The 57,671-nt window shown below is 71.3% G+C and carries 47 protein-coding genes (2 of these 47 only partly in view); 20 read left to right on the top strand and 27 right to left on the bottom strand.

Features of this window, described 5'->3' with window-relative positions:
* The 3 genes in view from mdoH to U8525_RS01730 are tightly spaced (at most 46 nt apart) and all read right to left on the bottom strand, a layout consistent with a single transcriptional unit that may run on beyond the window.
* On the bottom strand, positions 1-465 hold the start of the coding sequence (gene mdoH / locus U8525_RS01740; protein ID WP_374260212.1) for a glucans biosynthesis glucosyltransferase MdoH. Its footprint begins 1,560 nt before the window's first position; the window shows 465 of its 2,025 coding nt (coding positions 1-465); the start codon lies at positions 463-465; the stop codon falls past the left edge of the window.
* Between the two features lie 46 nt (positions 466-511).
* The gene (locus U8525_RS01735) at positions 512-1,027 is read right to left on the bottom strand and encodes a hypothetical protein (RefSeq protein ID WP_374260210.1); all 516 of its coding nucleotides are present in this window, start codon (positions 1,025-1,027) and stop codon (positions 512-514) included.
* A complete protein-coding gene (locus tag U8525_RS01730) occupies positions 1,015-2,517 on the bottom strand; it encodes a glucan biosynthesis protein (protein ID WP_374260539.1) in 1,503 nt (500 codons plus the stop codon). The genes U8525_RS01735 and U8525_RS01730 overlap by 13 nt, the downstream gene beginning before the upstream one ends.
* Positions 2,518-3,067: 550 nt before the next feature.
* Between U8525_RS01730 and U8525_RS01725 the strand changes: the two genes are divergently transcribed.
* The 4 genes from U8525_RS01725 to U8525_RS01710 all read left to right on the top strand — a co-directional run bounded on the left by U8525_RS01725 (position 3,068) and on the right by U8525_RS01710 (position 7,704).
* Complete coding sequence (locus U8525_RS01725; protein WP_374260207.1) at positions 3,068-4,519, top strand: DEAD/DEAH box helicase; 1,452 nt, start codon at positions 3,068-3,070, stop codon at positions 4,517-4,519.
* Positions 4,520-4,763: 244 nt separating this feature from the next.
* Positions 4,764-5,993, top strand: a complete 1,230-nt coding sequence (locus tag U8525_RS01720; RefSeq protein ID WP_374260204.1) for a serine/threonine-protein kinase — start codon at positions 4,764-4,766, stop codon at positions 5,991-5,993.
* A gap of 53 nt (positions 5,994-6,046) precedes the next feature.
* Positions 6,047-6,871 (top strand): hypothetical protein, encoded by an 825-nt coding sequence (locus U8525_RS01715; RefSeq protein WP_374260201.1) that lies wholly within the window; start codon positions 6,047-6,049, stop codon positions 6,869-6,871.
* Between the two features lie 11 nt (positions 6,872-6,882).
* Positions 6,883-7,704: a hypothetical protein gene (locus U8525_RS01710; RefSeq protein WP_374260198.1), complete on the top strand. Its 822-nt coding sequence runs from the start codon at positions 6,883-6,885 to the stop codon at positions 7,702-7,704.
* Positions 7,705-7,714: 10 nt separating this feature from the next.
* Here U8525_RS01710 and U8525_RS01705 read toward each other — a convergent pair whose 3' ends face one another.
* The gene (locus tag U8525_RS01705) at positions 7,715-8,680 is read right to left on the bottom strand and encodes a 3-oxoacyl-[acyl-carrier-protein] synthase III C-terminal domain-containing protein (RefSeq protein ID WP_374260195.1); all 966 of its coding nucleotides are present in this window, start codon (positions 8,678-8,680) and stop codon (positions 7,715-7,717) included.
* Between the two features lie 4 nt (positions 8,681-8,684).
* Positions 8,685-10,601: a thiamine pyrophosphate-binding protein gene (locus tag U8525_RS01700; RefSeq protein WP_374260193.1), complete on the bottom strand. Its 1,917-nt coding sequence runs from the start codon at positions 10,599-10,601 to the stop codon at positions 8,685-8,687.
* Between the two features lie 396 nt (positions 10,602-10,997).
* Between U8525_RS01700 and U8525_RS01695 the strand changes: the two genes are divergently transcribed.
* Together U8525_RS01695 and U8525_RS01690 are read left to right on the top strand one after the other, a co-directional pair.
* Entirely contained in the window at positions 10,998-11,411 is a 414-nt protein-coding gene (locus U8525_RS01695) for a hypothetical protein (RefSeq protein ID WP_374260191.1), read from the top strand.
* A 276-nt stretch (positions 11,412-11,687) separates the two neighbouring features.
* Positions 11,688-13,292, top strand: coding sequence for a tetratricopeptide repeat protein (locus U8525_RS01690; RefSeq protein WP_374260190.1), 1,605 nt, complete (start codon positions 11,688-11,690; stop codon positions 13,290-13,292).
* Positions 13,293-13,305: 13 nt separating this feature from the next.
* On the opposite strand, the gene U8525_RS01685 is transcribed toward U8525_RS01690, so the two are convergent.
* The 8 genes from U8525_RS01685 to U8525_RS01650 all read right to left on the bottom strand — a co-directional run bounded on the left by U8525_RS01685 (position 13,306) and on the right by U8525_RS01650 (position 22,094).
* Positions 13,306-13,884 carry a GNAT family N-acetyltransferase gene (locus U8525_RS01685; RefSeq protein ID WP_374260188.1) on the bottom strand — a complete coding sequence of 193 codons (579 nt, stop codon included), beginning with the start codon at positions 13,882-13,884 and terminating at the stop codon, positions 13,306-13,308.
* A gap of 76 nt (positions 13,885-13,960) precedes the next feature.
* A complete protein-coding gene (locus U8525_RS01680) occupies positions 13,961-15,622 on the bottom strand; it encodes a HEAT repeat domain-containing protein (RefSeq protein WP_374260185.1) in 1,662 nt (553 codons plus the stop codon).
* A 9-nt stretch (positions 15,623-15,631) separates the two neighbouring features.
* The gene (locus U8525_RS01675; RefSeq protein WP_374260181.1) at positions 15,632-16,861 is read right to left on the bottom strand and encodes an ABC transporter permease; all 1,230 of its coding nucleotides are present in this window, start codon (positions 16,859-16,861) and stop codon (positions 15,632-15,634) included.
* A 5-nt stretch (positions 16,862-16,866) separates the two neighbouring features.
* Positions 16,867-18,027, bottom strand: a complete 1,161-nt coding sequence (locus U8525_RS01670) for an ABC transporter permease (RefSeq protein WP_374260537.1) — start codon at positions 18,025-18,027, stop codon at positions 16,867-16,869.
* A gap of 74 nt (positions 18,028-18,101) precedes the next feature.
* Positions 18,102-18,860, bottom strand: coding sequence for an ABC transporter ATP-binding protein (locus tag U8525_RS01665; protein WP_374260179.1), 759 nt, complete (start codon positions 18,858-18,860; stop codon positions 18,102-18,104).
* Positions 18,857-20,110, bottom strand: coding sequence for an efflux RND transporter periplasmic adaptor subunit (locus U8525_RS01660; RefSeq protein WP_374260176.1), 1,254 nt, complete (start codon positions 20,108-20,110; stop codon positions 18,857-18,859). Before U8525_RS01660 ends, U8525_RS01665 begins: the two co-directional genes overlap by 4 nt.
* Entirely contained in the window at positions 20,107-21,432 is a 1,326-nt protein-coding gene (locus tag U8525_RS01655; RefSeq protein ID WP_374260172.1) for a TolC family protein, read from the bottom strand. Before U8525_RS01655 ends, U8525_RS01660 begins: the two co-directional genes overlap by 4 nt.
* The gene (locus tag U8525_RS01650; protein WP_374260169.1) at positions 21,429-22,094 is read right to left on the bottom strand and encodes a YIP1 family protein; all 666 of its coding nucleotides are present in this window, start codon (positions 22,092-22,094) and stop codon (positions 21,429-21,431) included. Before U8525_RS01650 ends, U8525_RS01655 begins: the two co-directional genes overlap by 4 nt.
* A 249-nt stretch (positions 22,095-22,343) precedes the next feature.
* On the opposite strand from U8525_RS01650, the gene U8525_RS01645 reads away from it, so the two are divergent.
* Both U8525_RS01645 and U8525_RS01640 read left to right on the top strand, forming a co-directional pair.
* A complete protein-coding gene (locus tag U8525_RS01645) occupies positions 22,344-24,911 on the top strand; it encodes an AAA family ATPase (protein WP_374260166.1) in 2,568 nt (855 codons plus the stop codon).
* A gap of 191 nt (positions 24,912-25,102) precedes the next feature.
* Positions 25,103-25,912, top strand: coding sequence for a Rossmann-like and DUF2520 domain-containing protein (locus U8525_RS01640; RefSeq protein WP_374260535.1), 810 nt, complete (start codon positions 25,103-25,105; stop codon positions 25,910-25,912).
* A gap of 85 nt (positions 25,913-25,997) precedes the next feature.
* Here U8525_RS01640 and U8525_RS01635 read toward each other — a convergent pair whose 3' ends face one another.
* Positions 25,998-27,323 (bottom strand): hypothetical protein, encoded by a 1,326-nt coding sequence (locus U8525_RS01635; RefSeq protein ID WP_374260162.1) that lies wholly within the window; start codon positions 27,321-27,323, stop codon positions 25,998-26,000.
* 89 nt (positions 27,324-27,412) lie between these two features.
* On the opposite strand from U8525_RS01635, the gene U8525_RS01630 reads away from it, so the two are divergent.
* Positions 27,413-30,667 carry a hypothetical protein gene (locus U8525_RS01630; RefSeq protein WP_374260160.1) on the top strand — a complete coding sequence of 1,085 codons (3,255 nt, stop codon included), beginning with the start codon at positions 27,413-27,415 and terminating at the stop codon, positions 30,665-30,667.
* Positions 30,668-30,676: 9 nt separating this feature from the next.
* Here U8525_RS01630 and nadD read toward each other — a convergent pair whose 3' ends face one another.
* The 5 genes from nadD to U8525_RS01605 form a co-directional block, all read right to left on the bottom strand.
* On the bottom strand, positions 30,677-31,243 hold the full coding sequence (gene nadD, locus U8525_RS01625) for a nicotinate (nicotinamide) nucleotide adenylyltransferase (RefSeq protein ID WP_374260158.1): 567 nt from the start codon (positions 31,241-31,243) through the stop codon (positions 30,677-30,679).
* Positions 31,244-31,253: 10 nt separating this feature from the next.
* Positions 31,254-31,931, bottom strand: coding sequence for a hypothetical protein (locus U8525_RS01620; protein WP_374260155.1), 678 nt, complete (start codon positions 31,929-31,931; stop codon positions 31,254-31,256).
* Between the two features lie 7 nt (positions 31,932-31,938).
* A complete protein-coding gene (locus U8525_RS01615; protein ID WP_374260153.1) occupies positions 31,939-33,129 on the bottom strand; it encodes an exo-beta-N-acetylmuramidase NamZ domain-containing protein in 1,191 nt (396 codons plus the stop codon).
* A gap of 50 nt (positions 33,130-33,179) precedes the next feature.
* Positions 33,180-34,532, bottom strand: coding sequence for an adenylate/guanylate cyclase domain-containing protein (locus U8525_RS01610; protein WP_374260150.1), 1,353 nt, complete (start codon positions 34,530-34,532; stop codon positions 33,180-33,182).
* 67 nt (positions 34,533-34,599) lie between these two features.
* Positions 34,600-35,334: a tetratricopeptide repeat protein gene (locus tag U8525_RS01605; protein ID WP_374260147.1), complete on the bottom strand. Its 735-nt coding sequence runs from the start codon at positions 35,332-35,334 to the stop codon at positions 34,600-34,602.
* Positions 35,335-35,410: 76 nt separating this feature from the next.
* Between U8525_RS01605 and U8525_RS01600 the strand changes: the two genes are divergently transcribed.
* The 5 genes from U8525_RS01600 to U8525_RS01580 all read left to right on the top strand — a co-directional run bounded on the left by U8525_RS01600 (position 35,411) and on the right by U8525_RS01580 (position 42,091).
* Complete coding sequence (locus tag U8525_RS01600; RefSeq protein WP_374260145.1) at positions 35,411-37,816, top strand: endonuclease MutS2; 2,406 nt, start codon at positions 35,411-35,413, stop codon at positions 37,814-37,816.
* A gap of 77 nt (positions 37,817-37,893) precedes the next feature.
* On the top strand, positions 37,894-40,080 hold the full coding sequence (locus U8525_RS01595; RefSeq protein ID WP_374260142.1) for a putative metal-binding motif-containing protein: 2,187 nt from the start codon (positions 37,894-37,896) through the stop codon (positions 40,078-40,080).
* Positions 40,081-40,236: 156 nt separating this feature from the next.
* The gene (locus U8525_RS01590) at positions 40,237-41,019 is read left to right on the top strand and encodes a class I SAM-dependent methyltransferase (RefSeq protein ID WP_374260140.1); all 783 of its coding nucleotides are present in this window, start codon (positions 40,237-40,239) and stop codon (positions 41,017-41,019) included.
* A 15-nt stretch (positions 41,020-41,034) separates the two neighbouring features.
* Entirely contained in the window at positions 41,035-41,493 is a 459-nt protein-coding gene (locus tag U8525_RS01585; protein WP_374260137.1) for a YdeI/OmpD-associated family protein, read from the top strand.
* Positions 41,494-41,656: 163 nt separating this feature from the next.
* Positions 41,657-42,091 carry a hypothetical protein gene (locus U8525_RS01580; protein WP_374260134.1) on the top strand — a complete coding sequence of 145 codons (435 nt, stop codon included), beginning with the start codon at positions 41,657-41,659 and terminating at the stop codon, positions 42,089-42,091.
* On the opposite strand, the gene U8525_RS01575 is transcribed toward U8525_RS01580, so the two are convergent.
* Together U8525_RS01575 and U8525_RS01570 are read right to left on the bottom strand one after the other, a co-directional pair.
* Entirely contained in the window at positions 42,058-43,020 is a 963-nt protein-coding gene (locus tag U8525_RS01575) for a class I SAM-dependent methyltransferase (RefSeq protein WP_374260131.1), read from the bottom strand. The genes U8525_RS01580 and U8525_RS01575 overlap by 34 nt on opposite strands.
* Before the next feature lie 10 nt (positions 43,021-43,030).
* On the bottom strand, positions 43,031-44,254 hold the full coding sequence (locus U8525_RS01570) for an MFS transporter (protein WP_374260128.1): 1,224 nt from the start codon (positions 44,252-44,254) through the stop codon (positions 43,031-43,033).
* Between the two features lie 77 nt (positions 44,255-44,331).
* On the opposite strand from U8525_RS01570, the gene U8525_RS01565 reads away from it, so the two are divergent.
* Positions 44,332-45,225, top strand: a complete 894-nt coding sequence (locus tag U8525_RS01565) for a LysR family transcriptional regulator (protein WP_374260125.1) — start codon at positions 44,332-44,334, stop codon at positions 45,223-45,225.
* Positions 45,226-45,229: 4 nt separating this feature from the next.
* Here the strand turns inward: U8525_RS01565 and U8525_RS01560 are convergent, their stop codons facing one another.
* Both U8525_RS01560 and U8525_RS01555 read right to left on the bottom strand, forming a co-directional pair.
* Positions 45,230-46,105, bottom strand: coding sequence for a sigma-70 family RNA polymerase sigma factor (locus U8525_RS01560; RefSeq protein WP_374260123.1), 876 nt, complete (start codon positions 46,103-46,105; stop codon positions 45,230-45,232).
* On the bottom strand, positions 46,092-46,553 hold the full coding sequence (locus tag U8525_RS01555) for a carboxymuconolactone decarboxylase family protein (RefSeq protein ID WP_374260120.1): 462 nt from the start codon (positions 46,551-46,553) through the stop codon (positions 46,092-46,094). Before U8525_RS01555 ends, U8525_RS01560 begins: the two co-directional genes overlap by 14 nt.
* Before the next feature lie 116 nt (positions 46,554-46,669).
* Here U8525_RS01555 and U8525_RS01550 point away from each other — a divergent pair, with 116 nt between their 5' ends.
* Positions 46,670-47,281, top strand: coding sequence for a pyridoxamine 5'-phosphate oxidase family protein (locus tag U8525_RS01550; RefSeq protein WP_374260118.1), 612 nt, complete (start codon positions 46,670-46,672; stop codon positions 47,279-47,281).
* Between the two features lie 3 nt (positions 47,282-47,284).
* Here U8525_RS01550 and U8525_RS01545 read toward each other — a convergent pair whose 3' ends face one another.
* The 3 genes from U8525_RS01545 to U8525_RS01535 all read right to left on the bottom strand — a co-directional run bounded on the left by U8525_RS01545 (position 47,285) and on the right by U8525_RS01535 (position 52,117).
* Positions 47,285-48,319 carry an ABC transporter ATP-binding protein gene (locus U8525_RS01545; protein ID WP_374260115.1) on the bottom strand — a complete coding sequence of 345 codons (1,035 nt, stop codon included), beginning with the start codon at positions 48,317-48,319 and terminating at the stop codon, positions 47,285-47,287.
* Positions 48,319-49,977, bottom strand: coding sequence for an ABC transporter permease (locus U8525_RS01540; protein WP_374260111.1), 1,659 nt, complete (start codon positions 49,975-49,977; stop codon positions 48,319-48,321). Before U8525_RS01540 ends, U8525_RS01545 begins: the two co-directional genes overlap by 1 nt.
* A 1,093-nt stretch (positions 49,978-51,070) precedes the next feature.
* Positions 51,071-52,117 (bottom strand): ABC transporter substrate-binding protein, encoded by a 1,047-nt coding sequence (locus tag U8525_RS01535; protein ID WP_374260108.1) that lies wholly within the window; start codon positions 52,115-52,117, stop codon positions 51,071-51,073.
* A gap of 156 nt (positions 52,118-52,273) precedes the next feature.
* Here U8525_RS01535 and U8525_RS01530 point away from each other — a divergent pair, with 156 nt between their 5' ends.
* Positions 52,274-53,266: an aldo/keto reductase gene (locus U8525_RS01530; RefSeq protein WP_374260106.1), complete on the top strand. Its 993-nt coding sequence runs from the start codon at positions 52,274-52,276 to the stop codon at positions 53,264-53,266.
* A 71-nt stretch (positions 53,267-53,337) separates the two neighbouring features.
* On the top strand, positions 53,338-54,696 hold the full coding sequence (locus U8525_RS01525; protein WP_374260104.1) for a family 16 glycosylhydrolase: 1,359 nt from the start codon (positions 53,338-53,340) through the stop codon (positions 54,694-54,696).
* A 61-nt stretch (positions 54,697-54,757) separates the two neighbouring features.
* Here U8525_RS01525 and U8525_RS01520 read toward each other — a convergent pair whose 3' ends face one another.
* Positions 54,758-55,966 (bottom strand): polysaccharide deacetylase family protein, encoded by a 1,209-nt coding sequence (locus tag U8525_RS01520; RefSeq protein ID WP_374260102.1) that lies wholly within the window; start codon positions 55,964-55,966, stop codon positions 54,758-54,760.
* A gap of 113 nt (positions 55,967-56,079) precedes the next feature.
* Between U8525_RS01520 and U8525_RS01515 the strand changes: the two genes are divergently transcribed.
* Both U8525_RS01515 and U8525_RS01510 read left to right on the top strand, forming a co-directional pair.
* Positions 56,080-56,949: an ABC transporter substrate-binding protein gene (locus U8525_RS01515; protein WP_374260100.1), complete on the top strand. Its 870-nt coding sequence runs from the start codon at positions 56,080-56,082 to the stop codon at positions 56,947-56,949.
* Positions 56,946-57,671: the 5' portion of an ABC transporter ATP-binding protein gene (locus U8525_RS01510; protein ID WP_374260097.1), read on the top strand. It continues 69 nt past the right edge of the window; the window shows 726 of its 795 coding nt (coding positions 1-726); it begins with the start codon at positions 56,946-56,948; its stop codon lies beyond the right edge, outside the window. The genes U8525_RS01515 and U8525_RS01510 overlap by 4 nt, the downstream gene beginning before the upstream one ends.

Here is a 57,671-nt window from a genome sequence, read left to right as displayed (position 1 = left end):
CGACCACGCCAGCTCCTCCGCCACCCACGACTCCGCCCGCGTGGAGTCGCTCAGCACGTAGAAGTCGAACGCGTCCAGCTGCCCCGTCGCCGCGATGGACTCATAGGTGGCCTGCACGTGCGCGAACACGGCGGCCGGGTCCTCGTTGTAGACGGGCATCACCACGGCGGTGCGGCGCGAGAGGGGCTTCGCCGCCTCTTCTTCCGTGGGCCAGCGCAGCCCCGGCACCCGCTGGTTCAGGGCCAGCTGGATGAAGCCCGCGACGCCGCTCCAGAACGACAGGGCGATCCACGCGAAGCACACCGTGAACAGGCCCAGCACGAACAGCTCCGGCACCGTGGTGCCGTGCGCCGCGAGCAGGCGGTGCATCTCCACCGAGGCGAACCCGGTGGACAGGGCCGCCAGTCCCAGCACCATGACGCGGCGGGGACGCGCCAGGGCCGGAGTGTAGGGTTGGGCGTTCATGCGGACTCCGGGCTCCCGTGCGGCTTGGATGTGGGCGGTGCCGCGCCTAGCGCGACGGCGACACGCCCGCCGGGCTGGTGGCGGGACGCAGCCAGCGGCGCAGCATGTCCATGAAGGGATTGAGCACGAGCTGCTGCTCGCGCATCTGGCAGGGCACCTCCGCCGGGGCGGACATGGGCACTGCTTCACACACCGCCCGGCGCCAGGCCTCCGGCAGCGAGGACGGGGCGCGCATCAGCACGTCCGCGCCCCAGCGCGCGCCGCCCACCAGCACGAACGCGGCCCGGCCCCGCACCAGCAGCGACGGCCCCACGTGCGCCGGCCCGAGCACCTCCGCCAGCCACCCCTCCACCCGCCACCGCGCGAGCGCCAGCGCGGCCTCCGGCGACAGGGACAGCTCGCGCGTGCCCAGGACCCAGCCCGCCAGCTTCTCCAGGTCGCCGCGGCCGGTGAAGCCGAAGTCCTGGAAGAAGCCCACCAGCGCGGCGCGGGTGTCCGCGCGGGGCGCCTGGGGCATCGCCGGAGCGAAGGAGATGAACGGGTGCGTGGTCACGGAATCCACAGGTAGCTCCAGGTCTCGGTGAGGGTCTCGGAACCGCGTTTCAGGAAGCAGCGCAGCTCGACGGGGCCTTCTCCGTCGGGCAGGAGCTCGAAGGCCGCGCGGAAGCCGCCGGAGACGGCGTGGACCTCCGCGCGCGGGTGCAGCACCTGGCCGCGCGAGGCGGTGACGACCGCCTCCACCGGGCCCGTGCCCTCGCTGCTGGCCTTCGTGAAGTCGAGGACGAAGCGGCGCGCCCCCGGCTTGCTGCCCGCCGCGACACGCGTCGCCGCGACGGTGGAACCTCCGGCCTTCGCGCCCTCGGGGGAGAAGCCCCAGGACAGCCGGTAGGAGAAGCGAAGCTGTGAACCCGCCTGCACCGGCGCGTCCGGCACCCAGAAGGCCACGATGTTGTCGTGGATCTCCTCGCGGGTAGGGATCTCCACCAGCCGCACGGATCCCGCGCCCCAGTCCCCCACCGGCTCCACCCAGGCGCCCGGACGGCGCTCGTAGCGCGCCTCCAGGTCCTCGTAGCTGGTGAACGCCTGGTCGCGCTGCAACAGGCCGAAGCCCGACAGCCCGTCCGTGTGGAAGCTGCTCATCTGGAGCTGCTTCGGGTTCTTCAGCGGGCGCCACAGCCGCTCGCCGCCCTTCATCCACACGGAGATGCCGTCGGAGTCGTGCACCTCCGGGCGGAAGTCGTCGAAGTCGCCCGGGTCGTTCTCCCCGAAGAGGAACATGCTGGTGAGCGGCGCGATGCCCAGCTGGCGCACCGCCTTGCGCGCGAACACCGTCGCGTCCACGTCCATCACCGTGCGCTCACCGGGGTGGATGGCGAAGCGATACGCGCCCGTGACGCTGGGGCTGTCCATCAGCGCGTGCACCACCACCGCGTCCGCGCCCTTCGCCGGCGTCTCCAGCCAGAACTCGCGGAACGTGGGGAACTCCTCGCCCCCCGGCTGCGCCGTGTCGATGGCGAGCCCCCGCGCGGACAGCCCGTACAGGTTGTCCTTGCCGAGCGCGCGGAAGTAGCTGGCGCCCAGGAACACCGCCAGCTCGTCGTAGTAGTCCGGCGTGTTGAGCGGCGCGTTGACGCGGAAGCCCGCGAAGCCGTTCACCTTGCCCTTGGGCGGCGTGCCCACCAGGGGGCCATAGGTGAACTGGTCCGTGGAGAAGGGCACCGGGCGCGCCTTGCCGCCCTCCACCACGTTCACGGCCACCGGCCGCGTGTAATAGAAGCCCGGGTGGAAGAACTGCGCCCGGAACGGCAGCCCCTGCTCACGCCACAGCGACGCGGTGTCGCGGAAGCGGATGTCCCGGTACTGGTCGTAGGTGATCTTCTCGAAGGACGGAGGCACCCCGATGGGCGGCTCCTGGTACGGCTTCGCCGCGAGCGCGCGGGCCTTCTCCTCCACCGTCGCCGCGGAGAACCCCGAGGCCTTCACCGCCGCCCCCGCCTTGGGCTGCTGGGCGCACGCCAGCGCCGCCACGCACAGCCCCAACCCCCAGGCCATCCCCACCGTCTGTCGCTGCCACCGCTTCAAGTCCCGCTCCTCCCAGGGGCCCACCGACCGCGCCAGGACGGCGCGACGCGGCAAAGGCTAGCAACGGTTGTGCCAGGCGACAGGAGGCGGGAGTTTTCCCAATCATTCCAAGGGTCTGCCCAAGGCCGGCCCCAGCGAGTTATTTGTCACTCAAATGATTTCGGTGGCTTGAGAGGGCGCTGAGAGAGGGGGCCGGCGGCGCCTGGACTGGGGGGTTGTGGACGATGCGGACAGGGGGCCAACAGCCCTGTCCGAAATCTCCACAGCGGCATGGGGCAGGCAGGCGGGGAGGATTTCCCGGGACATTGGCCCCCATTGCAGGCAGTGTGGCCGGGCCCTGGGAGGGCGCCGGGAATCCGCCCGGCGACCCAGGGGTTCCAATTCGTTCGCAGGTGCCTCGGGCCGCTGCTTGGCCTGACCGCGTACCGCCAGGCGCCCCCGTCATTCGGCGGGAGGGCGCGCTGCGCGGTCGGTCCCCCGCCGGAGGGGGAGTGCGCCGACCCTTCTCATTCGGGATTTCATGACTTTCGACGAACTGCAGTTGACCGATTCGCTCCTCAAGGCCGTCAAGGCGGAGGGTTACTCCACGCCGACGCCCATCCAGGCGAAGGCAATTCCACACGCCCTCGCGGGCAAGGATGTGTTGGGCGTGGCCCAGACGGGCACGGGCAAGACGGCGGCGTTCGCGCTGCCCATCCTCCAGCGGCTGTCGGCCAAGGCGCCCGCGGGCGGCGCGCGGCCGGTGCGCTGCCTGGTGCTGACGCCCACGCGCGAGCTGGCCAGCCAGGTGAGTGACAGCTTCGCCACCTACGGCAAGCACCTGCCCCTGCGCCACGCGGTGGTGTTTGGCGGCGTGGGGCAGACCCCGCAGGTCCAGGCGCTGCGCCAGGGCGTGGACATCCTGGTGGCGACGCCGGGGCGCCTGTTGGATCTCATCGACCAGGGCCACGTGACGCTGCGGGCGCTGGAGGTGTTCGTGCTGGACGAGGCGGACCGCATGCTGGACATGGGGTTCATCCACGACGTGCGGCGGGTCATCAAGGTGCTGCCGCCGGTGCGCCAGACGCTGTTCTTCAGCGCGACACTGCCGCCGGACATCATGGACCTGGCGCGCAACATCCTGAAGGACCCGGTGCGCGTGGAGGTGACGCCGGCGTCCAGCACCGCGGAGACGGTGAGCCAGCAGGTGTACTTCGTGGAGCGCGAGGAGAAGCGCGCGCTGCTCACGCACCTGTTGAAGGACGCGACGGCGATCCCGCGGGCGCTGGTGTTCACGCGCACGAAGCACGGCGCCAACCGCGTAGCCAAGCAGCTCACGGCGGCGGGCGTGCGCGCGGACGCCATCCACGGCAACAAGAGCCAGAACGCCCGCGAGCGCGCGCTGGACGAGTTCCGCGCCGGCACCCTGCGCGTGCTGGTGGCCACGGACATCGCGGCGCGCGGCATCGACATCGACGGGCTGTCGCACGTGTTCAACTACGACCTGCCCAACGTGCCGGAGCAGTACGTGCACCGCATCGGCCGCACGGGCCGCGCGGGCGCCAGCGGGAAGGCCGTGTCCTTCTGCGACTCCGAGGAGCGCGCGTACCTGCGCGACATCGAGCGCACCATCCGCCGCAGCGTGCCGGTGGTGGCGGACGCCGCCTTCCGCTCGCAGCTCCCCCCGCCCCTGCCCGGTGACGTGGAGGACAGCCGTCCCCCGATGAACCGGGGCGGCCGGGGCCCGTCGCGCGGCAACGGCGGCGGGGGTGGCGGTCAGCGCCGCGGTGGGCGCGGAGGCCGCGGCGGTGGCGGCGGTCAGGGCCGTCCCAGCGGTGGCTCGCCGCGTCAGGCCAGCGGGGGTGGCGGCAATGCCCAGGCGCCGCGCGGCGGTGGCCAGGGGCGTCCGCAGCAGCCCCGGCCCGCGGTGGCAGCGCCCGCGGCGGGGCCGAGCTCGCCTCCGCCCCGGCGTCAGCTGTCCAAGTGGGGCTGAGGCCGTCCCTCCGGGCGGGGCGCGGCGGTGAGCGCCGGGCCTTTTCCGGATGAGCAGGGATGGATGGAGTTCATGACGCCCGGGTCCTCGTTCGAGGGGCCGGGCGTCCGGCTGTCCGGGGTATGGCCGGGGTATGGAACGAAGGGGCTTGGCTCGCGCCCTGGCGGATGGGGCGTGGTAGCGTGGCGCCCTGTTTCACGGCGGTGCCTCGCACCCGTTTTGTCATCAGGACACGCCCTCTTCCATGACGCGCACGGCTGACGGTGAGCTGCACATCGATTCGGTCCTCCGGAATACCTACAAGGTCGTCTCCGTGCTGGGGCGGGGCGGCATGGGTTCGGTGTTCCTGGCCCAGCACCTGCGGCTTCCGGGCAAGCAGGTCGCGGTGAAGGTGCTGCGCGTCGGGGATCACGTGGGGCCGGAGCTCCACGTGCGCTTCCGGCGCGAGGCGGAGATCGCCTCCCGGCTGGGGCACCCGAACATCGTGGAGGTGCTGGACTTCGACACGCTGGAGGACGGCAGTCCGTTCCTGGTGTTGGAGTACCTGCGCGGAGAGAGCCTCGCGGACCGGCTGCGGCGCGGGCGGCTGACGCTGGAGGAGGTGTTCTCCTTCACGCGGCAGATGGGGTCGGCGCTCCAGGCGGCGCACCGCGCGGGCATCGTCCACCGCGACCTGAAGCCCGCGAACATCTTCCTGGTGCCCACGGACTCCGGCGGCGTGGTGGGCGAGCGGGTGAAGCTGCTCGACTTCGGCATCTCCAAGGTCATGTCGTCGGAGACGCTCCAGACGCAGGAGGCGGTGCTCATCGGCACGCCGCAGTACATGTCGCCGGAGCAGGCGCAGGGGCAGAACAGCCGCATCGACGCGCGGACGGACCTGTTCGCGCTGGGCGGCATCGTGTTCGAGATGATCTCCGGCATGACGCCCTTCGGGGGCGGGTCGCTCGCGCAGATCATCTACCGGGTGGTGCATGAGCCGCCGGTGTCGCTCGCCACGCTGATGCCGGACCTGCCGCCGAACGTCCCGAGGGCGGTGGCGCGGGCGCTGGAGAAGAACGCGGATCACCGCCACCCGGACGTCGCGTCGTTCATCGAGGAGCTCACGGGGACGGCCGGCCACGACACGCCCACGAGGGTCGAACCCCAGGTGCAGCCAAGGCCCGCCAGCAACAAGCCCCCGGTCTCCGCGGGGGGCCGGAAGCGCCTGGCGGAGCCCACCCTGGCGCAGGCCATCGCCGACCTCAAGGAGGCGCGCGCGGCGTTCTCCGCCACCAAGTGGGGCGACGCGGTCCGTTACGCGCAGCGCAGCTACGCGGCCCAGGACAACCTGGCCGCGCACCATCTGGCCATCCGCGCCCGCTGCCAGACCGGCGACATGTCCAACGCCCAGGCGGAGGCCCGTGCGTTGACCGCCCAGGAGCTGAAGCCGGTCGCCGTCGAATGTCAGACCCACGAGATTGACTTGACGCCATGAGCAGACACCGCCCGGCCGAATGACCTCGGCCGGGTGAGGGGGATACATCCAACATGAAATGCATCGTCGCCGTGGCCGTGCTGGCCACCTTCCTGGGCATCACCCTGCCCGCCCATGCCGCAGCGTCCGCTCCCGTGGAAGCCGGCAAGGTCTTCGTCGGCCCGCAGGGAGAGCAGGTCGCGGTCGTGCCGCTCACGCCCCGCGAGCAGAAGAAGTTCCTCCTGCGCATCCAGGGCACGGGCTCCGTCCTGGACAACCTGGTCCTCCCCTACACGGTGAAGGACTGGAGCAGCATCGGCACGCTGCGCCAGAACTACACCACCCAGTTGCACGGCAAGGACTACTCGCCGCTCGTCGTCGTGGGCACGCGCACGGAGCTGTACTTCCCCGGCCGCTCCGGCAACGGCATCGTGGTCCAGTACGACGAGGCGCGCTCCCAGAAGCTCAAGCCCGAGGAGTTCTACGCCCAGCATCAGCAGCAGACCCAGAGCGGCCAGCTCGCGAAGCTGATGGCCTTCGACCGCAAGGCGGAGGAGGCCGTCCATGACACCGCCTACGCCGAGGCGCTCCAGGCGCTGAACACCACCTGCGGCACCTCCGTGGCGGGCGCCATCGACTGGAGCACCGTCACCGAGCCCTTCCTCAAGGCCCAGAACATCGCCAGGTATTGCGCCCACCCCCTCTCCGCCCTGAAGGCCCTGTGCGGCGGCTCCGAGGAGGCCCGCCGCACCGTGAAGGCCCGCATCCAGCGCATGGACTGCCGCTTCGGCGACGCGCTGGAGCCCGCCCTGCAAGGTGACCGCTTCGTGTGGACCACCACGCCGGAGGCGTCCAGCCAGGAGAAGGCCGCCACCCGCTACTTCAAGAAGCACCTCTAGGCCCGCGCACCATGCTCATCCAACACATCCTTCCCGTGGCCATGCTCCTCGCCGCCAGTCCCGCCGCCGTCGAACCGCCGTGGGGCAAGGCGGAGAACCTGGGCCAGCGCATGCTCCTGGAGGCCACCGCCGTCTGCACCGACGGCCGGGGCCACTACGTCGTCTCCGTGCCCCGGGAGGACACGGACGACCTGGACGACCGGCTCTACTACGGCGACGGCAAGTCCCTGGTGGAGGTGCCCCGCCCCAAGGGCCGCGGCCTTCCCGCCACCACCTTCCTGGATCCGCGCTTCTTCAACCCCACCGCCATCGCGGACTACGACGGCGTGGACCTTCGCGTGCACTCCCAGCTGAACGTGGACACGAAGGAGCGTACCTGCTCGCTCCGCTGCGGCGAGCGCAAGGCGACGCTGGAGCTGCTCCCCGGCGCGGAGGCGCGCGAGCTGCTGCGCAAGGCCACCTACGTGCCCAACCCGCAGAAGTTCGCCCCGCACGCGCTCCTGCGCGACTCGGAGGGCACGTACTACTACGTGGACAAGGGCTCCACGCCCGCGGAGTCCCGCAACTTCCGCGTCTTCATCGGGCCCCGGGGCGACCTGAAGCCCCAGAAGATGACCAACGTCGTGGCGGACTCCGAGGGGGAGATCTTCACCACCAAGAAGGGCCAGCTGCGGCTCGTCATCGACCGCGCGCAGAAGCCCATGTGGATCGAGAAGGCGCGCAAGGAGGTGGAGCTGCGCAACGTCCCCGTGGAGCAGAACCTGCCCCTCATCTACAACGAGCTGGGCGTCTACACGGGCGCCCGGCTGGGCACGCCCTGCGACGACCAGTAGCCCGCGTCCGTCAGACGCGCACCAGCAGCGCCATCTGGTGCGCGCCGATGCCCAGGCCGACCATCACCAGGTACTTCGTGCGCAGCTCGCGGTGGAACCGGGCCAGCGTCACCGGCATGGACGCGTGCACCATGTTCCCGTACTCCTCGAAGGTGTCCAGGTACTCGCGCGGGCGGAGCTCCTGGGCCCAGTGGTCCATCAGCTTGCGCGTGGCCTGGTGGGAGATGAGCGTCACGTCCTCGCGCGCGATGCCGTGCTTCGCGAGCAGCCGCTCCACCAGCCGAGGCGGGCCGTTCATCCCCGAGTTCAGGAACGCCTTCACGCCCGCCGCCGGCGCGATGCCGTAGGTCGGGTACGCGAGCCCGGACTCCGGGCGCGCACCCATGATCATCGCGCCGTATTCGTCGCTGAAGGTGTCCGCGCCCCAGTCCACCAGCGCGAGCCGGTCGCCCGCGCCCACCACCACCGCGCCCGCGCCGTCGCCGATGCCAATGGCGTGGCCCTGCGTGTAGTCCACGTTGCGGGTCCACGCGGAGCCCACCGCCACCAGCGCGTGCTGGATGCTGCCCGCGCGCAGGGCCTCCCAGGCCAGCACCACGCCCATCAGGAAGTTGGCGAAGTCCGCCTGCACCGGCACCACCAGCGTGCCCTGCGACAGGCCCAGCTCGCGGTGCACCGCGTACAGCTCGTTGGGCGTGATGAACTCCGACACCGACACGTAGCCGTACAGCCGCTCCACGTCCGACGCCGCCAGCCCCGCGTCCTTCAGCGCCGCGGCGCCCGCCTTCGCGGTGAGCGCGGCCAGGGACTCGCCCCGCCCCAGCACCCGGCGCTCGCGGTTGCCGTAGAAGAGCGCGTGCTCGCCGCCGCTTCCGGCGGCGCGGCGCAGGTGCTCGAACAGCGGGTCGTCATTGCCGCGCACCTGCTCGGGGACAGCGGCGCCGACTCCCAGGAGTGCGTAGGTCGCGGCGGTCATGGCGCTACTTCGCGTCCGACGCCACCGCGGCGAAGCGGTCGCCGTACGGCGGGACCTCGCGGTAGTCGATGTGCGCGATGATGACCTGCGGCTGACCGGACTCGTTCGCGCGGCGCAGCACCTCCGGCAGCAGCGCATCCAACTGGCCGGGGGCGTTCACCGTGTAGGCGCGCGCACCCAGGGACTCGGAGAAGGCCTTCAGGTCCGGGTTGCCCAGGCCATAGAAGTCGTCCTCCAGCGGCTTCGAGCGGTCCTGCACGTGCTCGCCGTGGTTCACCATGCCCAGGAAGTTGTCGTTGAGGACGATGGTGACCGTGCCCACGCGGTAGCGCGAGGCGGTGAGCATCTCCGTGCCGTTCATCAGGAACGCGCCGTCGCCGACGACGGCCACCGCCGTGCGCTCCGGCCGGCCCACCTTGCCGCCGATGACGGCGCCGCAGGACCAGCCCATGGACGACAGGCCGCACGGGTAGAAGATGCGCGCGGGCGGCGTGATGTGCAGCAGGTGCGCCGTCCAGCCCGTGCAGTTGCCCATGTCGATGTACAGGTCCATGTCCGGGCTCAGGTGCTTGTCGAGCTCCGCCATCAGGTCCTGCGGCTTCACCGAGTCCCGGTCCTGCGGGGCGCGGATGACGGGCGCGGGCTCCGTCAGCGCCATCACCTGCGCCCAGCGCTCCTGCACGCGCGCGCCGCTGGACGGGCCAATCATCTGCCCCAGCTCCGCCAGGCCCGTCATCACCGAGCCCACGTCCGCCACGATGGGCAGCCGCACCGGCAGGAACTGGCCGATGTTGGAGGCGTTCACGTCCACCTGGATGACGTGGTGGATGGCCTGGAAGTAGCGGTGGAAGCTGCGCGAGGCCCACTCGCCCAGGCGGCTGCCGAGGATGAGCATCACGTCCACGCCGTCGCGCAGGTACGCCTCGGCGCGCTTGCTGCCGGCCAGGCCCAGCACGCCCAGCGACAGCGCCTCGCGCTCGGAGAACAGCCCCTTGCCGCGCATGCTGGTGGCCACCGGGATGCCGTGCTGAGTGACGAACGCGGTGAACGCCTCGGCGTGCTCCGCCATCGCCTCGCGCGCGCCCGAGCCCAGGAAGATGAGCGGACGGCGCGCGGTGCGCAGCAGCGTGAACGCGGCGCGCAGGTCCTCGAAGGGCGCCGTCGCCGGACGGGCGCGGAAGGCGCCGCGCGTGGTGGGGATGGACGCGCGGTGGATGGGCTGGCGCGCGATGTTGGACGGCACGCTGAGGTGCGCGGCGCCGCCGGGCAGGCCCTGCGCGGTGCGCAGGGAGCGCGCCAGCAGCCGCTGGAAGCTCTGCGCGTCCGGCACGCCCGTGGAGCTGGCGCACGCCTGGCGGAACATCTCCACCGTGTTCACGCCATGGGTGCTGCTGCTCTCCTGGAGCGCCATCAGGCCCACGCGGTCCGTGGCGACGTTGCCGCTGATGGCCAGCATGGGCACGCCGTCCAGGTGCGCGGAGGCCACGCCCGTCAGCGCGTTGGTGGCACCCGGGCCCGCCGTCACCATGCACACGCCCAGCTTGCCGGTGGCGCGCGCGTAGCCGTCCGCCATGAACGCCGCGCCCGCCTCGTGCGACGCGATGATGAAGCGCATGGAGCCGTGCTTGCGCAGCGCCTGCTGGAACGGCGCGATGTTGCCGCCCGGGATGCCGAACACCGCATCCACCTCTTCCGCCTCCAGGTGCGCGATCACGCAGTCCGCGACCGTGAGGTCCTCCACCGTCTTGAAGCCCCGCGCGTTCGTGTCCCCGTACATCGGGATCGGCTCGCCCTGCCGGGCCTCCAGCGCGGTCGTCTTCACCGCGGCGGGCGCCTCGTGGCGCAGTGCCTCGACGGGCACCTCGTTCCGCAGGGGGTTCGACGCGACCGACTGGAGCTCAGCGAGCGAGGAGCTGGACATTGAAGGACGTCTCCAAGGCCCCGGTTCCCAAGAAGGCCGACGCGCCTGCGTCGTTCTGCTGCCACCGAGTCCGGGGGGACCTCGATGCCTTGTGGCAGTGTTGTGGGGGTGCTGGAAAAATGCATCCCCTTGATACCGGGGAACCGAGCGATTGTGAAGTAAAAAGAGTGGAAAGTTCGCCTGGGGCTGGATTCTCAGACTTCGCGATGGCTATCACGTTTACCCAGGGACGTCTTCATCTTCACCAGGAGAATGATGTTCGCGCGCGCGTACGCGCGAGTAAGGAGGAGTGGATCCATGCCTCCACCGACTGGAGTAGGCTCGTGGACGCGCTGCCATCCGGCCGGAGTCGCACGGCGATGGCGCGTGCACCACAAATCCAACGTGGGGGTTGTCATGGCTGAGAATCTGCGGACGGAGTACGGCTACCGGATCAATGCGCCGGGCTACATCACCCCTGCCGAGGCCAAGGTCTGGTTCGAGGACCTGCGCGCCAAGGTAGCGCTGAAGCGCGGGCGGCCCTTCGGGCTCATGGTGGATATCCGCAGCCAGAAGGCGAACCCGCCGGAGACCCAGGAGCTCATCAAGCAGGCGATGGGCTGGCTCCGGCAGAACGGCATGGTGCGCTCGGCGGTGGTGCTCGACAGCACCGTGGCCCGCCTGATGATGGTGCGCATGGCCAAGCAGAGCGGCGTGTACGAGTGGGAGCGCTACATCGACGCGTCGAAGGACACGGACTGGGAGCACAAGGCGATCGACTGGATCACGAACGCCGCGGAGCCTTCCAAGGAAGAGGACGCCGCGGCCTGATGTCCCGTCCCTGGGTGATGGCGGTGGAGGCCCTCTTGGAGAGGCCCACCGCCTCCCCTGCCCTGCCCGGGCGCTGTTCCCCTCGCTACCTCCCAGGTCCTGCCCGTGATTCCCGGGTCCCCGCGGACGCCAGGCTGGTTCGGGGCGCTCCTGCTCCTCCTCGTCGGACTGCTGGGCCTGCGCTGCGCCTCGCCAGCGCCGCCGCGTCCTGGCCGGGTCCCGAAGGCGTCCCTGTCAGCGCTTTCCTCCCCTGCCCCTACCGCGCGGGTGTTGCGGGTGCGCGTGTACGCGGACGTGGACCACCGGGCGCGGAGCCTCCATTGGGAGCGCGGCTTCGCGGCGTGGCTCGAGCGCGCGAGCGACGCGGTGCGCGGGCCGCTCGGCGTGACGTTCGAGCTGGAGTCCGCGAGGGCGTGGGAGCGGCGCGATTCAGCGGGCCCGCTGGAGCCGGTGCTCGGGGAGCTGGAGGCGCTGGACGCGGGCGAGGACGTGGACCTCGTGCTCGGACTGGTAGCGGCGCCCACGTCCTTCAGTGGCGCCCAGCACGAGCTGGGCTTCGCGCGCGTGCTGGGGCGGCACTGCGTGCTGCGCGGCCTGGGCGGAGAGCTGCCGGTGGAGGCGCGGCAACGGCTGGAGGTCGCGGTCCTGCTGCATGAGTGGGCGCACACCCTGGGCGCGCCGCACGTGCGCGACGGACGCGGCTGGATGTCGCCGAAGTACGACGCGGGCCAGACGGGGTTCGATGCGCGGACGCTCGCGTTGCTGGGCGCGGGGCTCCGGTACCTGCCCGGAGCGCGCGTGGAGCTGGAGCCACAGAAGGCGTGGGCCCGGGAGCTGCGCGGCGTGGTGGAGCCCCTGACCGGCCCCGCCTGGGAGGGGCCCGAGCGGGACTTCCTCCTCGAGTGGACGGAGCGGGTGCGCGCCTCCGACGTCGTGCTGGGACCGGAGGGCACGCCGCGTTCGCTGACGCCGCTGGAGCGGCAGCGGCTGGCGGAGGTCATCGCCCTGGACAAGGCGGGCCGGACGGAGCTGGCCGCGGAGCTCCTGGAGCCGCTGGCGGTGCGGCATCCGCGGGACGAGCGCGTGCAGCTGCTGGCGTGCTACCTCGCCGTGCACCTCACGCCGGGGTCGGACGCCACGCGCGAGCGCTGCGAGCGGGCCGTCGCGCGGTTCCCGAGAGAGCCCTCCCTGCGCATGAACGTCGCGCTGCTCCACCTGCACGCGGGCCGCTTCGACGAAGCACGGGACAGCCTGGTGGCGGCGCGGAGGAACCTGGAGGCCCGGGCGGAGGTGGAGCCCGCGCAGTGGGCGGACCTGGCGGGCCTCTTCCTCCGTGCGCACTGCGTGACGTGGGCGGAGCAGACCGCGGCCCTCGCTCCGGGGCTGGCGGCGTCCACGGCGGTGCTGGAACAAGCGGCCCGGCTCCGGAGGCAGGTGGCGCTGCCGGTCATCGAGCCCGCGAGGGAAGGAGCCCTGGTCCGCGCGGTGGCGGACATCGAGGCGCTGTTGCGTGCCGGGTCCTCGGGCCCCGCGCGTGAACGGCTCGCCGCGCTGGCGCGGGCGTTCCCCGGAAGCCCGTCGGTCACGCTCCTCCAATGTGAGCTGCACCTGCTCCAGGGGCGCCTGGGCTCCGCGCGCAAGGCCTGCGAGCAGGTGCTCGCGCTCCGGGAGGATGCGGTGCAGGCCCACCTGCTGCTGGGCGTGCTGGCGACGAACACCCGCGCCCATGCGCGTGCACGCAAGCACCTGGAGCGGGTCATCGCGCTGGAGCCTTCGCGCACGGAGGCCTGGCACCTGCTCGCGCGCGAGTACCGGGGCACCCGTCAGCTGAAGACGCTCCAGGCCCGCTACCACGAACAGTTCGCGCGCGACCTGCCGTGAGCCTCGCGGCGGCCTACGTCGCGACGGACGCGCGCCAGGCTTCCTCGAGCAGCGACATCAGGAGGATGTCGTTGAAGCCCCCGCCGTTCGCGTCGACCTGGTAGCCGCGCAGCACGCCTTCCTGCTGGAAGCCCGCGCGGGCCAGCGCCTTGCACGACGCGCTGTTGCGCACGTTCACCATGCCCTCGATGCGGTGCAGGTTCAGGTGCTCGAAGCCGAAGCGGATCAGCGCGGGCAGGATTCCCGTCATCACGCCCTGGCCCCACAGCGCGCGCGCCACCATGTAGCCCACCTCCGCGCGGCGGTCCTTCTGGCTCCAGTTGAAGAGGGTCAGGTAGCCCAGCGGCGTCGGGGCGTCTTCGCGCGCCAGCACCCACCGGATGCCCCTGCCCTGGCGCATCGCCTCCAGGTCGCCGATCAGCTTCTGGTGCAGCGTCTCCCGGAGCACCGGCACCGTGAAGTTGAGGCTCCGCGCCACGTCCGGATCCGAGTAGAGCGCGATGACCCCGTCCAGGTCCTCCGGGGTGAAGACGCGCACCCGGAACGGCGGGGGCACGACGGGCAGCGGCAGCGTGACGTAGGACATGGACATGCGGAGCAGGCCCCGTGCGGTAGGGACGGGAGCACCCTACCGGTTGAGCGCCATCACCGCCATGGCACTGGCGTGTTCACGCCTCCTCCAGCAGTCGGCGTCGCTCGCGCAGGACGTCGCGGAGCGGATCCCACTCGCCCCGGGCCCAGGGCAGCACCTCGTCCACCATCGCCCGGTGGAGGGAGGCCAGCGCCGCGTCGGGCGTGCGCCTCCCGGTGAGGGTGGAGTCTCTCCACCCTTCATCCATGGTCATGCAGGCCCCGCTCCTCAGCGCCCGGTACGCGGCGAAGGCGCACGTCGCGAGCAGGTGCTCCGGCTCCCCGGGCGCGAGGCCCGTAAAGCCCACGACCCGCCTTTCGGCGTCCGCCACCATCAGCGTCGCGTAGTGGAGGCACCACGCCGCGTTGAACAACTCCGACGCCAGGAGCTGGCTGGGGACGAACAAGCCGATCTCCATCGCCTTGCGCTGGTGCGCCGCGTCCGGCGCGAGGACCCACTCCTCCAGCGCGAGGAGGCTCGACTGGGCGCCGTCGTTCTCCGGCCCATGCCTGTCCCAGAGCCGCGCCGCGACGCGCGCCACCGCCACGCACAGCCGGACCTCCTCTTCCTGGGTCAGCGGCCCCAGCGACTCCACCCAGGCCCGCAGCCGGGCGGAGTCCGGGTGCTCCGCGTCCACCGGCAGCGGCCCCGGCCCCGGCCCCGCGAGCGCCAGGGCCAGCCGCGGCGAGCCCGGCCCCGGGGTCCGCGCCTCCACGGGCAACGGGGTGCTCCGGACGATGGCGTCCGCCACCGACTCGGCGTGCACGCGCATGCACCAGGCGAAGCGGTCGCCGTGTCCCCGCTTCAGGGCATGCGTCACCACGCGCCGCAGCAGGCCCACCGCGGGCCGGGCCTCCGCCCCCATCCCCGCGAGCAGGTGGAGCGCGAAGAGCCCCAGCCGGGCCCCGTCCTGGTCATCCGGAAGGAGGCCCACCAGCCCCCGCGCCGTCGTGTCCAGCAGGGGCAGCGCCCGCGAAGGCGACAGCCAGGACAACACCTGGAGGACGACGACGCGGCTCTCGTCGTCCAGCACCACCTGCTCCTCCAGCGCGCGGAGGACCTCCTCGGAAGGCGGCGTGCACCGGCCCAGCACGCGCAGCGCGGAGCGGCGGACGTAGGGGCTCTCGTCCGACAGCCGCCCCAGCGCCTCGCGCAGCACGTCGTCCGGGACGGGACCGTCCAGCGCCGCCAGCGCGTCCAGCGCCGTCGCTCGCGCCTGCCACTGCGTCTTGTCCTGGCAGGCCTCCAGCAACAGCCGCACCGCGAGCCGGGAGGGCCGAGGACGCAGGTACACCAGGGCCCGCAGCGCCTGACGCCGAACCCGGGCGCTCCGCCGGGACAAGAGCTCCAACACGGCGGGCACCGCGCACCGGGGCAGCGGGCCTGCCTCCATCAGCGCCTCGAGCACGTTCAGGCGGAGGTCCGCGTCCGCGGACTCCTTCTCCGCCAGCTGGGGCCTCGCCAGCACCTCCAGCAGCGCGGGCACCGCCCCCAGGCCGATGGCCCGCAGCGCTTCGTGCGCGTCATACGAAGAGGCCGTCTGCGTGCCGCCCTGCGCCACCAGCACCGCCGCCCACTCGCGGGGCGTCCGGTCCGCGTGCCGGAAGCCCGAGCGCACCATCAGCGCGTCCAGCCGGCGCAGCGAAGCAAGGTCGTCTCCGGAGGCCCGGCGCCGGGCCTCCGCCAGTGCGTCACCCATTCCGGCTCCCTACTCCGCGCGCATCGCCTCCACCGGATCCAGCCGCGCCGCGCGCGACGCCGGGTAGATGCCGAAGACAAGCCCCACGCCACAGCTCATGCCCAGCGACAGCAGCACGGCCCACAGGGGCACGCTCATGGGGAACAGCAGCACCCACTTGCCCAGGAAGACGCACCCGAAGCCCAGGCCCAGCCCCAGCACCCCGCCCACCAGCGACAGCATCACCGCCTCCGTGGCGAACTGGCCCAGGATGCGGCGGCGGCGCGCGCCCAGCGCCTTGCGGATGCCAATCTCCCGCGTCCGCTCCGTCACCGACATCAGCATGATGTTCAGGATGCCGATGCCGCCCACCACCAGCGACAGCAGGCACACGCCCACGCCCGCGAAGGCGATGACCTGGGACAGCTCGTTGAAGGACGCCGTCATGGACTCGTTGGTGTGCACCTCGAAGTCGTTCGCCTCCTGCGGCGTGAGGCCACGGCGGCGGCGCATCAGGTTCACCACTTCGTCCTGCGCCCTCTGGAACGACTCCCCGTCGCGCGCCTGGATGTCGATCTCCACCGAGCGGTTCCTTCCGTAGAACTGCTGGAACGCGAGCATGGGGATGAGGGCCTGGTTGTCCTCGCTGGACATCCCCATGACGCTGCCGCGCTTCTGCAGGACACCAATCACCACGAAGGGCCGACCCTGCAGCCGCACCTCCGAGCCCACCGGGTTCGAGCCCGGAAACAGCGTGTCCGCCACGTCCACGCCGATGACCATCACCGGCCGGCCGTCCAGCGTCTCCGTCTGGTTGAAGAAGCGGCCGGTCGTCACCACGACGCCGCTCGTCTCCAGGTACGTGTGCTCCGTGCCGATCATGGTCACCGAGCCAGGCGTCTCCCGGAACGCCGTGGTCAGCTTCTTGCCCCACACCTCCATCTTGGGGGTGGCCGAGCCCACGGAGGGGCAGGCCTCCAGGATGGCGCGCGCGTCGTCGCCGTGCAGGTCCTTGCGCTTGGCGTACTTCGCCCAGTTGATGCGGCCGAAGCCGGAGGGCCACTTCGTCACCTCGAAGGTGTGCGCGCCCAGGCTGCCCAGGTTCTTGTTCACCTGTTCGCGCAGGCCCTCGATGAGCGCCATCATCGTGATGACCGTGGCCACGCCGATGACGATGCCCAGCAGCGTCAGGAGCGAGCGCAGCGGGTTGCCCAGGAACGTGCCCAGCGCCAACCGCAGGTTGTCCAGGAAGGCACGCATCGCGCCTACTCGTAGCGGAGCGCTTCCACCGGGTCCAGCTTCGCCGCCCGCGCGGCCGGCCAGATGCCGAACAGCAGGCCGACCAGCGCCGCGAAGACCACCCCGCCCACCACCGTGCTCGGCCGCACGTCCGCCGCCAGCGGCGTCACCAGCGACACGACCTTCGCCGTGCCCAGCCCCACCGCCGTCCCCAGGAGGCCGCCCACCGCGGACACGCTGGAGGCCTCCATCAGGAACTGGAGCACGATGGTGCGCTGCCGCGCGCCCAGCGCCCGCCGCACGCCGATCTCCCGCGTCCGCTCGCGCACGGACACCAGCATGATGTTCATGATGCCGATGCCGCCCACCAGCAGCGTGATGAGCCCCACGCCGGTGGCCACCGCGTAGAGCGCGCCGGTGAGCTCCTCGTAGGTCGCCGCGAGCGAGTCCGTCCGGTTGATGTTGAAGTCGTCCGGCCGGTCCGGGGGCGTCGCGCGGATGCGGCGCATGATGCCCACGAGCTGGTCCTCCACCTTCGCCATCCGGCCCGCGTCCGCCACCGCGATGGCGATCTGCATGGGCCGCCCCTTGCCGAAGCTCGAGTTGAAGGTCTTGAAGGGCATGAACACGATCATGTCCAGGTTCTCCGCCACGAGCTTGCCCTTGCGGCCCAGCGTGCCCACCACCTGGAAGGGCCGCCCGTCGATGCGGACCGTCTGCCCCAGCGGGCTGATGCTGGGGAAGAGCGACGCGGCCACGTCCGCGCCCAGCACCACCACCGCCCGGTTCACCTCATCGTCCGCGCGGGTGATGAACCGGCCGGAGACCACGTCGTAGTTGCCAATGGTCAGGTAGTCGCTCCACGCGCCCTGGATGCGCACGTTGGAGACCTGGAGCGCGCCGTGCCCCACGTCCGACATGCGCATCACCGTCGGGGAGATGGCGGTGATGAAGTCCGCCTGGGCGCGCACCTGCGCCACCTGCTCCAGCGTGAAGTTCTTCCGGTTGCGGTAGATCCACCAGTTCCCCTTGATCATCCAGGGGTACTTGGAGATGAAGACGGTGTTCGCCCCCAGCGTGGCCAGCTGCTTCTCGAACGAGGCGTTGAGCCCTTGGATGATGCCGACGATGGCCAGGAGCGTGGCCACGCCGATGCCGATGCCCAGGGTCGTGAGCACCGTGCGCATCCGGTTCGCCTGGAGGGAGAACACCGCGATGCGGGCCCCCTCCAGCACGTCCACGCGGAAGCCCTGCCGGAGCTTCACGCGGTGCCCGCCTGGGACACCCCGGCGTGCCCGCCCATCGCCACCTCCGGCCCCGGCCCGTCCGCGACGATCTGCCCGTCGCTCAGCCGGATGGCCCGCGGACAGCGCGCGGCCAGCTTGGGCTCGTGCGTGACGAGCACCAGCGTGTGCCCCGCGCGGTGCAGCTGCTCGAAGAGCTTGACGATCTCCTCGCCGGTGGCCGAGTCCAGGTTGCCCGTGGGCTCGTCCGCCAGGAGCATGGACGGCTCCGACACCAGCGCCCGCGCGATGGCCACGCGCTGGCGCTGACCGCCCGACAGCTCGTTGGGGCGGTGGTGCATGCGGTGCGTGAGCTGCACCTTGTCCAGCGCCGCCTTCGCCCGCTCGCGCCGCTCCTTCGCGCCAATCCCCCGGTACACCAGCGGCAGCTCCACGTTGGCGAGCGCCGTCTCCCGGGGGAGCAGCTGGAACGTCTGGAAGATGAAGCCGATCTCCACGTTGCGGATGACGGCCAGGTCGTCGTCGTCCATGCGCGACACGTCCTTGCCGTTGAGCATGTAGCGGCCGCTCGTGGGCGTATCCAGGCAGCCCAGCACGTTCATGAGCGTGCTCTTGCCGGAGCCGGACTGGCCGATGATGGCCACCCACTCCCCCCGCTGGATGCCAAAGGACACGCCGCGCAGCGCGCGCACCTCCTCACCGCCCACGAAGAAGGCCCGCGTGAGCCCCTCCACCTGGATGAGGGGCTCCGTTCCGGGTGCGGGGGTCGCGGTCACGACTTGCCCTTCGCCGCGGCCTTCTCCGGCTCGCGCACCGCGTCCCCGTTGGACAGCTCCTTGGACAGCGTGCGGTAGGGGCCCTCCACCACGCGGTCCCCGGCCTGCAGGCCCTCCAGCACCTCCAGCTCCGTGTCGGAGGCGATGCCGGTGCGCACGCGGCGCACCTGCGCCTTGTTGTCGGCGTCCACCACGAACACCACCTTGGCCAGCGACTCCGTGCGGCGCTTGGCGGTGAGCGAGGTGCCCTCCACCGGCGCCTGGTAGTCCGGCAGCGAGCGCTCGGCGCGCACCGTGACGGCCTGGATGGGCACGAGCACCGCGTCGTCGTGCGTCTCCGCGCTGATGCGGGCCTCGGCGCTCATGCCGGGGAGCACGCCCGGCGGACGCGCGTCCAGGGCGACGGTGATGGGGAAGCTCGTCACCTCGGCCTCCGTGCCCGGGTTCTTGATGGTGGCCTTCTGGGCGATCTCCACCACGGTGCCGGTGAAGGACTGGCCCTCCAGCGCGTCCAGCGTCACCTCCGCGGGCTGGCCGTACTTCAGGTGGACGACCTCGTGCTCACCGACCTCGAACTTCACCTCCATCTGGTTGAGCGCGGCGATGGTCATCACCACGTCCTCGGAGAAGTCGGAGCCGCGCACGCGCTCGCCCACTTCACGCGACAGCTCGATGACGTTGCCGTCGATGGGCGACAGCAGCGTGGTGCGCGCCAGGTCCGTGGCGGCCTGCTCCAGCACGGCGGAGCTCTGGGCCACGCGCTGCCTGGCCGCGGCGAGGCGCGCTTCCGCGGTGTCCATCACGGCCTTGGCCTGCTCGACCTCGGCGGCGGACGCGAGCCCCTTCTCCGCCAGCCCCTGCACGCGGGCCAGCTCCGCGCGCTGGCGCACGGCGTCCACCTCCGCCACCTGCACCTCCGAGCGGGCCGCGTCCCTGGACGCGGTGGCCTGCTTCACGGCCGCCTCGTAGTAGCGCTTGTCGATCTGCCCCAGCACCTGCCCCTTGGTGATGGGGTCTCCGTCCTTCACCTTGAGGGAGACCAGGTCTCCGGACAGGTTGGAGGAGATCTTCACCGTGGTGGCCGCCTGCACCTTGCCCGCGCCGGTGATGGTGCGGGTGATGGAGCCCTTGCGGGCCTTGGCGATCTGGACCTCCTGCGTCGGGGGCGGCCGGTCGCTCAGGCCGCTCACGGTGATGCCCGCCGCTCCAAGCAACAGCGCGCCGGCGATTCCCGCCTTCCACCACGTCATTGTGCGTCTCCCGGATTCAGCGTGCCCATGGCCCGGAACAGGGCATAGCGGGCGATTTCGACATCGATGCGGCTCTGGAGCAAAACCAGCTCCGCCTGGGTCAACTTGAGCTGCGCGTCCCGCACGTCCAGCGTGGAGCCGGCGCCCGCGCGGAAGCGCTGCTCCGCCAGCTCCAGGCCCTGCTGGGCGACCGCGCGGTTGGCCGTCGCGAGCTTCGCGGAGGCGATCTGCCCCTCCAGCACCTGGTGGGCGCGGCGCACCTCCGCCTCCAGCTCCCGCGCCGTCTGCGCGAACGTCAGCTCCGCCTTGCGGATGTTGACCTGGGCGCGCGCGGACTGGGCGTCCGTGACGAAGCCGTTGAACAGGTCCCACGTCAGCGTGACGCCGCCGCTGAAGACGTTGCCGTAGCCCGGCTCGCTGAAGAACGGGCCCAGGTCCTGCGCGGTGTGCGAGTAGCGCGCGGACAGGCCCACGCGGGGGATGTAGTCGCCCTGCACGATGGCGCGCTGCAGCTCCGCCACGCGCACGCGCTGCTGGAGCGCCTTGAGCAGGGCGCGGTGCTCGCGGGCCTGCTTGATGGCGTCATCCAGGGCGGGCGCCGGCGCGGGCTCCTGCTGGAGCACGCCCGGGTCCACCGCTTGGAGCAGCTCCGTGCCGGGGCGCGCCAGCCACACGGCCAGCTGCACCTGGTCCGCCACCAGCTGGTTCTGGCGCTGCACGATGTTGATGCGGTCGTTGCCCAGGTTGACCTGGGCGGCGATCTCCTCGGACTTGCCCACGCGGCCCGCGGTGAAGAGGGCGCGGGCGCGCTCCAGCTGCTCCTCGCTGCGCTGCGCGGTGGCGTTGAGCACGTCCAGCGTGGCCTGCGACAGGAAGAGCGCGTAGAAGCGGCGGATGGCCTCCAGCTCGGAGGTGTCCGCCTCCTCCAGGGACTGGTTGCGGGTGGCGTCCACGTTGACGCCCGCCTGCTCCAGCTGCTTCCAGAGGCCGCGGTTGTAGACGACCTGCGACAGGCCCAGGGACGCGAAGTAGCTGTCCGCCGTGTTGGAGGTGCTCACCACCTCGCGCGTGACGGTCTCCGTGTCGCTGATGGGGACGGAGTAGACCTGCCGGCGCCGGCCCAGGTAGTCCAGGCTGGGGCCCAGGTTGAGCTGCACCTGCGGCAGGAGGCTGGAGCGCGCGACGCGCTGGTCCTCCTGGGCCACGGCGACGTCCAGCGCGGCCTGGAGCGCCTGGGTGTTCTTGCGGCCCAGCTGGCGCGTCTCCTCCAGCGTGATGGGCGTGGCGGTGAGCAGCGTGGCGACGACGAGCAAGGCGCTCACTTCGCACCTCCCGCCGGCAGGCCGATGAAGAAGACCCCCGCGTACATGAGGTACATCACCCCGATGAGCGCCATCGCGCGGCCCAGGCGCATGCCGGTGGCGGTGGAGAAGCCCACGCCCAGCAGGCCCACGCTCCACAGGTTGAAGAAGTCCACGCCCTTGAGGACGCGCTGCATCTTCGGCGACAGGCCCTCCAGCAGGGCCAGGCTGGAGGGCACGAGCCGCTCCGCGCGCAGGTCGGTGAGCGAGTGCTGGTAGCCAGCGCACACCGCGTAGATGAGGTGGTAGAGCGCGATGGGCAGCAGCGCCACCGCGGCGGCCGCCATCAGCTGCCCGAAGGCCGCGGGCTTGTTGAAGAGCCACGCGGCGACCCAGAGGACGCACGCGAGCAGCAGCACCATCAGGGGCATCACGATGAGCCCCTTGGCGATGCCGCCCACCAGCGCCTTGCGCGACGCGGTCTGGATCTGCTCGGCGATGTCGGACTCCGACACGCTGGAGGCCGTGGAGTCGGTGGGCAGCGTGCTCACCACGGAGGCCGTGGCGTCCCAGCGCAGCGCGTAGGCGGTGCCGGAGATGGCGACGCAGAAGGCGAGGATGAGGAGGGGCCACAGCCAGCGCCGGGCCTCGACGGCTGCGCGCGTGCCCCCGATGGGGTCCATGAAGACGCGCGCCGGTTGTACAAGGGAGGTCATAGGGATGGGGTCTCAGGGCGAAGTACGCAGCCCGCCCGGAGTGATTGCCCGGTCCCTTGAATTGAGTCGGGAAACGGGCGGGCGGCCAAACGAAATCCGGCCGCGGCCCATGGTTTATCCTGCCTTGCATCCATCCTGTAGCGGTCTGTAGCCTAAATTTTGCGGCGGGGCGGTGGACGGTGTATTCCGCTCGGCTGGACGCTTGCCGGAGCATGAATGGTCGACAGCACGGATCTCGCCCAGGTTCTCCATGAGGCGCATGACATCGCCCGCAGCGTCGCCCAGAAGCCCACGTCCGCCCACGTGCTGCTGGCGCTCTTCACGGTGGAGAACCGCGCCCAGCTCCTCTTGAAGGAGAAGGGCGTGGATGAGGACGCGCTGCTGCAGCTCATCACCGAGGCCCCGGCGGAGACGGGCAACATGGTGCAGGAGCTGACCGCGCGCGCCCGGGAGCTGGCCAGCACCTTCCGTGCGGGCGAGGCGGACTGCCTGCACCTGCTCATCGCCATCATCCGCAAGCGCTGCGCGGCGAGCGACCTCCTGGGGCGGACGGGGCTGGACCTCATCTCCCTGTCCAACACGGCGCTCGCCTACTCCACCAGCGGCGGCCTGCCGCGTCGGCTCCAGCCGGGCTACGGCCAGGCGCTGGCCACGCGCGCGCCGGTGGGCCGTCCGGTGGGCGCGCCGCCGTCCCCCCTCCCCTCCTCCACGTTCGCGATGAGCCTGCCGCGTCCGGCGCCGGCTCAGCCGGTGATGGCGCCCCAGGTGACGGCTCCGCCGCCGGCCGCGCGCTCGACGCCCGCGCTGTCGCCGCGCGACCTCATCGACGTGGACGAGGACGACGTGACGCTGGATGCCGCGGAGCCCGCGCCTCCGCGGATGGCGCCGCCCGCGACGCCGGCCCCGGTGGCTCGCGCGACGCCGCCCGCCCCGCAGGCGCCGGCCCCGGTGGCCCGCCCGTCCGCGACGCCGCCCGCGCAGGCCAAGGGCCAGCCGCTGACGCTGGATGCCAAGGCCTTCCCGATGCTCACGTCCCTGGGCCGCAACCTGAGCCTGGCGGCGCGCGAGGGGAAGCTGGACCCGGTGGTGGGCCGCGCGCGGGAGGTCGAGGAGGTCATCGACATCCTGGGCAAGCGCCGCACCAACAACCCGTGCCTGCTGGGCGAGCCCGGCGTGGGCAAGACGGCGGTGGTGGAGGGCGTGGCGCAGCGCCTGCTGGGCCTGCGCGGCACGCTGGCGGAGAAGATCCTCGTCGAGCTGGACATGGCCACGCTGGTGGCGGGCACGCAGCTGCGCGGCTCGTTCTCCGAGAAGCTCAACGCCCTCAAGGAGGAGGTGCGGCGGGCCGAGGGGCGCGTGGTGGTCTTCATCGACGAGATCCACACGCTGGTGGGCGCCGGCTCCACGGGCGAGGGCCCGCAGGACGCGGCCAACGAGCTGAAGACGGCGATGGCGCGCGGCGAGTTCCCCTGCATCGGGGCGACGACGCATGACGAGTACCGCAAGTTCATCGCGGCGGACCCGGCGCTGGAGCGCCGCTTCACGCCGGTGGTGGTGAACGAGCCGTCAGTGCCGGAGACGGTGCAGATCCTCCGGGGCATCATCGGGCGCTACGAGGAGCACCACGCGCTGCACTACCTGCCGGAGGCGCTGGAGGCGGCCGCGTCGCTGGCGAGCCGCTACGTGACGGACCGGTTCATGCCGGACAAGGCCATCAGCGTGGTGGACCTGGCGGGCAGCCGCTGCCACCGCGAGGGCAAGCACCGGGTGGACGCGGCGGACGTGGCGCGCGTGGTGGCGAAGCTGGCGGGCGTGCCGGAAGAGCGGCTCCTGATGAACGACTCCGCGCGGCTGCTCCGGCTGGAGAACGACCTGGCGGAGCGCGTGATTGGCCACAGCGACGCGCTGGGGCGCATCGCGCGGGTCATCCGCCGCAACTACGCGGGCTTCGCGTCGCGCCGCCCCATGGGCAGCTTCCTCTTCCTGGGCCCCACGGGCGTGGGCAAGACGGAGATGGCGCGGGCGCTGGCGGAGGTGCTGTTCGGCAACCGGGACGCGCTGGTGCGCCTGGACATGAGCGAGATGTCCGAGTCCCACGGCGTGTCGCGCCTCATCGGTTCGCCCGCGGGCTACGTGGGCTTCGGCGAGGGCGGGCAGCTCACGGAGCCGGTGCGCCGTCGGCCGTCGTCGGTGGTGGTGCTGGACGAGATCGAGAAGGCGCACCGCGAGGTGCAGATGCTGCTGCTCCAGGTGTTGGAGGAGGGGCGGCTGACGGACGGCAAGGGCCGGCACATCGACTTCTCGAACACGGTCATCGTGATGACCACGAACCTGGGCGCGGAGGCGTTCAACCGCACGGGCCGCGCGGTGGGCTTCGGCGCGGCGGACGCTGCGGCGGCCAGCGCGCTGGACCTGGCGTCGGACACGGCGCGCAAGGCGCTGCCTCCGGAGCTGTGGAACCGCATCGACGAGCGGCTGCCGTTCCGCCCGCTGGCGGAGCAGGAGGTGGCGAAGATCGCCACGCTCATCCTGGCGGAGAGCAGCAAGCGGCTCGCGACGGAGCGCGGCATCGTCTACACGGCGGGCACGGACGTGGTGGGGCACCTGCTCAAGTCCGGCGGCTTCGACCCGATGCTCGGCGCGCGGCCCATGCGCCAGGTGGTGCAACGGCTGGTGGAAGGTCCCCTGGCGGAGCGCATCCTGTCCGGCGAGTTCGGCGCGGGCGACCGCGTGCGCGTGGCCGTACAGGCCGGGCAGCTCCAGTTCGCGCGGGACGCAGTCTGACGGTGGCACGGCGAGGCGGGGGCGCGGGGAGCGGAGCTGCTCGCTCGAAGCCCGAGGAGCGGGCACGCGCGCCGTCCGTGGCCCCACAAGGTCGGCCCAGGCGCGGCGCGACACCCTCCGCGCCAGCGACGAGAAGGGCTCCGGCAACTTCGCGGAGCCTCGCGGCCAGGGCGCGGCGTGTTCCCGTCGTCATCGTCGGCGCGGGCCGGCTCGGTGGCGCGCTCGCGCTGGCCTTGCAGGCGAAGCGCTGGCCCGTGCGCGTGCACTCACGCGACGATGCGGGCCGCGAGCGCACGCGGGCCCTGGGCCTGAAGCCCGCGACCCCCGCGGACTTGAAGAAGGCGCGCGTCTGCCTGCTGTGCGTTCCGGACGCCGCGGTGCCCGCCGTGTCCGGGGCCCTCTCCCGCGAGCTGCCGCGCACGGTGGCGCTGGTGCACACCGCGGGCGCCCTGCCCCTCTCCGCGCTGGGGACACAGCGGGGCCGCGCGGTGGGCTCGTTCCATCCGCTCTGCGCCGTGTCCTCCGCGCATGATTCGCTCGCGGGCCACACGGCGGCCATCAGCACGCGCGCCCCTGCCCTGCGCGCCGTGCTCCAGCGCATGGCGGAGGACGTGGGCTTCGCGATGTTCGACGTGCCGGAGGCGCACCGGGCCGCCTACCACGCGGGCGCGGTGCTGAGCGCGGGCGGGCTCGTGGCCCTGGCGGACGCGGCCGTGGGCGCGCTGGGCGCGGCGGGCATCGAACCCGAAGCCGCGCTGAAGGCCCTGCTGCCGCTGATGCGCTCGGCGCTGCGCGGCATCGAGGCGCGCGGCCTCTCGGGCGGGCTCACCGGGCCCATCGTCCGGGGAGACGCGGGCGTCGTCGCGGCGCACCTCGCGGCGCTGCCCGGGGACATCGCGCCGCTCTACGCCCAGCTCTCGCGCCGGGCCCTGCGGCTGGCCGCGGAGCGACTCAAGCCCGAGCCACGGGCCGCGCTGGAAGCCCTGCTCGCGAAGCGATAGCGCAACCGCTCCGGCCCTCTGACCGGAGCGGTGAAGCCATGGCGCGCGTCCCGGTGCCTCCGGACGCGCGCCCCTCCCACCGGACTTAGGTGAGGATGATGCGCGGGCTCTGGAGCGCGCGGCGCACGATGGCCAGCGCCTGCTCGGAGGCGGCCTCGGCCTCCGTGAGGCGGCGCAGGCAGACGTCGCCGTTCACCGCCACGGAGCGCTTCAGGTCCGCCAGCAGCGTCAGCGCCGCCTGGAGCATCTCCTTGCCCTGCGGGGACTCCGCGGCCGGCTTGCCCGCCGCCTTGGACACGTGCTCGGTGAAGCGCTGCACCGCGTCCATGGTCGCGTTCGGGTCGTACTTCTCCAGCAGCGGCTTCAGCCGCGTCGGGTTGATGCGGATCAGGCGCAGCGCGCCGACCTTCTGGAAGGCCGGGTGCACCAGGCCGATCTCCGACATCTCGAACGCGCCCAGCAGCCCCTCGTCCGGCGCGCGGTGCGAGTGCGGCACCACGTCCACGAAGAGCGCCAGCGGATCCGCGCCCTGCTTGAAGGCCTCCAGCTCGTCGTCATCCAGCGGCGGGAAGGTCGCCGGCGTGCCGATGAACAGCAGCGGCAGCACCACGTCGTGCCAGAAGTCCTCCGGCGCGGAGCCCGTGCCGCCCACCGTGGCCACCAGGTGCGTCATCAGCTCCGCGAGCCGGGGGGCGCGCTCGGCCTGATCCGCCAGCGTCTTGCCCTGCTCCATGCGCTGCAACGACGTGACGATCTGCCCCTCGAACTGCTGGCGGGCCTCCGGCGGCAGCGGCGGCTGGGTGCGGCCCAGCGCGTCGCGCACGTCGCGCGCCAGCGCGTCCGTGTTCGACTCCAGCGCCTGCTTCGCCTTGGCCGGGTCCACCACGATGAACTGCAGGAAGCCCGGGTCGAACAGGCGCTGGTAGTCCTGCGGGCCCAGCCGCTGGGGCTGACCGGCGCCCAGGGCCTGCGCCGGGTTGGCGCCGAAGCGCACCTGCCCCAGCGAGCGGCGGATGTCGTTGGCCAGGTCGTCCAGCCGCGTCAACTTGCCCTGGGCCAGCGCGTCCATCACCGCCCCGAACGGGGACAGCATGATGATGGCCTCGGGGAAGCCCAGCGAGGCGCCCTCGGGCGAGTCCCGGTTGGGGAACCAGAAGGCCTGGTGCTCGGCGATGAGGCGCAGGGCGAAGCCGCCCGCCAGGCCCAGCGCCGCGCCCTGGTGGTTCGGGTTGTTCGGGTCGAACCGGCCGCCGAGCAGCTGGATGACCGCCTTCTCCACGTCCGCCCACGGCGCCTTCGTCAGGTCGACCGGCGCGCCGCCGGCCTTCTCCAGCGCGGCGGAGAGCTGGAGCTGCGCATTGTGGACGTGCTGCGGAACGGGGAGCCCCTGGGGCTCGGCGGGTTCGGTCATGAGAAAGGTTCCTGTGCGAAAGCGACGCGTTCCCTTACCGTGAAAAACGCGTTCGTGACTACGAATTGTGGTCGGTAGGATGCGCCGCCATGTCAGCTCCCCGCGGGCCTGCCCGCCAGCCCGCCATCCTCGCCTGTCTCCTGCTGCTGACATCAGGGTGTGCTTTCGTCGCACCCCGTTTTCCGCAGAACGTCCAGGCGTCGTTCGCCCGGGACGAGATGCACAAGCTGACCACGCGGTCGCTGGAGGTGTACTACCCGGCCCCCCTGCGCGGGACGGCGCTGCGGGTGGCCGCACGGATGGAGGGCTGCGTGGACCGGCTGCGCGCGGACACGTGGAGCCAGGCCGAGCGCAAGCGGGTCCTCGTCTACCTGACGAGCGCGGACTTCAACAACGCGTACGTCCAGTCCGAGTTCGCCAGCACGCCGCAGCAGATGGTGCTGCCCCAGCACATGACGCTGGAGCAGTTCAACCTGCTGGGCCTGGGGGAGACGGACATCGGCGACGTGGCCTGTCACGAGTCCGTCCACTACGTGCAGATGCAGCAGGTGGGCGGCCTCTGGAACGTGCTCAACCAGGTGACGGGCGGCCTCTTCCAGCCCAACATCTTCACGGAGTCCTGGTTCCTGGAGGGCCTGGCCACCTACTACGAGGGCCGGCTGGGCAAGGACTCGGGGCGGCCCCACAGCCCGGTGTGGCGCGGCTGGTGGGAGGGCGCGGTGCAGGCCCGGAAGGGCGAGCTCAACGCGGGCTACCTGTCCCCCGCGCACCGCGCGCTGGAGCCGTTCGGCGGCAACTACCTGAGCGGCATGCACTTCGTGGAGTACCTGGCGCGGACCTACGGCGAGAAGCGCCTGTGGAAGCTGGTGGACGAGCAGGGCAGCTCGCTGTTCCCTCCCATCGCGGTGACGCTGCGGTTCAGGCGGGTGTACGGCAAGGACATCGGGTCGCTGTTCAGCGAGTTCGAGGAGAGCCTCCAGAAGGATCTCCAGCTGCGCGAGCGCCCCGCCTCGCAGCAGGTGCTGGTGCCGGACGCGGGCTACTTCTCGCGGCTCGCCGCGAACCCGGCCGACGGCAGCACGGCGCTGGTGAGCGTGGGCCGGGAGGAGATCACCCACCTCACCGTGCGCGAGCGCGACGGCCGCGAGCGCTTCAGCCGAGCGCTGGTGCGGCTGCTGCCGGGGCGCCGGTGGGTGGTGGCCAGCCCGTCGCTGGTCAGCGGCATGACCTTCAGCCGCGACGGCCGGTGGCTGTATCTGGTCAGCGCGGACGTGGACTCGGTGGGCAGCTACACGGGGAAGCTGTGGCGGGTGGACGCGCGCACGGGCGACGTGGTGCGGCTGTGGGACGACCTGGTGGGCATGGGCGGCGACCTCACGGCGGACGGCCGGTCCTACGTCTTCGTGGAGGCGAGCGGCGACGCGGCGAACCTCGTGCGGCTGGACCTGGAGAGTGGCCAGCGCGAGCGGCTGACGGACTTCCAGGCGCACGCCGCGCTGGGCACGCCCGTGACCTCGCCGGATGGGGGGCGGTTCGTGTTCCCCATGTCCGGCGCGGAGGGCTGGGACCTGGTGCTGCGCGAGCCGGATGGTTCGCTGCGCTGGCTCACGCGGGATGGGCTGTTCAACTACTCGCCCCGGTGGCTGGACGAGGACCACCTCGTCTTCCTGCGTGAACACGAGGGGCGCCTCCAGGCGCACGTGATGACGGTGTCCACGCGGCGCATCGCCCGCGTCACCGATGCGCCGCTGCTGGTGCTCGACGCGGCGCCCGTGGGTGGGGATGCCGTGGTGTTCCTCAACCGCGACGGCATCAACTTCACCGTGGACCGCGCGCCCCTCACCAAGGCCCTGGCCGAGCTGCGCGCGGCGCGGGAGCCGCCGCCCGAAGATGTCGCGACCGCGCCGGACACGGACGCCACGCCAACCGCGAGCGCCGCCCCGGAAGGCATGATTCCCGCCGGCCCCCTCGCGCAGGGCACGGAGGCTCAGACGGCAGAGGGCGCAGAGGCTCGGACGGCAGAGGGCGCGGAGGCGCAGACGGCGCAGGGCACGGACGTTCCGAAGGCGCAGGGCGGGGAGGTACAGGACGGCTTCGTCGCCTTCCCTGGCTCACCCGCCGCCTCGACGGAAGCTCCCGCGCAGCCGCCGCCCGATGCCCCCACGGCGCCGGTGGCACCGCCTCCGCTGCCGGTCGATCCCGCCCATGACGTGGACGCGCCCGTGACACCTCCGGCCGTCGCGGGCCACGCGGTGGACGTGCTGACGGACGAGCCCTACTCGCCGCTCGAGGGCTTCTTCATCCCGAACTACCGCGTCCCCTACTTCTACACGGTCCCCAACGACGCGGATGAGAACAACCCGTTCATCGGGGGCGGCATCTCCATCGCGGGACAGGACCGGCTGGGCTTCAACGCGTACGCGCTCACGCTCACCTACGACACGAAGGAAAAGCAGCCCGGCGTGTCGTTCGCGTACGGCAACGCCCTGCTGTCGCCGTTCTACCTCCAGGTCTCCGGGTCGTACCTGCGCGAGAACAACCGCACGGACCTACAGGCTACCGCGTTCGCGTCCCGCACGTTCTGGACGACGCCGGTGAGCTTCGGCGTGCTCGCGCTCGACCGCCGCTTCGACGCCACGGAGCGGCGGCCGGCCATCACCACCCGGCTCATCGGCCCGGAGGTCGCCGCGTCGTACTTCGCCGGCGAGGGCACGTCCTACGGCGGCACGCAGCGCGGCCTGGGCCTGTCCGTGAGCGGCGGGGTCTTCCCCAAGGCCTTCACGCGCGACACCACCGTGGGCGACCTGCGCCTGGGCGTGGACGGCTACCTGGGCGGCCTGCCCTTCACCGGCAAGGACAACCTCCAGCTCTCCGTCGCGGGCCGCGCCCTGCCCGGCGCGCCGGACAAACTCCTGGAGGTGGGCGGCATCCTCCCGGGCCAGGCCTTCCTCATCAACCGCGACAGCACCAGCGACGGCGGCCTGCCGCTCCAGCTCCAGCCGGGCATCGCCTTCAGCGAGTACCTGCGCGGCTACGAGGACCACACCTTCCGCGCGCGCAACGTGCTGCTCGCCAACGCGCGCTACCGCTACCGCTTCATCATCGACTACGGCTGGGCGTCCACCCTGTGGGTGCTGCCGTCCCTCTTCCTCAGCCAGTTCGAGGTGGAGGGCTTCGGGTCCTTCGCGCGCACGGACAACCGGGACAACCACACGGCGGTGGGCGGCACCGCCACGCTGCGGCTCACCGTGGGCCAGGCCTACGCCCTCTCCTTCTTCTACCAGTACGCCCACCGCTTCGAGGACGGCTTCGGCGACCTGCACCTCATCGGCATGACCTTCTGAGCGAGGGCCCTACGAAACGCCCGCCACGCGCAGCCCGTACAGCCCCTCCTCACGCGCCACCGCGAGCACCGAGGAGGGCACCAGCTCCACGGGCTCGATGCCGCGCGCCAGCTGGTCGCGCACCAGCGTGGAGGACACCTCCGCCAGCGGCGGCCCCACGGTGTCCGGCGCCGGGTAGCCCGCGCGGTAGAGCACCAGCACGCGCGCCATCCGCTGGATGCGGTCGAAGTCCTTCCAGTTCGGAAGGTCCCTCAGGATGTCGCTGCCGATGATCAGCGAGAACCGCGTCTCCGGATACCGCTCCACCAGGAACGCCAGCGTGTCCACGGTGCGCCCGCCGCCGGCCAGCTCGCGCTCCACCAGGCTCGTCTGGAGCCAGCCGGACGTCTCACGGCAGAGCGCCTCGCACATGCGCACGCGCGCGTCGAAGGACTCCAGCTGCTTGCCGAACGGATGGTGGAACGTGGGCATCAGCCAGACCGCGTCCACGCCCTGCGTCGCGTGGACGTAGGTGGCCGCCATCAGGTGGCCCACGTGCGGCGGGTTGAACGAGCCTCCGAGCAGCGCGACCTTCACGGCGGGCCTCTTACTTGACGGTGAGCTTCGTCGAGCGCGAATCGACCTGCAGGACCCGGGGCGGCAGCACCAGGTGCCCGTCCAACCGGAACGCGGAGAAGCTCAGGTTGCGCTCCGCCTTCTCCAGGAGGCCGCACGTCTGCTCCGCGGCCCCCACCAGCCGGCCCGGCGTCACGAAGTAGCGCGGGCCAATCTGCACCACCGCGGGCTCCGACTCCTTGCCGTGGATGAACACCAGCGCGTTGAGCAGGTCGTCCCGCACCAGGTCGTTCTTGTCGTGCACCACGCAGCAGAGCGTCTCCCCCACCAGGTCCATGGCCTTGTTGGCCACGGTGGGATCCCGGTACGCCAGCGAGTCCCGCTCCGGCACGCGCACGAAGCGCTCCATCACCAGCCGCCGGTCGTCCTCGGACGCCAGGTCCGCGGGGGCCTCGCGGGAGGCGGGCGTGCGCGCCAGGCCGTCCTGGGGCGCCGCCACCAGCCACTGCGTCACGTCCGCCAGGAAGTCCGCGTCCGAGTACTCGCGCCCGCCCCGGCTCTTCTTCCGGCGCCACAGCACCCACTCGTCCAGGTCCGTGTAGCGCGCGCCGGTGAAGAGGAAGCGCCGGGCGCCCTTCGCCCGCAGCAGCTCATACGCCGCGTCGAAGGCGTCCAGGTCGCCGTGAGTATCGGAGAAGACGCCAATCACGTGGAGGTCACCGCGCGGAAGCGTACAGCAGAGCGGGCTCCCGGTGCTTGCGGAAGGCCTCCGTCTGGAGCTCGAAGCCCTCCAGCATCCGGTCCAGGCTCCAGCCCCCCTCGATGCCTCGACGCACCTGGTCGGTGCCGCACAGCAGGTCGAACGCGGGCACGTCCTCCACGAACTCGTACGCGTCCGCCCGCCAGTCGAAGTGGCCCGGGCCGATGTCGTGCAGCGCCTGCATGATGGCGATGCCCGTGCGCAGCGGCTGGAACGCGTTGCGGTCCGTGACGTGGATGAACGCCCCGCTGCACGACTGGCCCTGGAACTTGTCGAACGTGGGGGTGAAGCCCACCGGCCGGAAGGCCACGCCCGGCAGCCGCTCCTTGTCCAGCCGCGCCATCAGCTTGTCCGTGTCCACCCACGGCGCGCCGAACTGCTCGAAGGGGCGGCAGGTGCCGCGGCCCTCGGACACGTTGGTGCCCTCGGCCAGGCACATGCCCGGGTACACCAGCGCCGTGTCCGCGGTGGGCATGTTGGGCGACGGCGGCAGGAACGGCAGGCCCGTGTCGCTCCAGTGCATGTCGCGCGTCCAGCCCTCGCACGGCACCACCGTCAGCTCGCAGCCGAAGCCCTCCCGCGCGTTGAACAGCCGCGCCAGCTCCCCCGCCGTCATGCCATGGCGGTTGGGCAGCGCGTACAGCCCCACGAAGGAGCGGAACCGGTCCCCCACGAGGTTGCCCTCCAGCGACACCCCGTTCAGCGGGTTGGGCCGGTCCAGCACGTAGAAGGGCACGCGGGCCTGGGCCGCGACCTTCATCGCCAGGGCCATGGTGTAGACGTAGGTGTAGTAGCGGCTGCCCACGTCCTGGATGTCGAACACCAGCGCGTCCAGGCCCTTGAGCCACTCCGGGCGCGGCGAGAGCGACTCGAAGGTGGAGCCGTAGAGGCTGTGCACCGGGACGCCCGTCTTGCGGTCGCGCGCCTCGTCCACGGCGACCATGTACTGGGCCTCGCCGCGGATGCCGTGCTCCGGCCCGAAGAGCGCCGCCAGCGTCACGCCGTCCGTGCCGGCCAGCAGGTCCGCCAGGTGGCGGAAGCGCGAGTCCACGCTCGTGGGATTGACGATGGCGCCCACGCGCTTGCCCTTGAGCGCGGAGAAGCCCTGCGCGGCCCATACATCCAGTCCCGTCTTCACCTTCGTCACGTTCGGTCGCCTCGTCCCATCGCCCACGGCCTCGCGCGGGCGTGAGGTGGTCAGTTCGCCGCCAGGCGCTTGAGCGCGCTCTGCGCGGCCTTCTTCGAGTCACAGGTGCCCAGGCCGAGGAAGCCCCCGGACGCCCCGTCATTCGGACCGCCGGCGTCCGCCAGCGACTCCAGCGCCCCGCGCGCGGACTCCAGGCGCAGGTTGGCCACGGCCTCCGCCGCGCTGGAGCGCACGCCGCACTGCTCGTGCTTCAACAGGGAGATGAGCCGGGACTCCGCGCGACGGCTGCTGTCCTTGCGCACCGCCTGCGCGTAGTAGACCACCGCGGCCCCCGGGTTGCCCTGCGCCTCCTCCAGCCGCCCGTTGAGGTAGCGCTGATCCGAGTCCTCCTGCCGGATGAGCCGCTTCGCCTCGCTCACGCGCTCGACCTTCTCCGCGCCGGTGGCGCCCTCCACGTCGCGGATGGCCCGCATCGCGGGGCCCCCGCCATTGACGAGCACCCCTCCGCCCACCAGCACCGCCAACAGCAGCACCGCGCACACGCCCCAGCCGGCCACGGCGGACGACACCCTCGACGTGATGGAGGCCGGCAGCTTCGCGTACGCACGCGCCCAGAGCGCGTCCGTCGCGGTGCGCGCCTGCTTGCCCAGCACCGAGGCCCGCTGTCCGACCACCGCCCCCACCACCGCGGCGCGCTGGCCCACCGCCACCGCCCCGGCGGCCGCGCGCTGCCCGACCGCGACCGCGCCCTGCCCCACCGCCGCCGCGCGCTGGCCCAGGTCCAGGCTCGAGTCCACGCGCGCCAGGGCCAGGTTGCCGTAGGGCGGCAGCGAGGACACCTCCTCCGGCGAGGGGAGCACCGCGTCCGGCGTGGGCGCCAGGACCCGGTAGGGCGCGCGCGGCACGCGGAAGACGCGGATCTTCCCGGGGATGCCCTTCAACTCGAAGGCGCCCACCTCCTGCGACGGCACCTCCGCCTTGTTCATGGAGAGGTAGACGGCCTCCGTGAAGTAGACCTCGTCCGCCTCGGTGATGCCCTCCACGCGGGCGGCGATGTTCACGGGCTCGCCGAAGATGTCGTTGGCCTCCACCCGCACCTCGCCCACGTTCACCGCGACGCGCACGTGGAGCTGGTCGTCCTCCAGGAGCTCCCGGTTGTGGTGCCAGAGCCGGTCCTGGATGGCGATGCCGCTCAGCACGGCCTGCGTGGGGGACTCGAAGGTGACGAGGAACGCGTCCCCGATGGACTTGATGATGCGCCCACCGAACGCCTTGAACAGCGGCGAGAGCAACGCATCGTGCACCTGGAGGAGCCGCTGGTTCTCCTCCAGCGTCTGCCGACTGGTGCGTTCGGTGAAGCCCTTGATGTCGGTGAAGACGATGGCGAGGTTGGCGGTCTTCAAAACGGGGGCAGTGTATGCAGCGCGTCGCGCGAAGCAATCGCCACGGACCGCGCTCCGCCGCCCGCTGTCAGCGCTTCGAAGGTTTGAGGGCCCGCATGGTGCGCTTCGGCGGCGCGGTCAGCTGCGACCGCACCTTCGCGGCGAGCTGGGGCCTGTCCGTCCGCTCGTAGAAGGCCGCCAGCGTCCTCAGGACGCCGGGGTTGTCCGGCTGGGCATCGCGCGCGGCCAGGAACTCCCGCTCCGCGTCCAGCGTGCGGCCCTGCTTCTCCAGCACCGCCGCCAGCTGCATGCGCACCTGCACCCACGCGGGCCGGGACTTGGACAGGGGGCGGTAGTGCAGCTCCGCCTTGAGCCAGTCCCCGGCCTGCGCCCAGAGGCCCGCGAGCCGGAAGCGCGCGTCGTCGTAGGACGGGCGCAGGCTGACGGCCTTCTCGTAGGCGCGGATGGCGTCGAAGGTGGCGCCCCTCTCCTCCTGGAGCTGGCCCTGGAGGAAGTACACGCGCGGGTTCTCCGGGGCCTCGCGCCGGGCGGCGTCCAGGTGGGCGCGGGCGCGCTCCAGCTCCGGGTCGCTGCCGCCCTTGAGGAGCAGCCGCGCGGCCTCCAGGCGGGGCAGCTCCCAGCGGGGCTGGCTGGCAATCAGCCGCTCCAGGGCGGCGAGGCTCCCCGCGTCGTTGCCCGCGGCCTCCAACGCCAGCGCGTCCGCCAGGGGGCTGGGGGCCGGGGACGCCTGCGCCGTCAGGACCGGAGAGGCCGGTGCGTCGGACGCGCCCGCAAGCAGCGCCGCCACGAGAACCCACATCATGGTTTGGCAGATAGCAGGTCCCGGTGGGCCACCTCAATACTTCCCCTTGACGGGCACCCGGGCTCGCATGAAACCCATGACCGTGCAGATTTCCCAAAGGACGTTGGAAGACCTCGGTTTCTCGGAAGTGCTCCGCGCGCTGACGCAGCGCTGCCGCACCGAGCCGGGAAAGGAGCGGGTGCTCGCCCGTCCGTTCCTGGACACCGAGGCGGAAGTGACCGAAGCGCTGGCGCTCGTCGACGAGGCCCGCTTCCTCTCCCAGCAGCAGTTCTCCCTGCCCCTGGGCGGCGTGACGGACCTGCGCAACGCCGTGGGGCACGCGGAGAAGGGCGGCGTGCTGGAGCCCCGCCAGCTCATCGACGCGGCCCAGCTGCTCTTCGCCTTCGCGCGCACCCGCGAGGCCCTGGACGAGCGCAAGGAGCGCGTCCCCCGCCTGGTGGAGATCTCCAAGCGCCTGCCCTTCCTGGAGGCCATGGCGCGCCGGCTGGATCAGTGTTTCGAACCGGACGGAACGATCTCCGACCGCGCCAGTCCGGAGCTGAAGGAGGCGCGGGACCGCGCGCGCGGCCTGCACCGGCGCATCAAGACGCGCCTGGACGAGCTGCTCCACGACGCGACCTTCACCAGCAAGCTGCGCGAGAACTACTACACGCTGCGCAACGGGCGGTACGTGGTGCCGGTGGTGTCGAACTACCGCGCGGAGGTGGACGGCATCGTCCACAACGCCAGCCAGACGGGGCAGACGCTCTTCATGGAGCCCCAGGCGATGGTGGGCCTGGGCAACGACCTGGCCATCGCGCAGTCGGAGGTCGCGGAGGAGGAGCTGAAGGTCCTCCAGGAGCTGAGCAGGCTCGTGGGCCGCGAGTCCGCGCGCATCCTGGAGGGGCTGGAGGCGGTGGCGGAGCTGGACGAGTTGGAGGCCATCGCCATCCTGTCCGCGGACCTGGACGCCACGACGCCCACCTTCGTGGACGTGAAGGAGTTGCAGCTGCGCTCGCTGCGCCACCCGCGCCTGGTGCTCAAGGGCACGGAGGTGGTGTCCAACGACGTGGCGCTCACCGAGGCGGCCCGGGCGCTGGTGGTGTCCGGCCCCAACGCGGGCGGCAAGACGGTGACGCTGACGGGCGTGGGGCTGTGCGCGCTGATGCTGCGCGCGGGCCTGCCCATCCCGGTGGGCGACGGGTCTCGGATGCCGCTGTACCGCTCCGTGCACTCCACCGTGGGCGACACGCAGGACCTGAGCCAGGGCCTGTCCTCGTTCAGCGGCCACGTCACCCTGCTGCGCGACATCCTGTCGGCGGTGGCGACGAACTCGCTGGTGCTCATCGACGAGATCGCCTCGGATACGGATCCGCGCGAGGGCGCGGCCATCGCCATCGCGGTGCTGGAGGAGCTGCTCGGCAAGGGCGCGTATGTCCTGGTGACGACGCACCTGGAGGAGCTCAAGGCGCTGGCGCACATGGATCCGCGCTTCCTCAACGCGCGCGTGGGCTTCGACTCCAAGCGGATGGCGCCGACGTTCCGGTTGCAGATGGGCGCGTCCGGCCAGTCGTCCGCCATCGACGTGGCGGCGCGGGTGGGCCTGCCGGCTTCGGTCTGCGAGCGCGCGCGGGAGCTGTCGCTCAACGCGGGCGGCCCGCTCACCAAGGCGCTGGCGGCCGCGGAGGAGGAGCGGCGCAAGCTCCACGAGGAGCTGGAGAAGGCGCGCGTCGCGGCGAAGGAGGCGGAGGCGCTGCGGGCGGACCTGGAGCAGCAGAAGGTCGCCTTCGAGCGCGAGCGCAAGGGCCGCATGATGCAGTTCAACGAGGACGTGCACGCGGCCAGCGAGCACGCCGCCCAGGAGGTCCGCGACCTCCTGGCGAAGCTGCGCTCGGAGCAGAACGAGAAGGCGCTGTCGGAGGCGCGGATGCAGCTGCAGCAGCGCGCGGATGAGGCGCAGAAGCGCGCGGCGGCGGCGAAGGCGGAGCTGTTCCAGGTGGAGGCCCCGGGGCCCGCGACCCTCAAGGTGGGCGCGTGGGTGCACCACTCCGGCCTGGGCCGGGACGTGGAGATCCTGGAGCTGACGGACGGCCAGGCGGTGGTGTCCGCGGGCGGCGCGCTGAAGATGCGGGTGCCCACGACGGAGCTGTCCGGTTCGCGCGGCCGCAAGCCGCAGCAGGCGAAGTTCCCGGAGCGGCAGAAGGGCGAGGCGGCCCTGAAGCGCGCGGCCTCCGCGGCGCCGGCGCAGGTGGACGCCACGAACTTCCGCTGCGACGTGCGCGGCATGCGCGCCGACGACGCGCTGGCGGAGCTGGAGACGTTCCTGGATCAGGGCCTGCGCAAGGGCGAGGAGGCCGCGCTCATCATCCACGGCCACGGCACCGGCGCGCTGAAGCAGGCCATCCGCGACCACCTGGCCGCGTCGCCGTACATCCGCATGTTCCGTCCCGGTGAGAGTCACGAAGGCGGAGACGGCGTCACGGTGGTGTCCCTGCGCGGCTGAACCGGCGTGTGACAGGGGGTGGGGTCTCGCCGGCCCCGTTCCCCTGGCCCGGGTCGTGTTGGATACAGTACAGGGCCATGGATCGGCTCTGCCTGCTGGGATGTGTGTTGCTGCTGGCCGCCTGCGGGGAGAAGGCCCCGGACGAGGGCGCCCTCCGCGTGTCCGTGAAGTACGGCTCCTTCAAGCCCGCGTGCGTGCGCGTGGAGGTGAAGGACGCGAGCGGGCATCGGGACCGCACGGACATCCTGTCCGGCCAGTTCAAGAACGCCGACAAGCAGGAGGTCCTGGTCGCGGTGCGCCGGAAGGCGGACTGGGACACGGCGCTGAGCGTGACGGCGTCGTCCTACGCGGCCTCGACGGCGACCGGCTGTGATGGGCCCTTCGTGGAGAAGTACGAGAGCGAGGGGGCCCTCGCCATCGTCGCCAGGAAGTTCACGAACTTCGACGTGACGTTGAGGGCGACGGACGGCGACGGCGACGGCCATCTCGTGGGCGCCATGTGGGACGAGCCCGCGGACTGCGATGACTCGAACCCGGACAGGTACCCGGGCGCCGTGGAGACCTGCGGCTCCACCGTGGATCTCAACTGCAACGGGCGGGTGGGCTGCCAGGAGGCGAACTGCGGGGGCCAGGCGTGCGACGACGGCGATGCCTGCACGACAGGGGACCACTGCGATGGCATGGGCCTGGAGGCGAAGTGCGTGCCGCAGCAGACGAGGACGTGCACGCAGCCCACGGGCGTCTGCGACGCGCAACTGGCGTGCAATCCCGCCTCCGGGCTCTGCGAGCCCACGGAGCCCACGGTCGGCAAGCCGTGTGACGACGAGAACGCGTGCACGGACATGGACCAATGCGGGGCCGACGGGAAGTGCGCGGGCACTCCGCGCACGTGCACGACCTCGGAGCAGTGCCTGGCAAGCCAGGGACAGTGCAACGCGACCAATGGCGAGTGTGAGTTCCTTCCGCTCTCCAACACGGCGACGTGCAACGACACCCTGTCGTGCACCGAGCCGGATCACTGCGATGGGAGCGGTCATTGCGTGGGGACGCCCACGCCCTGCCATCCATCGCCGTGCTACCGGGTCAAGCAGGCGTGCACGACCAGCACCGACTGCGAGTACGAGGTGGACCTCAACGGAGCCTGCACGACCTCGGATGGCGTTCCAGGCGTCTGCCTGGAGGACGCCACCTGCACCCCGTTCCCCTACCGGCCCTACAACTTCGAGCCGAACACCATCGTGGCGGCGGACATCGGTGAGTTGAAGACGAGCGCGAACGTGACGTTCGACACCCGCACGAAGAACTGGACCCCGGTGGGCGCGGTCTCGACCTTGGAGACCCTCAAGGTCATGACGCTCTCGCAGGGCCCGGACCTTCCTCCCGCCCTGCTCATTCCAGTGCGGACCCTGGAGTTGCATGGGAGCCTGACCATCAAGGGGCCCTCGCCCGTCATCCTGGCTGTGTTCGGCGACGCGAACGTGGACCAGTCCATTCTCGCGACAGGCAACATCACGAACCCGTCCGCGGATTGCGGCACAGCTCAGGGAGGGGGAGGCACCTTCGCGGGGAAGACGGGCGGAGGCGGTGGCGGCGCGGGCAACGGGACTCCGGGAGTGGACGGCGGCAATGGCAAGAACAACAGCCAGAGCCACGGCGTCGCGGGCACTCCCCGGCCCACCGGACCGGAGCCCCTGCTGGGGGGCTGCCCTGGCGGTAACGGTGGAGGCACGGCTTCCGCCGTGGCGGGTCAGGGAGGCGCTGGAGGAGGCGCGATCCAGGTATCGGTCGCACGCACCTTGAACGTCTCGAAGGTCATCTCCGCGAGCGGCTTCGGAGGAAAGCGAGGCGTTGCGGGAGGAGGAGGCGGCGGCGGGAGCGGCGGCCGGGTGGTGCTGGAGGCCTTCCAGTTGTTGCTCACCGACAGTGCTCGCGTCACGGCCAACGGCGGCGGGGGTGGCGAGGGCGGCACCAGTCTCCCCAATGATGGCGAAGACGGAGCCAACGGCAGCGAAGACTCCGCGACTCCTGCCGCTGGCGGTACGGGCGGAAACGAGACAGGAGGCGCTGGGGGCGCCGGGGGTACGGGCACCGGGGGCCCGACCAAGGGCACCGATGGAACCGACGATCTCTTGGGCACGGAGGGCAGTGGTGGCGGTGGTGGTGGCGCCGCGGGCTACATCCATCTGCGCAGCGTCCAGACCTGTGCCCTCCAGGGAGGGTACCTCATCAGCCCTCCGGCCGTGGACGGCTGCACGCACCCCTGACCCGTCTTGCGTCAACCGTGATGCCCTGGATCCACTGCCCCAGCGGCTCCATGCCGCCCCGGGCCGCCGCGCACCTCTCGTGAGCGGCGGCCCGCAAGCGGACAGCGGCCTCCTTTTCGACAGGCGGGGCCCCCGCGCCAGCGATATGGATCGCCCATGCGCAATGCACTGATGGCGGCTTCGTTCCTGGCCCTCGCGGGCTGCTCCCACTCGACGCCCACGGCTCCGGCGTCCTCCACCCAGGCGCAGGCGGCGCCCCTGTCCGCGCAGGCGCTGGTGGACGCGCCGGACCGCACGGAGGCGGATCGCACGCTGGACGCGGGCCGGCATCCGGCCGCCCTGCTGGAGTTCGTGGGCGTGAAGCCTGGCATGCACGTCGCGGAGCTGATGGCGGGCGGCGGCTACACCACGGAGCTGCTCGCGCGCGCCGTGGGCCCCTCCGGCAAGGTGTACGGCGAGAACCCGAAGGTCGTGCTGGAGCGGTTCGCGGAGAAGCCGTGGCAGGAGCGGCTGGCGCGGCCGGTGAACCAGAACGTGGTGCGCCTGGACCGTGAGCTGGACGCGCCCTTCCCGCCCGAGCTGGACGGCACGCTGGACGCGGTGGTGAGCCACATCATCTACCACGACACCGGATGGCTGGGCGTGGACCGGGCGAAGATGAACGCGGCGGTGTTCCAGGCGCTCAAGCCCGGCGGCGTGTACGTCATCCTCGACTCCAGCGCGAAGCCGGGCACGGGCATCACGGAAGGCCAGACGCTGCACCGCATCGACGAGCAGTTGGTGCGCGACGAGGTCGAGGCCGCGGGCTTCAAGCTCCAGGAGGAGGGCAACACCTGGCGCAACCCGGAGGACACGCGCGACTGGAGCTCCAGCCCGGGCGCCGCGGGCGAGCGCCGCGGCACGAGCGACCGCTTCGCGCTCAAGTTCGTCAAGCCGTAGGACGGAGCCACACCGATGGCCGCGCGCACGTTCAAGGCGAAGCTCGAAGTCGCCAACGACATGGGAGGCCGGTTCGTGCGCTGTCCGTTCGACAGCCGCGAGGCCTACGGTGAGGCGCGGCCTCCCGTGGTCGGCACCGTCAACGGGCTGCCCTTCCGGAGCCGGTTGATGGTGTACGGGGGCGTCACCTACCTGGGCTTCACCAAGGAGGTGCGCGAGGCCGCGGGCGTCGAGGACGGCGCGATGCTGAGCATCACGCTGGAGAAGGACACGGCACCTCGGGAGATCGAGGTGCCGGAGGACCTCCAGCGCGCGCTGGACGCGGAGCCCGCGCTGCGGGACGTGTTCACGAAGCTCGCCTTCACGCACCGCAAGGAGTTCGTGAAGGCGCTCACCGAGGCGAAGAAGGAGGAGACCCGCGCGCGCCGCCTGGCGCAGACGCTGGAGAAGCTGCGTGCCAAGGTGGCGAGGTAACGCCATCTGCGGCTGACGCCAGCCGGGAGACTGGGACCTGTCGGCTCGCTTGACGTGGAGTGAAGTAGCATCCGCTCCGATGACTGCTTCCCGTCCGGCACCTCCCGTCCCCCGCTCCCACCCCCAACAGAGGACCCGCCTCATCGCCTGTGGTGTGTCGGCCGTGCTCTTCGTGCTCGCCTGTGCGACGCCCGCGATGACCGTGTTCAACACGAACCTGCGCGCCGAGGAGCACATGTGGGGCATGCCCCTGCTGCTCGTCGGCTGGCTGGGGGTGTTCACCCTGCAGTTCGGCTGGTTCGCGAACCCGCTCCTGTGCCTGGCCCTCATCCTGCTCCTCGCGGGAGCGAACCGGAAGGCGCTCTGGGTCGGCGGCGCGGCGTGCATCCTCGGCCTGTCGTCGCTCACCTGGTACGTGAACCCCATCCCCGCGGATGAAAGCGGCGGCAACCGCTACCTGGAGCTGCTCCACCCCTCCGTCGGCTTCGTGTTCTGGATGGCCAGCCTGGGGGTGATTCCTTTCACGGCCCGGCTCCTCCTGGAGCGTGAAGCGGAGGCCAGGGCTCAGGCGGCTTCGTCACCCGAACCCAACGCCTGACCTCGGACCGCCGTGAGGAGCAGGTCGTACTTGCCGCCCAGGAACGTGCGGAAGCCGTGCTGGTGCAGGTAACGGCGATAGAAGGACAGGTCCTTCACCAGCAGCGACAGGTCCGGCTCGCGCAGGTTGCGCACGCGCGCGCCGTAGACAATCTCGCCATCGCGGAACCGTGAGTTGGGAAAGCCCAAGAGCAACGAGGCTCGGGGCTCCAGGTGTTCCTGCACCAGCTTGCGCAAGAGCGCCCGGTCATCCACGCCCGGGCTCTGCAGCGTGCCCACCGACACCACCGCGTCGAAGCGGCCCAGGTCCGCGGGCAGCGCGTTCAGGTCCGCCTGCACGAACGCATGGCGCGGCTCCGGGAACGCGGCCCGCGCCTCCGCCAACGCGCTCGCGCTGTGATCCACGCCCACGAAGCGGATGCCCTCCACCTCGGCGAACGCGGTCAGCTCGTCGCCCCGGTTGACGCCCAGGTCCAGGAGCCGGCCCCCCGGCGGCAACGCCAGCCGTCCCACGGCGTCCAGCCAGGGCATCAGGAAGCCCGCGTCCTCGAACTTCCGCACGCGCGCGAAGTCGGACGTGGCGCCATAGCGCTCCTGCGGCGCCTCCGTGCGCGGCCCGCCTCCCGCGTGCCAGGGAGCCTCCGGGCCCAGCGGCTCGAACGTGAGCCGGACGTGCGTCCCGTCCACGCTGTGGGGCGTGCGCAGGCGGCACGACAGCCCCTCCGCCAGATCGCACCAGCACCTCAGCGGCCGGTGCACGAGCCCGTCCTCCACGCGCTCCCCGGGATAGCGCCCGCGCCCCAGGTCCGGATCCGGAACCTCGATGGAAACAGGCCCGGACGCCACCCGCGCTTCCAGGTGGCGCAGGACGACGATCAACGGCTCGGAGTGGAAGCGGCGTGGGCTTTCGGTGGGAGGGCGCGACGACATGCGCCCCACCCTATACGGAAGGCGACGCCGCGGCCCTTCTCGCCTGGAGCTGCTCCCAGACGAACGCGAGGACCAGGAACCCACCGCCCACCGCGCACACGCCGGACCAGCCCGCGTGATCCCACGCGATGGCGGACAGCGCCGAACCGCAGGCCCCGCCCACGAAGTAGAACATCTTGTAGAGCGTGTTGAGGCGCGTCTGCGCGGTGGGGTGCAGGCGGTACAGCTCCGTCTGGTTGGACACCGTGGCGGCCTGCGCCCCCAGGTCCAGCAGCACCACGCCCGCGATGAGGCCGGCCCACACCTTGCCGAAGACGGCGAAGACCCCGAACGCCGCCAGCATCGTGACGATGCACGCCCGGACGATGCGCCGAGCCCCGATCCGCTGCGCGTGCCGCCCCGTGACGTTCGCGGCGAGCGCCCCCACCGTCCCGACGAGGCCGAACATGCCCGCCGTCCCCGGCCCCTGGTGGTACGCGTCGCTGCTCAAGAAGAACGCCAGCGACGCCCAGAACGCGGAGAGCGCGGCGTACATCAGGGCGCCCGTGAGCGCGATGGCTCGAAGCCCCGGCACGTCCCGCAGCAGCCCCCACAGCGAATGCAGCAGGCGCGGATACGACAGCCGCGTGTCGGACGCGTAGAGAGGCAGCCCCAGCCGCAACAGCATCGCCAGGCCCACCATCGTCGCGCCGGCCGCGAAGTACATCCCGCGCCAGCCCAGGTGCGTCGCCACGAAGCCGCTGAGCGTGCGCGAGACGAGCACGCCCACCAGCGCGGCGCTGAGCACGACGCCCAGGTTCCTCCCCCGCTCCTCGGGTGAGCTGAGCGCCGCGACGAAGGGGATGAGGATCTGCACCAGCACGGACGTCAGCCCGATGGCCACGCAAGCGACCAGGAACAAGGGGAACGTCGGCGCCAGCCCCGCCGCGAAGAGCGCCGCCGCCGCGAGCCCCAGCATCGTCACCAGCAGGCCGCGCTTCTCCAGCACGTCCCCCAGCGGCGTCAGCAGCACCAGCCCCGCCACGTAGCCCAGCTGCGACATCATGGGCACGGAGCCGACAGCGGAGGCGGAGAGACCGAAGGTCTGCGCGATGACGCCCAGGAGCGGCTGGCTGTAATAGACGTTGCCCACCGCGAGCACGGTCGCCGTCGTCATCGTCCACAGCAGCCGGCGGTCCATCGGCGCGGCCTGGGGCTGGGGCACGGCGGCGGGGAGCGAGGCGGTGGTCTCCATGCGACATGCCTAGCGCTCCCCCATCCATACCTCCAATATATCCTGGGTCTTGAATCCAGACCTGGAGGGTATGGACCATGGAGCTGCGCCACCTGCGGTACTTCGTCGCGGTCGCGGAGGAGCTCAGCTTCACGCGCGCCGCGAAGCGGCTGCACATCGCCCAGCCGCCGCTCAGCCAGCAGATCCGCAAGTTCGAGACCGAACTGGGCGGCGCCCTCTTCGAGCGCGAAGGCCGAGCGGTGCGCCTCACGAAGCTGGGACGCGAGCTGCTACCGGAAGCCCACCAGCTCCTGGAGCGCGCGAAGCGGTTCCAGGAGCACGCGGCGCGGCAGGCCCGGGGTGAACAGGACGTGCTGGTGCTGGGCCTCATCTCGTCGTTCGCGACGCCCCGGTTCGCGGCGATGCTGCGGGCCTTCCAGAAGAAGGTGCCCGGCGTCCACATCGAGCTGAGCAACCACCCGTCCGCGTGGCAGCTGGAGGCGCTGGAGCGCGGCACGTTGGACGTGGGCATCCTGCGCCCTCGCGAGCGGATGCCTCCGGACGTCGTCTCACACCTCATCCGCCGCGAGCCCTTCCGGCTGGCGGTGCCCGCGCGGCATCCGTTCGCGAAGCGCAAGGCCGTTGCGTGGAAGGACCTGCGGGATGAGCCGCTCGTCCTGGTGGAGCCCGGCGTCGCGCCGCCGGACTACTACGCGGCGTTCTTCGACCGGCTCCGCGACGCGGGGGTCCAACCGGCGGTGCGACAGTACGCGCAGAACGTCGCGACGAAGATCTGGTTCGTCTCCGCGGGCTTCGGCATCGCGCCCATGCCGCACACGCCCGACACGGAGCACCACTCCGGCGTGGCGTTCATCGACCTGCCGGAGGACGCGCCGGTGACGAACACCGTCATCGCCTGGCGCAAGGCCGGAAGCTCCACCGCCCTGCTCCGGTTCGTCGAGTTCGTGCGCGAGTCCCTCGCCGCGAGCTGAACCCCTATGACGGCGCCCCCACCGCGCGCCGGATGCCCTTCAGCTTGTCGGGGTTGCGCGTGACGTAGAGGGCGACGATGCGGCCGTCCTCGATGGCGAACGCCGTGGTCTGCAGCGTCCCGTCCGCCTCCAGCGTGACGTACGCGGGCAGGCCATCGATGGTGCCCTCGTGCACCACCTGCGCCGAGCCCACGACCGGAATGCGCCGCAGCCCTTCGAAGAAGCGCACCAGCTTCTCCCGGCCATAGATGGGATTGAGGGCCGCCTTCGCCTTGCCGCCCCCGTCGGAGTACAGGATGACGTCCTGGGCCAGGAGCGCCTGGAGCGCCTGGGTGTCGCCGCTCCGGGACGCGGCATGGAACGCGGAGGCCAGCTCGTGGCCCTTCGCCGCCGTCACGGGGAAGCGGGGCCGGGCCTCCTGCACGTGGGCACGCGCCCGGCTGGCGAGCTGGCGGCACGCCGCGGGATCGCGGTCGATGGCCTTCGCCACCTGCTCGAAGTCCATGCCGAACACGTCATGCAGGAGGAACGCGGCGCGCTCCAGCGGGGACAGGCGCTCCAGCGCCATCATCAGGGTCAGCGTCAAGTCGTCGCCCTCCCCTGTCTCGATGATGGGCTCTGGGAGCCAGGTCCCCACGTACTCCTCGCGCCGGACGCGCGCGGACTTCAGGACGTCCAGGCACAGGCGGGTCACCGTGCGGACGAGCACGGCCTCGGCGTCCCGCACGGCGTCGCGGTCCGTCTGGTGCCAACGCAAGTACGCCTCCTGCACGACGTCTTCCGCCTCCGCGACGATGCCCAGCATCCGGTAGGCGACGCGGAGCAGCCGGGGGCGCAGCGGGTCGAAGGCGTCCGCGGGGTTCGGGTCAGGCGGCTTCACTGCGAGGGGTCACCGGGTGGAGGGCCCGGAAGCCGATGGCGAACCGGTTCCAGGAGTTGATCACGCCGATCATCAGGGTCAGCTTCACGATCTCCTCTTCGGTGAAGTGCGGCTTGAGCGCAGCGTAGTCCTCGTCCGGAGCGTGTGTCGTGGAGATGAGCGTCAGGGCCTCGGTCCAGCCCAGGGCCGCCCGCTCGCGCTCGGTATACAGCGGGGACTCACGCCAGGCGTCCAGCAGGTAGATGCGCTCCTCGGTCTCCCCTTGGGCGCGGGCTTCGCGGGTGTGCATGTGGATGCAGAAGGCGCAGCCGTTGAGCTGGGAGGCGCGGATCTTGACCAGCTCGCGGAGGCTCGGCTCCAGCCCCAGGGCCTCCACCTTCTTGCTGAACTCGATCATGAGGTTGGCGGCTTCCGGCGCGGCCTCGAAAGCATTCAGGCGGGTCTTCATCAGCAGGTCCTCGTTCTGGGGGGCGAAATGCCATCCCATCCCCAGGACGAGACAGCGGGGCCCGCGTGTGACATGGCCATCCAGGAGCGATGATGGCCACCCAGGAGGCGCCCCGGATGGAGACCGTGAAGGACGTGGAGACGCTCGAACGCCTGTACGGGGTTCCCGTGAGGCAGTCCGTCTTCAAGGAGGTGGACCACCTCCACCCGGCGTACCGGCCCTTCATCGAGCGCTCGCCGTTCATGGTGCTCGCGACCTCCGGTCCCGGAGGACTGGACGCGTCGCCACGAGGGGACCCCGCGGGGTTCGTGGCCATCGAGGACGCGCACACGCTGCTGCTGCCTGACCGCCGGGGCAACAACCGCATCGACTCGCTGCGGAACATCCTGGCGGATCCGCGCGTCGCGCTGCTGTTCTTCGTCCCCGGGGTGAACGAAACCCTGCGCGTCAACGGCCGGGCGAGCATCGTCATCGAGCCGGCGCTGCGGGAGCGCTTCATCTACGAGGGGAAACCGCCGCGCTCCGTGCTGCGCATCACCGTGGAGTCGGTCTACTTCCAGTGCGGCCGCGCGCTGATCCGCTCCGGGCTCTGGGACGCGACCCGGCAAATCGCCCGCGCCGAGCTCCCGAGCACCGGCGCCATCCTCGAGGCGCTGAGCCAGGGCACCTTCGACGGCGACGCGTACGACCGCGAGCTGCCGGGTCGCGTGAAGACGACGCTGTACTGAGCCTCAAGCGCCCGCGTCGAAGACCGTGGCCTTGCGCACGCGAACGCGGAGCGTCTGCCCTGCGCGCACACCTTCCAGGGCCGGCCCGATGACGCGCAGGAATACGTCCCCCACGGGGAAGCGGTACTCGGCCGCATGACCGAGGAACAGGCGGGCGGAGAGCACCAGCGGCGTTCCGGCCTCCCCCAGCTCCAGGTCCTCCGGGCGCACGACCAGCGTTCCGGGCCCGGGCTTCGCCTGAGCGGGCAGGTCGAACACGGTCTCCGTCCCCGCACAGTGGAAGGCGCCCTCCCGGGTCTCCCCCCGCAGGACGTTCGCGCCCCCGACAAAGCCCGCCACGAACGGCGTCGCCGGTTCTCGGTAGAGCCGCTCCGGCGTGTCCACCTGCTCGATGACGCCCCGGTTCATCACGGCGATGCGGTCCGACAGGGCCAGCGCCTCGCCCTGGTCGTGCGTGACGAAGACCAGCGTCGTGCCCAGCCGGGCGCGCAGCGCGGCGATCTCCGCGCGCAGCTCCTCGCGCAGGGCCGCGTCCAGGTTCGACAGGGGCTCGTCCAGCAGCAGCACGCGAGGCCCCGCCACCAGCGCCCGCGCGAGCGCCACACGCTGCAACTGTCCGCCAGACAGCTCGTGCGGCATCCGCGCCGCGAAGGACTCCAGCCGCACCCAGCGCAGGGCCTCGCGTACGCGGGAGGCCACCTCGTGGCGAGGCACCCTCCGGAGCGCCAGGGGATAGGCGACGTTCGCCTCGACGCTGCGATGGGGCCAGATGGCGTAGCTCTGGAAGACCATGCCCAGCCCGCGGCGCTCGGGCGGAACACGAACGCCGGGGCCGGCGACCACTTCGTCTCCCAGGCGGATGACGCCCGCGTCTGGATGCTCCAGCCCGGCGAGCATCCGCAGCGTCGTCGTCTTGCCGCAGCCGGAGGGGCCCAGCAGTGACACGAACTCGCCCTGCCCCACGTGCAGGCTCAGGCCGCGCACCACGGGCGTCCCGCCATACGCCTTGACCAGTCCCTCCAGGACGATGGCCGCCATCACCGCACCTCCGGCACCCGACGCCGAGCCCATGCCAGCACCGCCTGCCCCGCCACCACCAGCGCCACGAACGCGCACGCGAGCACGGCCGCGGCGGCCGGATCCGCGTAGCTCTGCAACTCGAACAACAGCGTGCCCAGGACCTCGGAGCCCGCGGGCACCAGCAGCACGGACAGGGTGATCTCCGTGGCGCACGCGAGGAACGCGAGCACGAACGCCACCACGAGCGCCGGCCGCAGCAGCGGCAGCGTCGCGTCCACGAATGCCCGCGAGGGTCCGGCACCGCCAACGCGAGCAGCCTCCGCGAGCGATGGATCCACCTGGGCCAGGGCCTCGGAGCTGTTGCGTTCGCCGAGGGCCAGGTACTTCCCCACGTAGCCCACGAGCATCAACCAGGGCGTATGCGCCAGGGCGAGCACGAACGCCACGCGATCCAGCACCACCAACCGCCAGTCCCGGGAGAACGCCACCAGCAGCGCGAGCGCCAGCACCGTGCCCGGCACGGCGAAGGGCCACACCGCCATCGCCTCCACGCCCGCGCCGCCGCGACGGAAGGCCCGTCGCAGGAGCGCCCCCGCAAGCCCCAGCCCCACGACGCAGAGGCCCGCCCCCGTCGCGAGCAGCACGCTGCGCCCCGTGGCCCGGAGCGTGCGCGCGTCCCAGAGCACGCCGGCCCAGTGCGACAGCGTCAGCGAATCCCACGACAGCGCTGCGCCGAAGCTGCGTTGCAGGGACGTCAGCAGGATGGCCGCCAGGGGCATCATCACCAGCACCCCACCGGCCGCGCCCACGGCCGCGAGCGCCCAGGATCGACAGGCTCCCAGCGTGAGCACGCGCGGCGACACACCCTTGCCCGCGCTCAGTCGAACCCGGCCCCTGCGGCCCAGCAGCCAGGTCAGCCCCAGCGCGAGCGGGGTGAGCAGCAGGAGGAACGACGCGAGCACCGACGCACGAGGCAAGCCCTCCTCGCTGCCCAGCAGCACCAGCTCATAGATGCGCGTGGTGAGGACGCGGGTGGGTGGCGACGCGGACACGCCGAGCAGGTAGGGCACGCCGAACGAAGACGCAGCCATGAGGAACACCATCACCGCACCCGACATCAGCGCGGGCAGCACCAGGGGCACCGTGGTGTTGAGCAGGGCGCGAAGCGGTGAAGCGCCACACACCCGGGCAGCCTCCTCCAGCGCGGGATCCACGCGCCGCAGCGCCGCCGCCCCCGCGAGCAGCACCAGCGGAACGCCCGACAGTCCCTCCACGAACGCGATGCCAGAAGCGCCATAGACGTTGAACACCTCCGCGCCCAGCATGCGGTTCAGGTATCCGGCGCGAGGGCTCGCGAGGGACAGCCATCCCATGCCCCAGATGAACGCGGGAATGGCGGAGGGCAGCGTGAACAGCACGGTGAACGCGCCACGCAGGGGCAGGTCCGTGCGGAACAGGAGGAAGGCCAGTGGAGCCCCCAGGCACAAAGCCCAAGCCGTCGCGCCCAAAGAGATCCCCAGCGTGTTCACGAACGCGCCGGACTCCGAGGCAAGCACCGGGCCCAGTCCCCCTGTCGCCGCCCCCACGCCCCGCACCAGGAGCGCCACGACCGGAATCACCGCGAAGAGCAGCAGCGGCACGAGCCAGACGGCCAACGCAATCCACCGGCCCCTCATCGAGCGTCTCCCGAAAGGGTCGAGCAACTGCGTCCGCAGCGCGCCACTTCCACACCGGTGCGCGCCATCCAACCGGATGAGAAAGGAAGAATCCCGCCAAGGCGCCCCGGCGGAGGGACACCGAAAAAACCTGTCCGACTGTCGGACAAGCCAGCACCACCACACGAACCGGTCCGACTGTCCGACAGGTTGGAACCACCGCTCGAACCTGTCCGACTGTCCGACAGGTTGAGACCATCGCTTGAACCGGTCCGACGGTCCGACAGGCTGGAACTACCTTGCGAGCCGGTCCGATGGTCAGAGAGATGCGGGACACGCCATGAACCGGTCCAGCTGCCGGACAAGTTGGAACCATCGCTCAAACCTGTCCGACTGTCGGACAAGTGGAGGACCTGCCATGAACCGGTCCAACTGCCGGACAGGTTGGGACCACCCTCAGGCGCACCGGCGAGGACCTCAAGCGCACCAAATGAACCGGTCCAACTGCCGGACAGGTTGGGACCATCCCTCAAACCTGTCTGACTGCCAGACAGGTGGGGGCCGTGGCATGAACGAGTCCGACGGTCCGACAGGATCGGAGCACCGTGTGAACCGGTCTGACTGTCCGACAGGTGGGGACTACCGCAGCGATTTGTCCGGCTGTCGGACAGATTGGTTCCTCCTTGCGAGCCGATCCGACTCTTGGACAGGTTGGTTCCAGCTTGCGAGCCGGTCCGGCTGTTGGACAGGTTGGTTCCACCTTGCGAGCCGGTCTGAATGTCGGACAGGTTTTGAACGCGCCGTTCGCCTTGGGTTGATGCGTTTCCGCGGATGATTCGCTTGGGACTGGTTGCGTTCCCTGTACGGGCCAGGGCGTCGGCGTGACACCTGCGGTATGGAAACCTGTCCGACTGTCGGACAGGTTTTGAGCGTCGCGTCCCGGCGGGGGCCAACCTGGAGGTCGGAGGACTCAGGGCGCGAATCCGCGTTGGCTGCTGCGCTGCGTCTCCCTGGAAGCCCTCGATGATGCGGCGGCCCTGGGGGCGCTGCCGTCCATTCGCTTCGGTGCTGGCACCTGCGCTCAGGTCCGCGCGGCCACGGAGATGTTCCCAGCTCATTTCGCGAAGGCCCGGCTGAAGGATTCCTTGATGTCGCCGCCGTGCACCAGCCCCTGCTCCAGCAACTCCGGCGTCCAGGTCCGCGCTCGGTCCATCAACCCCTCCAGACCGGGTTCGCCACGCGGGCCGCTCAGGCGCGGGTCCACCGCGTGCATGTCGCCCTTCTCCACGATGATGCGCTGGCCCTCAGGCGACAGCAGCACGTCCACCAGCGCCTTCGCCGCCACCGGGTTGCGCGTCGAGGCGAACAGCCCTACCGGGCCCGGGATGACCACCGCGCCATCCTCCGGCCAGATGATCTCGATGGGGCTCCCCTTCGCCTTCGCCGCCAGCGCGTTCTCCAGGAGCAGCACGCCCGCGTCCACCTCGCCGCTCTCCACCTTCTGGAGCACCGCCGCGTTTCCGCCCGCCACCACCGCGCCCTTCTCCCTCAGCCCCGAGAAATACGCATCCCCGCGTCGCGCGTGCAGGAACACTGCCCACGTGAACGCGGTGCCCGACGTGAGCGGATCCCCGATGGCCACCCTCCCCTTCCAGCTTCCGTCCACCAACGCGGTGAACGACCTCGGCGCGTCGCCCGCGCCCACCCGGTGCACCAGCACCATCGTGGACAGCCGCACCGCCGCGTACCTCGCGTCCAGGTCCAGGAGCGTGCGCGGGATGCGCAGCGCGTTCACCGACGCGTAACGCAGGAACGCGCCTTCCCGCGCCAGCCGCTCGTAGAGAAACGGATCCGACGTCATCAGCACGTCCGCGCGCAACGCTCCCGCGGCCCGCTCCGCCTCCAGCCGGCTGGCCACCTTCTCACTCCCCGCCTGATACCAATGCACTTGCATGCCCGGCAGTCGCTCCTGGAGCAGCGGCTCCAGCGCATCCAGCACGTGCCGGTACATGGACGTGTAGACCCACACCTCGCCGGATGGGGTCGCGGCCTGCGCCATGGCGGCGCCTCCCGACGGCGCCGCGGATTCGATGCGACACGCGGCCAGGAGGATCACCGCGAGGAGCGGGCCGACGCGCCGCACAAGGTGAGGGATGCGCATGCGGGTGTCGATTATGCGGCACACGCCCGCCCTGCACACCCATCCCATGGCGGTGGCTCCTGCACAGTCAGCCCGCGCGCCCGTTGTCCGCGGCCTCGTCCAGTCCCAACGTCGGCCTCCCAGACTCCACCTGCCCCTCGGGAAGGACGCCCGCGCATGACCCGGAAGGAATTCCTCGCCGCGACGCTGTCGCTGATGGCTGCTCCGGCCGCGCTCGGGGCATCACCCCCGAAGGTGAAGAACGCCCCCTCCGTGCCCCGCCGCAAGCTGGGCCGCACTGGCGTGGAGGTGTCCTGCATCGGCCTGGGGGGCTTCCACATCGGCCAGCAGAAAGAGGAAGCGGAGAGCATCGCGCTCATCCGGGGCGCGCTGGACCAGGGCATCAACTTCCTGGACAACTGCTGGGACTACAACGACGGCAAGAGCGAGGAGCGCATGGGCAAGGCGCTGCGCGACGGCTACCGCGCCAGGGCCTTCCTGATGACGAAGATCGACGGCCGGGACAAGAAGACCGCCGCGAAGCAGCTCGACGACTCCCTCCGGCGCCTCCAGACAGACCACCTGGACCTGCTCCAGCTCCACGAAGTCATCCGCGACAACGACCCTGACCGCGCCTTCGCGGAGGGCGGCGCCATCGAGGCGATGAAGGACGCGAAGAAGGCCGGCAAGGCGCGCTTCCTGGGCTTCACCGGCCACAAGTCCCCGGACATCCACTTGAAGATGCTGGAGACCGCGAAGCAGCACGGCTTCCGCTTCGACACCGTGCAGCTGCCCCTCAACGTGATGGACGCCCACTTCAACAGCTTCGAGAAGCGCGTGCTGCCCGTGCTCGTGGACGAGGGCATCGGGGTGCTCGCCATGAAGAGCCTGGGCGACCCGTTCATCCTCGACAGCAAGACCGTCACCGCGCCCGAGTGCCTCCGCTACAACCTCTCCCTGCCCGTCAGCGTGGTCATCACCGGCATCGACTCCCAGGAGCGGCTGCAGCAGGCGCTCACCGCCGCTCGCACCTTCAAGCCCCTGAGCGAGAAGGACGTCCAGGCCCTGCTCGCGAAGACCCGGGAGGCGGCCCAGGACGGCGCCTACGAGAAGTACAAGACGAGCCACCACTTCGACGGGACCGTCCAGAATCCCCAGTGGCTCGGCTGAGCACTCCAGACTTCCTGGCTAGACGAGTCAAAACCGGCAAATATGAATGCTCCCCCTACCCCGGAGCATTCATGCACCGCCCCCTTCGAGCAGGCCTTGTCGCCGCAGGACTCCTGAGCACCTTCTCCGGATGCGCTCCGGAGCCGGAACCCGCCGCCCCGGTGGAGGCGGAGGGCTACGGGCAGACGCAGCAGGGCGAGCGCGCCTACGACCCGGGCGCGGGATGGTCGCTGGCGTGGCAGGACGACTTCACGGGCTCGGCGCTGAACACGGCCGCATGGAACGTGCTGACGAGCAACTGGGATCCGGTGACCAACAACTGCAACTTTGGCACGGGTGAGCTGGAGTTCCCGCGTGCGCAGAACGTGGCGGTGGCCAACGGCAAGCTGATCATCTCGGCGGAGCGCACGGCGGACAACCCCACGGACTCGCGCTGCCCGGGGCAATACCGGTCGTTCTACTCCGGCCGCATCCACACCAAGGGCAAGGTGGAGGGGCGCTACGGAAAGATCGTCGCGAGCGTCAAGGTCCCTCCGGGCTACGGCATGTGGCCGGCGTTCTGGACGCTGGGCTCGAACATCCAGAGCGCGGGCTGGCCGGCCGCGGGGGAGATCGACATCCTGGAGTGGAAGTCCACGGAGCCCACGTGGATGAAGTCCGCGCTGCACTGGCACAACGGCGGCAACGCGGACTGGGGCACGGGCGCGAGCCGCGGCGTGGACCTGTCGCAGGACTTCCACACGTATGAAGTGGAGTGGACGGCGAACACCATCGTGTTCCGCCTGGACAAGGACTTCGTCTCCACCGCGACGTTCAACCACAACGAGTCCGAGTTCCAGCAGAACCACTACCTCATCCTGAACCTGGCGCTGGGCGGCGTCTGGTACGGGAACCCGGCGCCGGCGTCCATCGACCTGGCCTGGGGCGCGAAGAAGACGATGGAGGTGGAGTGGGTGCGCTGGTACCAGCCGGGTGGCTCGCAGTCGCTGGGGCTCACCAACCCGGGCTTCGAGAACGGCATGACGGGCTGGACCACCTGGAGCCCGAACGGCACGGGGGCGGCGGCGTACTCGGAGACGTACAACGGCGGGCACTCGGGCAGCTTCCACCTGACGCACTGGACGTCGGCGGCGCCCTACGAGGCGTGGACGTACCAGACGAAGTCGGGCCTCGCGTCCGGCAACTACAAGCTGCGCGCCTGGTTCCGCAAGGGCGGCACGTTCGACTTCGCGCGCTTCCAGGTGAAGGCCTGCGGTGACTGCGCGCCGGCCATCACCAACCTGGGCACCTACGGCAACTACACCCTGCTGGAGACGCCCGCCATCAACGTCACCAACGGCTACCTGGAGTTCGGCCTGCACAGCAAGTCACCGGCCCACAACGGTTCCAACTTCATCCACATGGACGACGTGGAGCTGATCAAGCTGTAGGCCACGGCTGTCTTCACGCGCGCGCCGGAGCGGACACCGGCGCGCGCGGCGGGCGTCCCACCTACGGCACGAGCACGAAGTCGTCCACGTACAGCGTGCCCTGATCCGAACCCGAGTCGTCCATCACGTAGAGGTCATCCACCGTGCCGGACGTCGCGCCCAGGGCGCTCAGCGGGATGGAGACCTTCTGCCAGGTGTCCGCCGCGATGGGGTGCCCCAGCGCCGTCTCCAGGTTCATGCTGCCCAGCGGCGTGCCGCCGTTGTAGAGCGCCAGCCGCACCTGCTGCCCGCCCGTCGTGCCTCCATGCACCCAGAGGTCGATGGACTGGTACTGCGCCAGGTCCAGCCCCGTGTGGTGGAACATCAGCGCCTCCCAGTCATCCGGCTCGAAGCTGACCGCCGTGGCCCCGGAGTGCACCGTGACGGACTGGTCCAGGTCGTGCGTCGCCCAGCTCCAGTCCTGGAAGCCGCTGCCCATCGCGTCGTCGTAGACGACCGTGCCCACCGACGGGAGCGCCTCCGTGAGGCCCTCCGTCAAAGCCAGGCCCTCCGCCACCGTCACGGCGCGGATGCCCGTCGACTGCACGTAGTCGAGGATGTTCGTGAAGTTGGACGTCCGGTACTGCGTCTCTCGCGTGGGCGTGCCGGTGCTGAACTCGTGGAAGAGGATGATGAGCCAGCTCTTCTCCGCGATGGCCTGGTTGATCCACCCCTTCACCGTCGCCACCGACACCGCGCTCGACACGTCGTTCGCGCGCAGCTCGTAGATGACCGTGTCGCGGTAGTTGCGGCCCGCGTTGATGGTGCGGTGGCTGACGTACTCCGCCTTCAGCGCCGTCATCACCGGCGCGTTGTACGCGCCGTAGGGTGAAGCGAAGTCCTTGCCGCACGCCGCCCCCACGTTCGCCTCCAGCCACGCGCGCGAGTCGTGCAGCTCCGACGTCAGCTGCGCGGGCGTCAGCGTCGTCAGGTCCGCGTGCGTGCGCGTGTGGCTGGCGATCTCATTGCCCTCCGCCTCGAGCGTCCGCACCTGCGCGAGGCTCATGTAGCCGCCCCACCCCTGCGCCACCGCGTCGGTGACCAGGTAGTACGTGGCGGGGATGTTCCGCGACTTCAGCGCGGGCCGCGCCTGCGTGTACTGCGTGCTCCAGCCGTCATCCAGCGTGATGGAGATCATCCCTTCCGCGAACGGCGACGCGGCAAGCGCCGCGGAGGTGCCAAGCAGCGCCGCCGCGCAAAGCGCGCGCGAAGTCCCATTCTTCCAAGCCATGTCCTGTATCCCCCCTGTGAGGAGCTCCCAGGATATGCGCGTCCCCGGAGCGAAACCCAGACACCGCTTCCCGGTCACCGCCCGTGACGCACGTGCTAGAAGTCGGCCCGCCCATGAGTCTCTTCCGCCTCCCCTCCCTGCTCTGCGTCGTGCTCGCGCTCGCGGTGGGGTGTCAGCGTTCGACACCTCCCACTTCGGAGCCCCAGGCGCGGCGGATCGTCTCGTTGTCCCCGTCCGTCACGGAGACGCTGTTCGCCCTGGACGCGGGCGCGGAGGTCGTGGGCGTGTCCGACTACACCGCCCTGCCCGAAGGCACGCCCGCCCTGCCGAAGGTGGGCACCACGTTCGCGCCCAACTTCGAGGCGATCGCGAAGCTCAAGCCCACGCTGCTCGTGGATCAGCAGGTGAAGCAGGCTCCGGCGGAGGCGCTCTCCGCGCTCGCGCCGCTGAAGGTGCTGCCGTGGACGTCGCTGCAAGAGGTGGTGGGCAGCGTGAAGGAGCTGGGCCGGCTGAGCGGCCGTGAAGCGCAGTCCACCGCGCTCGCGGAGCAGTTGCAGCAGACGCTGTCGCGCCCCGCGCCCAGGGATGCCCCCCGCGTGTTGCTGGTGCTGGGCGACGTGGGAGGCGCGTTGTCGGAGGTCTGGTACATGAAGCGCGCGTCGCTGCACGGCGCCGCGCTGGAGGCGGCGGGGGCTCGCAACGCCGTGGCGGAGGACGTCACGGGGCCTCCCAACCTGTCGCTGGAGGGCGTCATCGCGCTGGATCCGGACGCGGTGCTGGTGCTCGTCAACGCGCCGGCGCTGGACGCCTCGCAACAGGCGCGGATCCTTTCCCCGTGGAAGCAGCTCACCGGCCTGCGCGCGGCGCGGGAGGACCGGGTGCGGCTGGTCATCGGGCCCGACGTGCAGTCCACCGGCCCCGCCATCCTCCACGTCGTCGAGCTTCTCCGCGCCGCCCTGGGCACCCTGCCCCCTCCGCGATGACGGCCGGGCTGACGCTGGACGCGGTGACGGTGCGGGCGCGAGGACGGGCGCTGCTGGACGGCGTGTCCCTCCACGTGGCGCCTGGCGACTTCGTGGCCATCGTCGGGCCCAACGGCGCGGGCAAGTCCACGCTCCTTCGCGTGGCGCTGGGCCTGCTGCGCCCCGACGGCGGGCATGCGTGGGTGGACGGGCAGGACGTGGCGCGCCTCGCGCCCCGGGAGCGCGCGGCGCGGCTCGCGTGGCTGCCCCAGCGACTGGAGGCCGCGGAGCCCGTCACCGCGCTGGAGCAGGTCGTCTCCGCGCGCTACCGCTTCCCCGAGTCCCGCAAGGCCTCCGTGGAGGCGGCGCACCAGGCGCTCGCGCAAGCTGGCGCCGCGTCCTTCGCCCTGCGCCCCATCACGGAGCTGTCCGGCGGCGAGCGGCAGCGCGTGGCGGTGGCGGGGCTGCTCGCCCAGGAGACCCCGCTGATCCTCCTGGACGAGCCCGCCAACTTCCTGGACCCCGCCCAGCAGTTGGAGCTCTACGCGCGCATGGGCCACCTCTGGCGCGCGGGGCGCGGGATCCTCTGCGTCACCCACGACGTCAACGTGCTGTCGCACACCCACGCTCCGGGCACGCGCGCGCCCCGCGTGGTGGGCCTGCGCCAGGGCCGCGTGGCGTTCGAGCGCGCGCACGACGCGCCCGACCTGGGCGAACACCTGGGCGAGCTGTTCGGCGTGCGC

The organism is Corallococcus sp. RDP092CA (genome assembly GCF_041903675.1).
Lineage (GTDB): Bacteria > Myxococcota > Myxococcia > Myxococcales > Myxococcaceae > Corallococcus.
This window is presented reverse-complemented; position numbering and strand designations above follow the sequence as displayed.

Coding starts and splice junctions, on each gene's coding strand:
- U8525_RS01730 (WP_374260539.1), bottom strand. CDS start 2,517: ATGGCCTGGGGGTTGGGGCTGTGCGTGGCGGCGCTGGCGTGCGCCCAG.
- U8525_RS01725 (WP_374260207.1), top strand. CDS start 3,068: ATGACTTTCGACGAACTGCAGTTGACCGATTCGCTCCTCAAGGCCGTC.
- U8525_RS01720 (WP_374260204.1), top strand. CDS start 4,764: ATGACGCGCACGGCTGACGGTGAGCTGCACATCGATTCGGTCCTCCGG.
- U8525_RS01715 (WP_374260201.1), top strand. CDS start 6,047: ATGAAATGCATCGTCGCCGTGGCCGTGCTGGCCACCTTCCTGGGCATC.
- U8525_RS01710 (WP_374260198.1), top strand. CDS start 6,883: ATGCTCATCCAACACATCCTTCCCGTGGCCATGCTCCTCGCCGCCAGT.
- U8525_RS01705 (WP_374260195.1), bottom strand. CDS start 8,680: ATGACCGCCGCGACCTACGCACTCCTGGGAGTCGGCGCCGCTGTCCCC.
- U8525_RS01700 (WP_374260193.1), bottom strand. CDS start 10,601: ATGTCCAGCTCCTCGCTCGCTGAGCTCCAGTCGGTCGCGTCGAACCCC.
- U8525_RS01695 (WP_374260191.1), top strand. CDS start 10,998: ATGGCTGAGAATCTGCGGACGGAGTACGGCTACCGGATCAATGCGCCG.
- U8525_RS01685 (WP_374260188.1), bottom strand. CDS start 13,884: ATGTCCATGTCCTACGTCACGCTGCCGCTGCCCGTCGTGCCCCCGCCG.
- U8525_RS01680 (WP_374260185.1), bottom strand. CDS start 15,622: ATGGGTGACGCACTGGCGGAGGCCCGGCGCCGGGCCTCCGGAGACGAC.
- U8525_RS01675 (WP_374260181.1), bottom strand. CDS start 16,861: ATGCGTGCCTTCCTGGACAACCTGCGGTTGGCGCTGGGCACGTTCCTG.
- U8525_RS01670 (WP_374260537.1), bottom strand. CDS start 18,027: ATGCGCACGGTGCTCACGACCCTGGGCATCGGCATCGGCGTGGCCACG.
- U8525_RS01660 (WP_374260176.1), bottom strand. CDS start 20,110: ATGACGTGGTGGAAGGCGGGAATCGCCGGCGCGCTGTTGCTTGGAGCG.
- U8525_RS01650 (WP_374260169.1), bottom strand. CDS start 22,094: ATGGACCCCATCGGGGGCACGCGCGCAGCCGTCGAGGCCCGGCGCTGG.
- U8525_RS01645 (WP_374260166.1), top strand. CDS start 22,344: ATGGTCGACAGCACGGATCTCGCCCAGGTTCTCCATGAGGCGCATGAC.
- U8525_RS01635 (WP_374260162.1), bottom strand. CDS start 27,323: ATGACCGAACCCGCCGAGCCCCAGGGGCTCCCCGTTCCGCAGCACGTC.
- U8525_RS01630 (WP_374260160.1), top strand. CDS start 27,413: ATGTCAGCTCCCCGCGGGCCTGCCCGCCAGCCCGCCATCCTCGCCTGT.
- U8525_RS01605 (WP_374260147.1), bottom strand. CDS start 35,334: ATGATGTGGGTTCTCGTGGCGGCGCTGCTTGCGGGCGCGTCCGACGCA.
- U8525_RS01600 (WP_374260145.1), top strand. CDS start 35,411: ATGACCGTGCAGATTTCCCAAAGGACGTTGGAAGACCTCGGTTTCTCG.
- U8525_RS01595 (WP_374260142.1), top strand. CDS start 37,894: ATGGATCGGCTCTGCCTGCTGGGATGTGTGTTGCTGCTGGCCGCCTGC.
- U8525_RS01590 (WP_374260140.1), top strand. CDS start 40,237: ATGCGCAATGCACTGATGGCGGCTTCGTTCCTGGCCCTCGCGGGCTGC.
- U8525_RS01585 (WP_374260137.1), top strand. CDS start 41,035: ATGGCCGCGCGCACGTTCAAGGCGAAGCTCGAAGTCGCCAACGACATG.
- U8525_RS01575 (WP_374260131.1), bottom strand. CDS start 43,020: ATGTCGTCGCGCCCTCCCACCGAAAGCCCACGCCGCTTCCACTCCGAG.
- U8525_RS01570 (WP_374260128.1), bottom strand. CDS start 44,254: ATGGAGACCACCGCCTCGCTCCCCGCCGCCGTGCCCCAGCCCCAGGCC.
- U8525_RS01565 (WP_374260125.1), top strand. CDS start 44,332: ATGGAGCTGCGCCACCTGCGGTACTTCGTCGCGGTCGCGGAGGAGCTC.
- U8525_RS01555 (WP_374260120.1), bottom strand. CDS start 46,553: ATGAAGACCCGCCTGAATGCTTTCGAGGCCGCGCCGGAAGCCGCCAAC.
- U8525_RS01550 (WP_374260118.1), top strand. CDS start 46,670: ATGGAGACCGTGAAGGACGTGGAGACGCTCGAACGCCTGTACGGGGTT.
- U8525_RS01545 (WP_374260115.1), bottom strand. CDS start 48,319: ATGGCGGCCATCGTCCTGGAGGGACTGGTCAAGGCGTATGGCGGGACG.
- U8525_RS01540 (WP_374260111.1), bottom strand. CDS start 49,977: ATGAGGGGCCGGTGGATTGCGTTGGCCGTCTGGCTCGTGCCGCTGCTG.
- U8525_RS01535 (WP_374260108.1), bottom strand. CDS start 52,117: ATGCGCATCCCTCACCTTGTGCGGCGCGTCGGCCCGCTCCTCGCGGTG.
- U8525_RS01530 (WP_374260106.1), top strand. CDS start 52,274: ATGACCCGGAAGGAATTCCTCGCCGCGACGCTGTCGCTGATGGCTGCT.
- U8525_RS01525 (WP_374260104.1), top strand. CDS start 53,338: ATGCACCGCCCCCTTCGAGCAGGCCTTGTCGCCGCAGGACTCCTGAGC.
- U8525_RS01520 (WP_374260102.1), bottom strand. CDS start 55,966: ATGGCTTGGAAGAATGGGACTTCGCGCGCGCTTTGCGCGGCGGCGCTG.
- U8525_RS01515 (WP_374260100.1), top strand. CDS start 56,080: ATGAGTCTCTTCCGCCTCCCCTCCCTGCTCTGCGTCGTGCTCGCGCTC.